The sequence below is a fragment of the Photorhabdus sp. RM322S genome (assembly GCF_042879395.1).
In the GTDB taxonomy this organism is placed as follows: domain Bacteria; phylum Pseudomonadota; class Gammaproteobacteria; order Enterobacterales; family Enterobacteriaceae; genus Photorhabdus; species Photorhabdus khanii.
The window spans coordinates 1-57,671 of sequence record NZ_JBHFKW010000018.1; the positions used below are offsets into that span (position 1 = coordinate 1).

The window sequence follows — 57,671 nt, forward strand, 5'->3', positions numbered from 1 at the left end:
ATTTCATATGCTGCATCGTTACTATTTCTAACGCCCTATGTTTCGTCATTTGTGGATGAAAATATAAAACCAAAAAAGTACATTATTATCATTTCGTTACTTTGCGGTGTTATTACCACTTTTCAATACAACATTGATGACATTAATATATATATTCTTTATTCTTTTATTAAAAACATCCTTCGTTTATTTTTAGGACCTTCTAATTTTTTAATATTAAAAAACATATCAACCAACCAATTTGAAAAAAACTTTAGTTATTGGCAGGTTTTATTTCAAATATACAAAATGTCGGCCCCGTTATTTTTAGGTTTTATTCTTATCTATTACTCAGTAAAACAAATTATTATTTTAATATCAGTGCTTTATTTTATTTCAGCAGTCTTATATATTTTTGTTTCAGAACCATTGATTAATGTTAACCGCAAAAAAAACAAGATATCACTAATTAATTACTTTAATATGATGGAAGATAATAGAATATTGTTTTCATTTATTGTTATTTCCATTTTAACTTGTTTTGGCTATCTATCAGATAGTCTAATAGCTCTTAGCTTTATGAAGCAGGGATTAAATGGAAGCCATTATAGTTTTGCTATGTGTCTTTCAGGTGTTTCAGGTGTTCTAATTGGTTTAGTATTTGGAAAGTATAAGATTAACATATCTTTAAATATTATGTTATCTTCATTCTTTTTGTGGGGATCGGGGTATCTTTTAATAGGAATAACAAATCAATTTAACGATTTATTTCCTGATAAAATTAATTTATTTTTTATATTTTTAGCAATGGTAATAATAGGAGTAGGATCGTCTATGAATAATATTATTGTTACCATTTATATGCAGAAATTCGCAACTAATGATAACTCGGCTAAAATATTTGGCTTAACGTCAATTTCTGTTGGTTTTTCCATGTTTATTGGCCCTTTGATAGGTTCCACAATATCTTATTTTTTTTCCATAAGCATCGTTTTTTTTACAACATTTATAGGTATTTTTTTAACCATAATTGTGGTTGTTTTAATAAATCGTAAATCCACGTCATGACACAGTTTTACTGAGGGCCAGTGGAGAGTGTATTAGAGAAGGTATTAAAAGACAATTTAATGTTGTAAATAAATGTCTTGTTGTTTTGTAGATATGCCAAGTTTATTTATATTCATAACTTAGCTATTTGAATTAATATGAATTATGATTAATAAAAAATAAATTTATGATGGAGCGAGTTAAAGTTTAACTTAAATAAGTGAAGTGAAATGGTTAGTGCTAAAATATATATTCGGCACTATGGGTGATGAATTTATATTGAGGGTTTTTGGTGTGATTTTATATTATGTAAGAGTTGATGGTTTATTCGGAAAATTAATTTACACTTAAGGTGTTAATTTTTTAATAATGTATTGCATAGAGTTTCCCTTAATATGGAAATATACTTTTCATGAGTTGTTAAGATTGTTTTATGAGCCGTGTAAATAATTTGATTTATTTTAAGTAATCATTTGACTGATTATTATGTCGGGTTATTTAGTGATGAGGATGAATATTTTTGTATCTAAATAGCTTTTCATAATACCGATACAGTTGGTCTATTTGATTAATATCCGAGCAATGCAAGTCTGATACCTGATAAGCCGCACTAACTCATCACTCTGCTATGCATAGCGCACAACCCTTGCTACACAAGGCGTTGTCCGAAGTGGAGCACTATTTTGGAAAATTATTTAGGTAAATATTGAATGTGTGGAATTGTTCTTCCAGGAAAAATAATGGTTTCTATCGTGTTTTATAATTAAAGTGAGGTAAATGGATTTTACCTGAATGAATTATTCACAATAGCTATTCAGAAACGATGAAATTATGATTAAATTATCTGAGGTATTCGTCCACACTTCCTTTATCAGATTTATGCTGTGGTGACTTAAACGATTTTGAAAACTGTTTTTTAGTTTTTTATCGTATATATACCGGATAATACCTATATGTTGTCGTTCTTTTCAGGTATAGCCACTCATATTCTACTTACTTTTAGCTTCTTGGTAGTAAGATAACGCTTACAGAAGGCATTTAGAATTGCCAGAAAGTTGCTATTCTGCCTTTACTCACATTGCTAACATCTGTTTCTAGCGTTATGTTAATTAACTCAGCATCAATATATCGCTGAGAGGCCATTCGTCTTACTAAAATAAAAGTGGAAGGAACTTCCGATTTATTAACTTGCAAACAGAGCCTGGAGGAAAACCTATGGAGATGTTATCAGGAGCTGAAATAGTCGTCCGATCGTTAATTGATCAGGGCGTTGAACATGTATTCGGTTATCCGGGCGGCGCAGTACTGGATATTTACGATGCCTTGCATACGGTTGGGGGAATTGAACATATCCTGGTACGCCATGAGCAGGGTGCGGTTCATATGGCTGATGGCTATGCCCGTTCTACAGGGAAAGTTGGTGTGGTATTGGTCACTTCCGGGCCAGGTGCGACCAATGCCATCACGGGCATTGCGACAGCTTATATGGATTCAATTCCAATGGTTGTATTGTCCGGTCAGGTAGCCAGTTCCTTGATTGGTAATGATGCATTCCAGGAATGTGACATGGTGGGGATCTCCCGACCGATCGTGAAACACAGCTTTTTAGTGAAAAAAGCGGAAGATATTCCGAAGGTACTGAAAAAAGCCTTCTATTTGGCCGCCAGTGGTCGTCCGGGGCCGGTAGTCATTGATTTACCAAAAGACACGGTAAATCCGGCAGTAAAACTCCCCTATATTTATCCTGAGCAGATAAGCATGCGCTCTTATAATCCGACGGTGCAAGGGCATAAAGGGCAGATTAAACGGGCACTAAGAAAACTGTTGAATGCGAAGAAACCCATCATATATGTGGGTGGTGGGGCAATTAATGCAGATTGTTCAGCAGAATTGCTGGTATTGGCAGAAAAATTCAATATTCCTGTTGTAAGCTCCCTGATGGGGTTAGGCAGTTTTCCGGCAACTCACCAGCAAAGCTTGGGAATGCTCGGTATGCACGGTACATTTGAAGCTAACAAAGCAATGCATAATTCCGATGTGATTTTTGCTGTTGGTGTACGTTTTGATGATCGCACAACCAATAATTTGGCAAAATATTGCCCGGAAGCAACTGTTTTGCATATTGATATCGATCCAACATCAATTTCGAAAACTGTTGCCGCAGATATACCTATTGTTGGTGATGCTAAACCGGTGCTGCGGCAAATGTTGGAACTGTTGGAGACAGAGGAAGACACACAGGACCCGGATGCGCTGAAAGATTGGTGGTTATCTATTCAGCAATGGCGTAGCCGTAAATGCCTCAATTTTGATCGCAGTGGTGAAAAGATTAAACCGCAAGCGGCTATCGAGGTTCTCTATCGTTTGACGAAAGGTGAAGCTTATGTCACTTCGGATGTTGGACAGCATCAGATGTTTGTTGCATTGCATTATCCATTTGACAAGCCAAGACGTTGGATCAGTTCCGGTGGTTTAGGGACGATGGGATTTGGCTTACCGGCTGCGTTGGGGGTCAAACTGGTGAAACCGGAAGCAACAGTAGTCTGTGTGACGGGGGATGGCAGTATTCAGATGAATATTCAGGAATTATCCACGGCGTTGCAATATGGGCTGCCGGTACTGGTTTTGAACTTGAATAACCGTTTCCTGGGAATGATAAAACAATGGCAAGACATGATTTATGCAGGCCGTCACTCTCAGTCCTACATGGAATCTTTGCCTGATTTTGTCAAACTGGCTGAGGCTTATGGTCATGTTGGCATTTCTATCCAGAGTTATGACGAGCTGGAAGGTAAATTGGCAGAAGCCTTGAGAGAGGTGACTGAAAATCAGCGGCTGGTATTTGTTGATGTCACAGTGGATGAAACTGAACACGTATATCCTATGCAGATCCGTGGAGGAGCAATGGATGAGATGTGGTTAAGCAAAACGGAGAGAACCTGATTATGCGCCGGATTTTATCTGTATTACTTGAAAACGAATCGGGGGCTTTGTCCCGTGTTGTTGGTCTGTTTTCTCAGCGTGGCTACAACATTGAAAGTTTAACTGTGGCGCCAACTGACGATCCAACATTATCGCGAATGACAATTCAGACTAAGGGCGATGCCAGGGTACTTGAACAGATTGAAAAACAATTGCACAAGCTGGTGGATGTGTTACGAGTCAGCGAGTTGGCAGCGGGTTCTCATGTAGAACGTGAAATTATGCTGGTGAAATTGCAGGCCAGTGGGTATGGACGTGAAGAGATCAAGCGCAGTACCGATATTTTCCGTGGGCAGATCATTGATGTGACTTCTACTTTATATACCGTACAACTGGTAGGAACCAGCGATAAACTGGATGCATTTCTGGATGCCGTTCGTGATGTAGCTGAAATTGTTGAAGTTGCTCGTTCCGGTATTGTTGGTGTATCTCGTGGGGATAAAATTATGCGATGAAAAATCGCAAACTGCGGGGCAATATACATACATTTATGAGGCTCTGCGATAAAGTAGGGCTTTTTTGGTGTCTATGAAGGAGTTAATGTGAAACTGGATGAAATCGCCCGCCTTGCAGGTGTTTCACGCACAACGGCCAGTTATGTGATTAATGGTAAAGCCAAACAATACCGTGTCAGTGATAAAACGGTAGAAAAAGTGATGGCAGTGGTCAAAGAGCATAATTACCATCCTAATGCTGTGGCAGCCGGTCTCCGTGCAGGACGCACTCGCTCTATTGGTCTGGTTATTCCAGATTTAGAAAATACCAGCTATACCCGCATTGCGAATTATCTCGAGCGCCAGGCTCGTCAGCGTGGTTATCAATTATTGATAGCCTGTTCTGAAGATCAGCCTGATAATGAAATGCGCTGCGTTGAGCACTTGTTACAACGGCAGGTGGACGCAATGATTGTTTCTACTGCATTACCGCCGGAGCATCCTTTTTATCAGCGCTGGGCAAACCGCTCTTTACCTATTGTTGCGCTCGATCGTGCATTAGAAAATGAACATTTTATCAGCGTAGTGGGCGATGATTTTGAAGATGCTAAGATGTTGGCACAAGAGTTTCGTCAATTCCCTGCTGAATCTGTGCTGTATCTCGGCGCATTGCCTGAACTGTCAGTCAGTTTTCTGCGTGAACAGGGATTTCGTGAAGCATGGAAAGATGACCTTCGTCAGGTTATGTACCTTTACTCAAACAGTTATGAGCGTGATGCCGCGGCTGAAGTGTTCGCCAAGTGGTTGGAAACTCACCCAATGCCACAGGCGTTGTTCACTACCTCTTTTGCTCTGTTGCAGGGAGTCATGGATGTTACGCTTAAACACAGTGGCCGGTTACCCAATCAATTGGTAATTGCGACTTTTGGTGATCATGAATTATTGGATTTCCTCGAATGTCCGGTGCTTTCTGTCGCGCAGCGTCATCGTGAAGTGGCGGAACGGGTCTTGGAACTGGTATTGGCGAGTCTGGATGAAAAGCAAAAACCAGGACCAGGTATCACACGGATACACCGTGACTTATGCCGGAGAGGAAGTTTGAGTCGGAAATGATGATAAAAGCGCCTCATTAATTCTTTGATGGGGCGCTTTTGCTACCAGAGTTGTAAAAAAATATGCAAGGGCAACTTGTAAGGACATTTTTATCTGAGTGTTTTAGCGCGCTCAAATACAATTTCGTTCATACATAAATTATTTAGTAGAATAAAGGGCGGGTAACAACGTCTTTTTAGATTAGTGTTTGTCTATTTTCTGCTTTATTTTTACTGCTATTTATACATTAATTTGATTTTAATAGTATTTATTGTATGGTATTTTTTATTACCAATTGGTTTTAACGTTGAATGTATCAAATGAAATGATAAATATTTCTGTACAGTTGTCGAATAGTAATGAAATGTAAATTATGTAAATAAATTAATAACACAATTATTTTTTCATTATTTTGTCGTAAACGTTTATTCTCCTTTGCTTGTAAAATTATTCAAAATTATCATAGCATTAATTATTATTGATATTGCTAAATTTAATAATTATCCCCCTTAACGGCCAAAATTCTTCTACCAAATATAGCTAAAGCGCATCGGCTCTGGCTTGACAAGGTTTTCGTCCCATCCGTAAACTCCTTATTGTGGGGATTAGTGGGATAAAGTGGTAATTTTTGATCGCCTAAGGCAACCTGAAGATGTTTCGTGGAGCAACGCTGGTTAATCTCGATAGCAAGGGGCGGCTCGCCGTACCTACCCGATACCGGGTTATGCTAAACGAGGAATCACAAGGGCAAATGGTGTGTACCATTGACCTCCATCAGCCCTGCCTGTTGCTTTATACACTACCTGAATGGGAAATTATTGAAGAAAAGCTCTCCCGCTTATCCAGCATGAATCCGGCGGAGCGCCGGGTACAACGTTTGCTCTTAGGTCATGCCAGTGAATGCCAAATGGATAGTGCAGGACGTCTTTTGTTAGCTAATACACTGCGCCAGCACGCAGGGCTAGCTAAAGAGGTCATGCTGGTTGGTCAGTTCAACAAATTTGAATTGTGGAATGAGCAGACTTGGTATCAACAGGTTAAGGATGACATTGCGGCTGAGCGATCTACTCAGGAACCTTTATCAGTACGGCTACAGGACTTATCACTATAAACATGGCAAACAGTCATTTTAAACATACCAGTGTATTGCTGGATGAAGCAGTCAATGGACTGAATATTCGTGAAGATGGAATCTATATTGATGGCACATTTGGCCGTGGTGGGCATTCGCGTCTGATTTTGTCGCAACTGGGGACAACAGGTCGTTTAATTGCCATTGATCGTGATCCGCAGGCAATTGAAGCAGCAAAAGCGATCACAGATCCGCGTTTTTCAATAATACATGGCCCATTTTCTGCATTGGCTCACCATGTAGAAGAAGTTGGGCTGACTGGCAAAATTGATGGTGTATTACTGGATTTAGGTGTTTCCTCACCGCAACTGGATGACCCGGAACGTGGTTTTTCTTTTATGCGTGATGGGCCACTGGATATGCGGATGGATCCGACTCGTGGGCAGTCAGCGGCAGAATGGCTAATGAAAGCAGACGCGGATGATATTGCATGGGTGTTGAAAACGTTTGGTGAAGAACGTTTCGCTAAACGTATTGCCAGAGCAATTGTCACACGTAATCAGGAAGAACCCATTACCCGGACAAAAGCGCTGGCCGATTTGATTGCACAGGCCAGTCCGGTGAAAGAGAAGCATAAACATCCAGCGACAAGGAGCTTCCAGGCTATCAGGATTTATATCAACAGTGAGCTGGAAGAGATTGAGCAGGCGCTGGATGGTGCATTACAGGCGCTTGCACCAAAAGGGCGGCTTTCAGTTATCAGTTTTCATTCACTGGAAGATCGCATTGTTAAGCGTTTTATTCGTCATAACAGTCGTGGGCCACAGGTGCCGGCAGGATTGCCACTGACAGAAGAGCAACTGAAAGCGCAAGGTGGGCGTAGCCTGAAATCTGTTGGCAAGATGAAACCGTCTGAGGAAGAAGTGGCTGATAACCCGCGGGCTCGTAGCTCTGTTCTGCGTTTTGCTGAAAAAGTTAGCGAATAATGGCAGGTGAACGTCACGGGTTAACCGGTATTATCGGCAGCGATTTGTTTAGGAATGCCAAGATACCGTTAATTCTTCTAATAGCTGTCATGATTTCAGCCATAGGTGTTGTAACCACGGCACATGAAACCCGTTTGTTGACGGCTGAAAGAGAACATTTGGTATTGGAACGTGATGCGTTAGATATTGAGTGGCGTAATCTGATCCTTGAAGAAAACGCCCTTGGTGATCACAGCCGGGTTGAACGGATAGCCGTTGAAAAAATGCATATGCAGCATGTTAATCCTGCACAGGAAAACATCGTTGTTTCACAGTGAGTTAATTTGATGATGATAAGGTAAGCGATGAAAGCAGCACGCTGCGCGAAGTTAAAACGGCAAGAAGATAAAGCCAGTTTTGTTAGCTGGCGTTTTGCCTTGCTGTGTGGAGGTATTGCCCTTGCTTTAGTTTGCTTGTTGCTGAGAGTGGCTTACTTGCAAGTCATCAATCCGGAGCAATTGGTTAAAGAAGGGGATTTGCGTTCCCTGCGCGTGCAGTCAATTCCGACTGCACGCGGCATGATCAGCGATCGTATGGGGCGACCTCTGGCTGTCAGCGTTCCGGTAAATGCTGTCTGGGCAGATCCGAAAGAGGTATTTGAAAAAGGGGGAATTACTGATGATACCCGATGGAAAGCCTTGTCGGATGCGATTAATCTGCCAGTTGAACAACTTACCAGCAAAATTAGTGCTAGTCCTAAAGGTCGCTTTGTTTATCTGGCGCGTCAGGTTAACCCATCGGTTGGTGATTATATTCATAAACTGAAATTGCCGGGAATTTATTTGCGTCAGGAATCCCGGCGTTATTATCCGTCAGGTCAGGTAACTGCCCATATTATTGGTGTGACTAACGTTGATGGTCAGGGTATTGAAGGCGTCGAAAAAAGTTTTGATCGCTGGCTGACGGGTCAGCCAGGTGAGCGGACGGTACGCAAAGACCGTTTTGGCCGTGTCATCGAAGATATTTCCTCTGTTGATAGTCTGGCGGCACACAATCTGGTATTGAGCATTGATGAACGTTTGCAGGCACTGGTTTACCGCGAATTGACCAATGCGGTTGCCTTTAATAAAGCAGAGTCCGGGACAGCGGTATTGGTGGATGTTAATACAGGTGAAGTGCTGGCAATGGCAAACAGCCCATCTTATAACCCAAATAATCGCATCAATACGTCAAAAGAAGCGATGCGTAACCGTGCTATCACCGATATTTTCGAACCGGGTTCCACTGTTAAACCTATGGTGGTCATGGCCGCGCTAAATGATGGTATTGTCAAAGAAAATACTGTTATTAACACAATACCTTATAGAATCAGCGGTAAGGAAATTAGGGATGTGGGCCGTTACTCAGAATTATCCATCACGGGTATTTTGCAGAAATCGAGTAACGTTGGTGTTTCCAGGCTGGCGTTAGCGATGCCTGCTAAAGAGTTAGTGGATGTTTATTCACGCTTTGGGTTGGGAAAAGCGACCAATTTGGGATTGGTTGGAGAAAGCAGTGGCTTATATCCAATAAATAAACAACGGTGGTCAGATCTTGACAGAGCCACTTTTTCTTATGGCTACGGGCTGATGGTAACACCGTTACAGTTAGCTAGGGTCTATGCAACGATTGGCAGCATGGGGATTTATCGTCCCCTGTCGATTACCAAAGTTGATCCACCCGTGCCAGGCACAAGAGTATTTCCTGAGCCAATTATGCGCACGGTCGTTCATATGATGGAAAGTGTCGCTTTACCCGGTGGTGGTGGAACAACGGCCGCGATAAAAGGATATCGGATCGCAATCAAAACCGGTACTGTGAGGAAAATCGGACCGGATGGAAAATACATTAATCGATATATCTCTTACGCCGCAGGTGTTGCTCCTGCAAGTAATCCAAGATTTGCACTGGTTGTGATCATTAATGATCCACAAGCAGGTAAGTATTACGGCGGTGCGGTTTCTGCGCCGGTATTTGGTGCCATTATGGGCGGTGTTCTGCGCATCATGAATGTGGAGCCGGATGCTTTGGCGGCAGGTGATAAAAATGAATTTGTGATTAATAAGAAAGAGGATACAGGTGGCAGATCGTAATCTACGCGATTTACTCGCGCCATTGGGTATTGATGCCCCAGAGTGCGCGTTACGCGAAATGACATTGGACAGCCGTAAATCGGCTGCCGGAGATCTGTTTGTTGCCATTAAAGGGCATCAGGCAGATGGTCGACTCTACATTCCTCAGGCCATCGCACAAGGTGTTGCGGCGGTTATTGCAGAAGCTCAGAGCGGCGCTGATAACGGGACTGTGCAGGTTATGCACGGTGTTCCGGTTGTTTATGTGAGCGATTTGAATAATAAGTTATCACAATTAGCCGGTGAGTTTTATCGCCATCCTGGTAATAAATTGCGTCTGATTGGTGTCACTGGAACCAATGGAAAAACAACCACTACTCAATTGCTTGCTCAGTGGAGTCATGGATTGGGTGAAATCAGTGCAGTGATGGGAACTGTTGGTAATGGTTTACTGGGGCGTGTGGCGCCAAGTGAAAATACCACCGGTTCAGCCGTTGATATTCAACTGGATCTGCAACAACTTGTTCGGCAAGGTGCGACCTTTGCGGCAATGGAAGTCTCTTCTCACGGGTTGATTCAGGGGCGGGTGGCAGCGTTGCCATTTGAGGCGGCGGTATTTACCAATTTGAGCCGTGATCACCTTGATTACCACGGTGATATGGAACACTACGAAGCAGCTAAGTGGTTGTTATTCTCTACTCATAATGTGAAACAGCAAATCATTAATGTTGATGATGATATTGGCCTGAAATGGTTATCCCGTTTACCACAAGCGGTTGCTATGACGATGGAAAACCGTTTGCCGGAAAACTGGCAGGGGCGTTGGTTGGCGGCTCGTGAAATAAAATATTACGATAAAGGTGTCTCTATTACTTTCGAGTCTAGTTGGGGTGGCGGTACAATTGATAGCTCTCTGATGGGAGCATTTAACGTCAGCAACTTGTTGTTGGCACTTTCCACCTTATTAGCTTTGGATTATCCACTGGAAAAGCTGCTTGAAACTGCTTCCTGCTTATCGCCGGTCTGTGGGCGAATGGAAGTATTCACTGCACCGGGCAAACCGGTTGTCGTTGTCGATTATGCTCATACACCTGATGCGCTGGAGAAAGCTTTGGCGGCTGCACGCTTGCATTGTAAAGGTAAGCTTTGGTGCGTTTTTGGTTGTGGTGGCGATCGCGATAAAGGCAAACGTCCTCTGATGGGCGGTGTGGCAGAACAGTGGGCTGATTATGTGATTGTTACTGATGATAACCCGCGCAGTGAAGAGCCACAGACAATTGTTGCTGACATTCTGACGGGTTTTATCGATCCGGGCCGCGCGATAGCGATTCATGGCCGTGTTGAAGCGGTAACCAGTGCCATTATGCAGGCAAGAGCAGATGATGTTGTATTGATTGCGGGTAAAGGCCATGAAGATTATCAATTGGTAGGTCATCGTCGCCTTGATTACTCAGATCGATTGACTGCTGCCCGGCTACTGGGGGTGATCGCATGATTTCCCTCACACTGCAACAACTGGTGCAAATCACTGATGGCGCCTTGAAACAGGTTACGGAGCAGCAGGCCGCAGATATCTGTATCAGTGATGTGACTACTGATAGCCGTAAAGTTGGAAATGACAGTCTGTTTATTGCATTGAAAGGTGAACGTTTTGATGCCCATGATTTTTCTGTTGATGCAGTAAACGCGGGGGTCAGTGCTTTGCTGGTCAGTCGTGTACTGGATGTTAATTGTCCGCAAGTTGTGGTCAAAGATACTCGTTTGGCTATGGGTAAATTAGCTGGCTGGGTTCGCCAACAGAGTAATGCTCGTATCGTTGCGCTGACGGGGTCATCCGGTAAAACATCGGTGAAGGAGATGACCGCAGCGATTTTGCGTCAGTGCGGTAATACTCTCTATACAGCAGGTAATTTGAATAATGATATCGGAGTGCCACTGACATTGTTCAGACTGACAGAGCAACATGAGTTTGCCGTGATTGAATTGGGTGCAAGCCATATTGGTGAGATTGCCTATACCACGGAAATGACCCGACCAGAAACGGCACTGGTAAATAACCTGTCTACTGCACACCTGGAAGATTTTGGTTCTCTGGCGGGTATTGCAAAAGCGAAAGGAGAAATTTTTGTCGGCCTTCCAGAAAATGGCACTGTCATCATCAATATGGAAAGCAATGATTGGACGCACTGGCAACAGGTTATCGGTGACAAAACAGTGCAGCGTTTTTCCATACAACAAGCATCAGACACTGATTTTTACGCTACAGATATTCAGGTCAAACAGTTGACTACGGACTTTTGTCTGCATACTCCCGCTGGCAGCACAGAAATCACTTTGCCATTACCGGGAAAACACAATGTTGCCAATGCGTTAGCTGCCAGTGCGTTGGCAATTTCTGTTGGCGCAACGTTAAAAGATGTCCGTCTTGGCTTATCCGGGCTGAAACCTGTATCAGGTCGGTTGTTTCCAATCAAGCTGGCAGAAGGAAAATTGCTGCTTGATGACACTTATAACGCCAATGTCGGTTCGATGACCGTTGCGGCTCAAGTGTTGTCACAAATGCCGGGTTACCGGGTAATGGTTGTTGGTGATATGGGTGCGTTGGGTGAACAATCAGAAGACTACCATCGTCAGGTTGGTGAAGCTGCGGCTTTGGGGGGTATCGATAAGGTATTCAGTGTGGGCGCGTTAAGTGTTCACATTAGTGAAGCGAGTGGATGTGGACAGCATTTTGCGGATAAAGCCGCGTTGGTTGCAGCGTTGGTTCCACTATTACAACAACACAAAGTGATTTCCGTTTTAGTTAAAGGTTCGCGCAGCACTGCGATGGAAGATGTCGTCAGCGCATTACAGGAGAGCTTCACATGTTAGTTTGGCTGGCCGAATATCTGGTCAAGTATCACACCGGCTTTAATGTCTTTTCTTATCTGACGTTTAGAGCCATCGTCAGCCTGCTGACTGCACTGGCTATCGCATTATGGATGGGGCCGCGTTTAATCGCTTTCCTGCAAAAATTACAAATTGGGCAGGTTGTTCGCAATGATGGGCCGGAATCTCACTTTAGCAAGCGTGGTACACCGACGATGGGGGGATTGTTGATCCTGTTTTCAATCACGATTTCTGTACTGTTGTGGGCTCGTTTGAATAACCCCTATGTCTGGTGTGTACTGACTGTTCTGATTGGCTACGGCATTGTTGGTTTCGTGGATGATTATCGCAAAGTTGTGCGCAAAGATACTAAGGGGTTGATTGCCCGTTGGAAGTATTTCTGGCAGTCCGCTCTGGCATTGGGTGTGGCATTTGCGATGTACAGTGTTGGGAAAGATACCCCAGCAACACAATTAGTCGTGCCATTCTTTAAAGATGTGATGCCGCAACTGGGTGTGCTTTACATTCTGTTGACCTACTTCGTGATTGTCGGAACCAGCAATGCGGTGAATCTGACTGACGGGTTGGATGGTTTGGCAATTATGCCAACCGTTTTTGTTGCGGCGGGTTTTGCCCTTGTGGCATGGGCAACAGGTAATGTCAATTTTGCCAATTATCTGCATATTCCTTACCTGAACTATGCGGGTGAGCTGGTTATCGTCTGTACTGCGATTGTTGGCGCTGGATTAGGTTTCCTGTGGTTCAACACTTATCCGGCTCAGGTTTTCATGGGTGATGTGGGCTCTTTGGCATTAGGTGGTGCACTTGGAACCATTGCTGTGTTGCTGCGCCAGGAATTTTTGCTGGTAATTATGGGTGGTGTATTCGTAGTAGAAACCCTATCAGTTATCTTGCAAGTGGGTTCTTTTAAACTGCGTGGACAGCGTATTTTCCGTATGGCGCCTATTCACCATCATTATGAATTGAAAGGCTGGCCGGAACCGCGCGTTATCGTGCGTTTTTGGATTATTTCACTGATGTTAGTACTGATTGGCTTGGCAACATTGAAGGTACGTTAATCATGGCAGATTATTTGGGTAAAAAAGTCGTCATTATTGGGTTGGGGCTGACGGGTCTCTCCTGTGTTGACTTTTTTATGGCGCGAGGTGTGATCCCCCTTGTGATGGATACCCGTGCAACACCGCCTGGCAGAGATAACTTACCTGATGATGTTGAGTGTCATAGTGGAAGCCTGAATGCTGGCTGGTTGATGGATGCTGACTTGATTGTTGTAAGCCCAGGGATTGATCTGACAACCGTCGAGTTGCAGGCTGCGGCTAATGCAGGCATTGAAATTGTTGGCGATATCGAGTTGTTTTGTCGTGAAGCAACAGCACCGATAGTCGCAATTACAGGTTCTAATGGCAAAAGTACTGTCACTAGCTTGGTTGGTGAAATGGCGAAAGCGGCTAATTGGCAGGTGGGGGTGGGCGGTAATATTGGCCTTCCTGCATTAGAATTATTGAAGACATCCTGTCAGCTTTATGTTTTAGAACTTTCCAGCTTCCAGTTGGAAACCACATATAGTCTGAAAGCCGCGGCAGCGGTTGTGCTTAATGTGACTGAAGACCATATGGACCGCTATCCGCAGGGTTTATCTCAGTACCGGGCCGCTAAATTGAGAGTTTATCATCAGGCGAAGAGATGCGTTGTGAATGCTCAGGATGTTCTGACATTACCTGAAACGGGTATGGACAGCCGTTGTATCAGCTTTGGTGTCGATTGTGGTGACTACCAGCTTGATAGTGAAAGTGCACTTTTGAAAGTTCACAACCAATCACTGCTGGTGACAGATGAAATCAAACTGACAGGGCGGCATAACTACGTCAATGGATTGGCTGCACTGGCGTTAGCCGATGCGGTTGGGATCCCCCGTAAAGCCAGTTTGGCGGCATTGAAAGTTTATCCGGGGCTTGACCATCGTTTCCAGCTTGTCCATTTGAAGAATGGGGTGCGTTGGATTAACGATTCTAAAGCGACCAATGTTGGCAGTACGGAAGCGGCGCTTAATGGTCTGAAGGTGGATGGAACTCTTTATTTGTTGTTGGGGGGGGAGGGTAAGTCAGCAGACTTTTCACCGCTCAAGCCTTTTCTTAGTGGAAATAAAGTTCGGCTTTACTGCTTTGGCCGTGATGGGAAACGACTGACACAACTCCGTCCAGAAATGGCGACATTGACTGAAACGATGGAACAGGCGATACGCGATATTGCACCGCGATTGGTTGCCGGCGACATGGTGCTGTTATCTCCTGCTTGTGCAAGCCTTGATCAGTTCCGTAATTTTGAACAGCGCGGTCATGAGTTTGCCCGTTTGGCAGAGGAGTTGGGCTGATGTCTATTCCGGGGTTCAGTAGATTAAAAGACTGGGTTATTGGTGGTCGTGAAACTGATGTCACCAATATGGTGTTGTACGATCGCACACTGGTTTGGCTGACACTCGGATTGGGGATTATCGGCTTTGTCATGGTGACTTCGGCATCAATGCCGGTTGGGCAGCGTCTTGCAGAAGATCCTTTTTTGTTTACCAAACGTGATGCGATTTATCTATTGCTGGCTTTCGGGTTGTCATTAATCACACTGCGTATTCCGATGGATTTCTGGCAGCGCTATAGCAACCTGATGCTGCTTATTTCCGTTATTCTGCTGCTGGTTGTGCTGGCGGTAGGAAGCTCAGTAAACGGTGCATCACGTTGGATTGCTCTTGGGCCTTTGAGAATTCAGCCTGCTGAATTATCGAAACTTTCTTTGTTTTGCTATCTCGCCAGTTATTTGGTGCGCAAAGTAGAAGAAGTACGGAATAACTTCTGGGGATTCTGTAAGCCAATGGGCGTGATGGTCGTGTTGGCCGTATTACTTTTGGCTCAGCCTGACCTGGGAACGGTGGTAGTGCTATTTGTAACAACATTAGCCATGTTATTTCTGGCGGGAGCAAAACTATGGCAGTTTCTGGCGATTATTGGTTCAGGGGTATTCGCGGTAGTTTTGTTAATTATTGCTGAACCTTACCGTATACGCCGTGTAACTTCCTTTCTGGATCCCTGGGAAGATCCGTATGGCAAAGGTTATCAGTTAACGCAATCTTTGATGGCTTTTGGTCGTGGGGAGTTTTTAGGGCAGGGGTTAGGAAATTCAGTACAGAAGCTGGCATACCTGCCGGAAGCACATACTGACTTTATTTTCTCTGTTTTGGCAGAAGAATTAGGTTACGTAGGTGTGGTTTTGGTGTTGTTAATGATATTCTTCGTCGCTTTTCGCGCAATGACTATAGGCCGTCGCGCATTGCAGATGGATCAGCGTTTTTCCGGTTTTCTGGCTTGTTCGATTGGTATCTGGTTCAGTTTTCAGGCTCTGGTTAACGTTGGAGCAGCTGCGGGTATGCTGCCGACTAAAGGGCTGACTTTACCTCTGATTAGTTACGGTGGTTCAAGTTTGCTGATTATGTCGACAGCTATCGTATTGCTATTAAGAATTGATTTTGAAACACGCCTGGCAAAAGCACAGGCGTTTGTAAGGAGTCCACGATGAGTGGCAAAACCCGACGTTTAATGGTGATGGCAGGTGGAACCGGAGGGCATGTCTTTCCGGGCCTGGCTGTGGCTCATCATTTAAAAGACCAGGGCTGGGAAGTTCGCTGGCTGGGAACAGCCGATCGCATGGAAGCCGATTTAGTACCAAAACATGGCATTGAGATTGAATTTATTCAGATTTCTGGCCTGCGAGGTAAAGGGATCAAAGCTCTGTTAGTCGCGCCGGCACGGATTTTCAAAGCAATTCGTCAGGCAAAGGCGATTATGCGTCGCTATCAGCCAGATGTTGTGCTCGGAATGGGGGGATATGTTTCTGGTCCGGGTGGCGTTGCCGCGTGGATGAGTGGCGTTCCGGTTGTCCTGCATGAGCAGAATGGTATTGCCGGGCTGACAAACCGGTGGTTGGCGAAAATTGCTACAACTGTTTTACAGGCATTTCCCGGTGCATTTCCAAAAGCGCCTGTTGTTGGGAACCCTGTTCGCGAAGATGTGCTGGCATTACCTACACCTGAGCAACGTTTGACAGGGCGTGAAGGCCCCATTCGGGTTCTGGTTGTTGGTGGCAGCCAGGGAGCGAGAATTTTGAACCAGACAATGCCTGAAATTGCTGCCCGTATGGGTGATAAAATTACTGTTTGGCATCAGACAGGTAAAGGGGCTAAAGAAAGTGTCCGGAATGCCTATAACAATTCAGTTAAATGCGAACATAAGATTACTGAATTTATTGATGATATGGCGCAAGCTTATGCTTGGGCTGATCTGGTGATTTGCCGTTCTGGCGCGTTGACGGTTAGCGAAATAGCAGCGGCTGGATTACCTGGGATTTTTGTCCCATTTCAGCATAAAGATCGCCAGCAGTACTGGAATGCGTTACCACTGGAAAGGGCTGGCGCGGCAAAAATACTGGAACAACCACAATTTACGGTTGATGCAGTCATCGAATTATTAATTCAGTGGCAACGTCCACAATTGTTGAAAATGGCAGAGAAAGCCCGTTCAGCAGCAATTGTTGATGCCACTGAGCGAGTATCGGCGGCATTAATCAATGCAGTGAAAAAATGATTCAGATCGTCTTAAACAGGACGGCGAAGTAAACCTATACAGTGAAGAAAAAAACGTGAATACACAACAATTGGCGAAATTAAGAGCTTTCGTGCCTGAGATGAGAAAAGTCAGGCATATCCACTTTGTCGGCATTGGTGGTGCTGGCATGGGGGGGATCGCCGAAGTGTTGGCTAATGAAGGTTATCAGATTAGTGGATCTGATTTGGCGCCAAATCCAGTCACTCGGCAACTCACTAAACTGGGTGCTCAGATTTACTTTAACCATCGTCCTGAAAATGTACTGGATGCCAGTGTTGTTGTGGCTTCAACCGCAATACAGGCGGATAACCCAGAAATTATCGCTGCGCGTGAAGCTCGAATTCCGGTCATTCGCAGAGCAGAGATGCTGGCAGAACTGATGCGCTACCGTCATGGTATTGCTATTGCCGGTACTCACGGCAAAACAACAACAACAGCGATGGTTTCCAGCATCTATGCACAGGCTGGCTTAGATCCCACTTTTGTTAATGGGGGTTTAGTTAAAGCCGCAGGAACACATGCCCGTCTTGGCAGCAGCCGCTATTTAATTGCAGAAGCTGATGAAAGTGACGCTTCTTTTCTGCATTTACAGCCGATGGTGGCGGTAATTACCAATATCGAAGCGGACCATATGGATACCTATCATGGTGACTTTGAAAACCTGAAACAGACATTTATCAACTTCCTGCACAACTTACCTTTTTACGGGCGTGCGGTGATGTGTATTGATGATCCGGTTGTCAAAGAGTTAATCCCCCGTGTGGGACGCTATATCACGACTTATGGCTTTAGTGAGGAAGCAGACGTACGTATCACTCATTATGAGCAAAAAGGGGCTCAGGGATATTTTACTGTCAGTCGTCAAGATATGGCTGATCTAAAGGTCGTATTGAATGCACCGGGTCGCCATAATGCGCTGAATGCAGCAGCAGCAGTTGCTGTTGCGACTGAGGAAGGCATTTCTGGCAACCATATTCTGGCTGCGTTGGCAGGTTTTCAGGGTACCGGGCGTCGTTTTGATTTTCTGGGGAGTTTTTCTCTGAAACATGTTAACGGCAAAGAGGGCAGTGCAATGCTGGTTGATGATTATGGTCATCATCCAACGGAAGTGGATGCAACTGTTAAAGCAGCCCGTGCTGGTTGGCCGGATAAACGTATCGTGATGGTATTTCAGCCTCATCGTTATACCCGGACCCGTGATCTTTACGATGACTTTGCCAATGTATTGAATCAGGTCGATGTATTACTGATGCTGGATGTTTACTCTGCTGGCGAAGCCGTTATTTCAGGGGCGGATAGCCGTTCGTTGTGCCGTACAATCCGTAGCCGCGGTAAGTTGGATCCCATTCTGGTATCTGATCCGGAAAAAGTAGCTGCTGTGTTGGCACAGGTATTGGACGGTAATGATTTAATTCTGGTTCAAGGTGCCGGGAATATCGGCAAAATAGCGCGTAATCTGGCTGAAACAAAATTACAGCCATCTTTGAATGAGGAAAAACACAATGGCTGAGAAAGTCGCGGTACTGTTGGGAGGAACTTCCGCTGAACGTGAAGTTTCACTGTTATCGGGACAAGCCGTGCTGGCTGGATTGAAAGAAGCAGGTATTAATGCATATCCGGTTGATACAAAAGATTTTCCTGTCACTCAGCTGAAAGAGGCGGGGTTTGAGAAAGTCTTTATCGCGCTTCATGGGCGTGGTGGGGAAGACGGTACTTTGCAAGGTGTCTTAGAATTTTTGCAGTTGCCTTATACCGGTAGTGGCGTGATGGCTTCTGCATTATCGATGGATAAATTGCGGACAAAACAGTTATGGCAGGGGATCGGGCTAACTGTTTCACCTTATGTTCCAATTAATTCTAAGCAATTTGAACAATTTACTGATTTGCAACTCAAAGAGTATATAGCCGATTTAGGTTTGCCATTAATTATTAAGCCAAGCCTGGAGGGTTCCAGTGTTGGAATGACTAAGGTGAACGAGATTTCAGAGTTGCGTGGTGCGCTGGAAACGGCATTTCGTTATGACACTGACTTGCTGGTAGAAAAATGGCTGTACGGCCCGGAATACACGGTAGCTATCCTCGGTGATACAGCTTTACCTTCTATTCGTATTCAACCCGCTGCTGTTTTTTATGACTATGATGCAAAATATCTGTCTGAGGAAACAAAGTATTTTTGTCCAAGTGGCTTAAGTGATGAAAAAGAGCAACAACTGACAGAACTGGCACTTAAAGCTTATAAGTCAGTTGGATGCAGCGGCTGGGGCCGGGTGGATATCATGATGGATACTGATGGTGGTTTCTATCTGCTGGAAGTGAATACTTCCCCAGGGATGACCAGTCATAGTCTGGTGCCGATGGCGGCACGTCAGGCCGGGTTAAGTTTTTCACAGTTGGTGGCAAAGATTCTGGAGTTGGCTGATTGATATGTCTCAAGCGGCCCTGAAAGTAAGGGAACGGGATAACGAAAATAACAGTTCCCGCCCCAGTAATGGCTCTTATTTGGCAGGGCTTATTTTCTTCCTGATGGTTCTTGGGACCATTGTTTGGGGGGGCTGGGCAGTCCTGAACTGGATGAAAGATGCTAATAGATTGCCTATTTCAAAACTAGTGGTAACGGGTGAGCGTCACTACACTACCAATGATGCTATCCGGCAGGCAATTTTGTCATTAGGGCAACCGGGAACTTTCATGACGCAGGATGTGAATATTATTCAGCAACATATTGAACGGATGCCGTGGATCAGACAAGTCACTGTTCGTAAACAGTGGCCTGATGAACTGAGAATTCATCTGGTAGAATATGTTCCTTATGCGCGTTGGAATGACTCACAGATGCTGGATGCAGAAGGGCTGGTATTCAGTATACCGGCTGAATGGGAAGCTAAAAGTAGTTTTCCGATGCTTTATGGTCCACAAGGCAGCGAGAAAGAGGTACTGGATGGCTATCGGGCTATGGCTAAACTTCTTGCTGCCAATAAATTGAAATTGAAAGTGGCGGCAATGACTGCACGTCGCTCTTGGCAACTGACACTGGATAATGATATCCGGCTGAAGTTGGGAAGAATGGATACAACAGGCCGTATTAAACGTTTTATCGAGCTTTATCCGCTGCTACAGCAGAACACAGAGAAAAGAGTAGATTATGTGGATTTGCGTTATGACAGTGGTGCGGCGGTAGGTTGGGCACCTTTACTAATTGATGCTCCTAATGCCCGGGTCAATGGGCAATAAACAGTTACTGGCAATAATATAGAGGCAGGCAGAACAACAATGATCAAATCGACGGACAGAAAATTAGTAGTTGGCCTTGAGATTGGCACAGCAAAGGTATCTGCCCTTGTTGGTGAAATTCTGCCCGATGGTATGGTTAATATTATCGGGGTGGGAAGCTGTCCATCCCGCGGTATGGATAAAGGCGGTGTAAACGACCTGGAATCGGTTGTTAAATGTGTACAGCGGGCTATCGATCAGGCTGAATTAATGGCGGATTGCCAAATTTCTTCTGTTTATCTGGCGTTATCTGGAAAACATATCAGTTGTCAGAATGAAATCGGGATGGTTCCTATTTCTGAAGAGGAAGTCACCCAGGAAGATGTAGACAATGTTGTTCACACTGCCAAATCCGTTCGTGTACGTGATGAATACCGGATTCTGCATGTTATTCCTCAAGAATATGCGATCGATTATCAGGAAGGCATTAAAAATCCGGTGGGACTTTCCGGCGTGCGTATGCAGGCGAAAGTTCACTTGATTACCTGCCATAATGATATGGCGAAAAATATTGCAAAAGCCGTTGAACGCTGTGGTTTAAAAGTCGACCAGCTTATTTTTTCCGGGCTGGCTGCCAGCTATGCTGTGTTGACTGAAGACGAGCGTGAACTGGGTGTTTGTGTGGTAGATATTGGCGGCGGGACGATGGATATTGCAGTGTATACCGGCGGAGCACTGCGTCATACCAAAGTCATCCCTTATGCAGGTAACGTCGTCACCAGCGATATTGCTTATGCCTTTGGTACTCCACCAAGTGATGCAGAAACGATAAAAGTACGCCACGGTTGTGCGCTAGGTTCGTTGGTTAGCAAAGATGAAAGTGTGGAGGTACCAAGTGTTGGTGGGCGCCCACCACGTAGCTTACAGCGCCAGACACTGGCTGAGGTCATTGAGCCGCGTTACATCGAATTACTGAATTTAGTGAATGATGAAATCCTGCGATTGCAGGAACAGTTACGCCAGCAGGGTGTTAAACACCATCTGGCGGCGGGTATTGTCCTGACCGGTGGTGGTGCTCAGATTGATGGTTTGGCTGAATGTGCCCAGCGTGTATTCCACGCTCAGGTGCGTATTGGTCAACCTCTTAATATTACTGGTCTGACGGACTATGCGCAGGAACCCTATTATTCAACAGCGGTGGGGTTGCTGCATTACGGAAAAGCCTCTCACCTTAATGGTGATGCGGATATTGAAAAACATGCTTCAGTGAGTCGCTGGTTTAAAAAAGTCAGTAGCTGGCTGAAAAAAGAGTTTTAATTTTATACAGAGACTGCATCTGTTTTTTTGGTCTCGATATAAAGGCATAAAGCGGAGAGAAACTATGTTTGAACCAATAGAATTAACCAATGATGCGGTGATTAAGGTCATCGGTGTCGGCGGTGGCGGCGGTAACGCTGTTGAGCACATGGTGCGTGAGCGCATCGAAGGTGTTGAATTCTTTGCAGTAAATACGGATGCTCAGGCATTGCGTAAAACTGCTGTCGGCCAGACTATCCAGATTGGTAATGGTATTACTAAAGGTCTGGGGGCTGGTGCAAACCCGGAAGTTGGTCGTACTGCTGCGCAAGAGGATCGTGATGCATTGCGCACTGCTCTTGATGGTGCGGATATGGTATTTATCGCTGCGGGTATGGGCGGTGGCACTGGCACTGGTGCAGCACCTGTGGTAGCTGAAATCGCAAAAGAGCTTGGGATTTTGACGGTTGCCGTCGTTACCAAACCTTTCAATTTTGAAGGTAAGAAACGTATGGCGTTTGCTGAGCAAGGGATCACTGAACTATCCAAACATGTGGATTCATTGATTACCATTCCTAATGACAAACTGCTGAAAGTTCTTGGCCGCGGTATTTCACTACTGGATGCTTTCGGGGCAGCGAATGACGTCTTGAAAGGAGCGGTTCAGGGTATTGCTGAACTGATCACACGTCCAGGTCTGATGAACGTTGACTTTGCTGACGTGCGTACCGTGATGTCTGAAATGGGCTACGCGATGATGGGGTCGGGTATTGCGCAGGGTGAAGACCGTGCGGAAGAAGCTGCTGAAATGGCGATTTCCAGCCCACTGCTGGAAGATATCGACTTGTCAGGTGCTCGTGGTGTTCTGGTTAACATTACGGCTGGCTTTGATCTGCGTTTGGATGAGTTCGAAACTGTGGGTAACACTATTCGGGCATTTGCATCGGATAATGCAACCGTCGTTATCGGTACCTCTCTGGATCCAGACATGAATGATGAATTGCGTGTGACTGTGGTTGCTACGGGTATTGGTATGGATAAGCGCCCTGAAATTACGCTGGTTACCAATAAAGCATCTCAGTCAAGCGTAATGGAACACCGTCATCAGCAAATATCTGGCGGTATGTCTTCGCTGTCAGAAGAAAATAAACCCGCTGCAAAAGTGGTGAATGACCAAAGCGCACAAACTAGCAAGGAACCCGATTATTTGGATATTCCTGCATTTTTGCGTAAACAGGCCGATTAATAGCTAAAAAATTGGATTCTCCGCTTTTTGTGCTAAACTCCCCCGCCAGCCATAGTGTATAGTGGTTGGCAGGATGGATAACATTGCGAGATAAAATGATGATCAAACAAAGGACACTTAAACGTATTGTTCAGGCGACTGGCGTCGGTTTGCACACCGGTAAGAAAGTCACGCTGACAATGCGCCCAGCACCGGCTAACACCGGGGTCATCTATCGCCGCACTGACTTGAATCCACCGGTTGATTTTCCGGCAGATGCAAAATCCGTGCGTGATACTATGCTCTGTACTTGTCTGGTAAATGAGTATGACGTGCGAATCTCAACGGTCGAGCACCTGAATGCAGCGCTTGCAGGGCTGGGTATTGATAATATTATTATCGAAGTTGATGCGCCAGAAATTCCTATTATGGATGGCAGTGCCAGCCCGTTTGTTTTCCTGCTGTTGGATGCGGGTATTGAAGAGCTGAATACATCTAAAAAATTCCTGCGCATTAAAGAAGCTGTGCGTGTGCAAGAGGGCGATAAGTGGGCAGAGATGACACCTTATAATGGTTTCAGTCTGGATTTCACTATTGACTTTAATCACCCTGCGATTGATTCAAGTTCTCAGCGTTACTGTCTGGATTTTTCAGCGGAAGCGTTTGTTCGCAAAATCAGTCGTGCGCGTACTTTCGGCTTTATGCGTGATATTGAGTACTTACAATCTAAAGGCTTATGTTTAGGTGGCAGCTTTGATTGTGCGATTGTTGTTGATGACTACCGCGTACTTAATGAAGATGGCTTGCGTTTTGAAGACGAATTTGTCCGCCATAAAATGCTGGATGCAATCGGTGATCTGTTTATGTGTGGCTATAACATCATTGGCGCATTTACTGCGTTCAAATCTGGTCACGCGCTGAACAATAAACTATTGCAGGCAGTTTTGGCGCAAGAAAGTGCATGGGAATTGATCACTTTCGAAGATGAAGCTGAAATGCCGCTGGCTTTTCGTGCTCCATCGACTGTAATGGCATAACGCTTTAGTGTGCCAGAGAATAACTCAATGATGCATCTCAGTGGGTTATGCAATCAGTGATTTGGTTCTCGCTGATATTCTTTACTCAGCGTTATCATTTCTTCTTAGCTGTGCTGGCACTCTCTCCGGCCAGTGCAGCTAATCGCTCTAATCTTTCCTTCAGCTTCTTAGGACTACGATTCGCTAATATAATGAGTTCCTTAGCGCTTTCCTGACTTAACTGACGTATCGGTAAGGTTTTGTGATTGTCACTCGTTGTTTTTGCGAAGCTCTGCGCACTATTGTTATGCTTAATCATTAGTGATGGATTAATCCTAATGTCGATGGAAGACAATGATGGTAGAATTTCGCTTCTTAACGCAGAGAGTAACGTTGGTAGCTCGTAACGTAATCTGGTCATCCAACTGGCGTTTCCTGCTTCCAGTACCAGAATTTGTTTGCGATAATTGGCGACCCGGCACCACGGATGTAACTGTGCGGGAAGTAGGCTGGTAACGGCACGGTTAAGTTTTAACAAAGCGACGGCACGTTGCTGGATAACATGTAGCGGGTTTTTCTCAACCGCAGCGGCGTCTTCAAAAAGAACATCTAATGATTGTGGGCGGCTATCGCGCATAATAAAAATAGCTCCGATATGATGAAGGATTAATGGGTATTCTAAATCTTTGGCGACAATTTGGCAGACGTTATTTCTGGTCACATCTGTTATTAGGGGTGGTTGCGGCAAGTATTGGCGTTCCTACCGTTTTTGCCGGTGTTACGGATAATATTCCACAAGCTAATACGTCATCCAGCCAGAGTTGGCAAAATCAAGCTTTATCGGTTTTTGATAACCTGTTTTCATTGCAAAATGTTCAACGTCAGCCTGCCAATGGTGTTAATTACTGGCAACAACATGCTGTGCGCAATGTTATCCGGCAACTTTCTTTTGCTTTTTCTGTTTCCCAGCCTACGAGTAATGAAACAGCAAAACAAAGTACCCGGTTAAGCTCTTCCGGTATTCAGCAGCTTGTGCTGGAAACACTGAATGCATTGTTAATTAGGGAGCCTGAGCCACCTGAGCCGGTTTCAGATATACAGTTTCTGACTGTTGCGCCACAATCTTCTCATTCCCAAGTGTTTTGGATTGCTAAAGCTCAAGGTATTCGTGCAGGCCCTGCCGCTTACCTCTGAATCTTCTTTTTTTACAAATTCCGAAATAAATAACTATTTGCTGGCTGCGAGATAACGGCCTTATCTGAGATGTAATTAACTATGCTGATTAAATTATTAACTAAGGTTTTTGGTAGTCGTAATGATCGTACACTGCGTCGCATGCGTAAAATTGTTGATGTCATCAACCGCATGGAACCCGAATTTGAAAAATTGTCTGATGAAGAATTGAAGGGTAAAACAGTCGAATTCCGTGCTCGTTTGGAAAAAGGTGAATCGCTGGAGAATTTGTTGCCAGAAGCATTTGCAACAGTACGTGAAGCGAGTAAGCGTGTGTTTGCTATGCGTCATTTTGACGTTCAGTTACTGGGTGGTATGGTTCTGAATGAGCGTTGTATTGCTGAGATGCGTACCGGTGAAGGTAAAACGCTCACAGCGACTTTGCCTGCTTATTTGAATGCGCTAACTGGGCGCGGTGTTCACGTAGTCACCGTGAATGATTATCTGGCACAGCGTGACGCTGAAAATAACCGTCCATTGTTTGAATTTCTGGGGTTGAGTGTGGGCATCAACCTGCCAGGTATGCCCGCACCCGCTAAACGCGAAGCATATGCAGCGGATATTACCTACGGCACAAACAACGAATATGGCTTTGACTATCTTCGTGACAATATGGCATTTAGCCCGGAAGAGCGTGTTCAGCGTAAACTGCATTATGCGCTGGTGGATGAGGTTGACTCCATTCTGATTGACGAAGCGCGTACCCCATTGATTATTTCCGGCCCGGCTGAAGACAGTTCTGAGCTTTATATCAAGGTCAATAAGCTGATCCCTAAACTGATTCGTCAGGAAAAAGAAGATTCAGAGACTTTCCAGGGAGAAGGCCACTTTTCTGTTGATGAGAAGTCCCGTCAGGTTAACTTGACGGAACGCGGTCTGGTTTTGGTTGAGCAATTGTTGGTGGAAGTGAAATTGATGGAAGAAGGTGAATCTCTGTATTCACCCACTAACATCATGTTGATGCACCATGTTACTGCTGCCCTGCGCGCCCATGCTCTGTTTACCCGTGATGTTGACTACATCGTGAAAGAGGGTGAAGTCATTATTGTCGATGAACATACTGGCCGTACTATGCAGGGGCGTCGCTGGTCTGATGGGTTACATCAGGCTGTCGAAGCTAAGGAAAGTGTAGAAATTCAGAATGAAAACCAAACATTGGCTTCGATTACTTTCCAAAACTACTTCCGTCTGTATGAAAAACTGGCCGGTATGACCGGTACGGCTGATACAGAAGCATTTGAGTTCAGCTCCATTTATAAGCTCGATACCATTGTGGTGCCGACAAACCGCCCAATGATCCGCAGTGATTTGCCGGATCTGGTTTATATGACCGAAGCTGAAAAAATTGAAGCTATCATTGAAGATATCCGCGAACGTACCAGTAAGGGGCAGCCAGTATTGGTGGGAACGATTTCTATTGAAAAATCTGAACTGGTTGCCCGTGAGCTGACGAAAGCCGGTATTGAGCACAACGTACTTAACGCTAAATTCCACGCAATGGAAGCGGATATTATTGCTCAGGCGGGTCAGGCGAGTGCGGTAACTATTGCGACTAACATGGCTGGTCGTGGTACAGATATTGTGCTGGGTGGTAGCTGGCAGGCTGAAATTGCTAAATTGCCGGAACCAACAGACGCTCAGATTGAAGAGATTAAAACTGCATGGCAGGAGCGCCATGATATCGTTCTGGCTGCGGGTGGTTTGCACATCATTGGTACCGAGCGTCATGAGTCCCGTCGTATCGATAATCAGTTACGTGGGCGTTCTGGTCGTCAGGGAGATGCCGGCTCATCTCGTTTCTATTTGTCAATGGAAGATTCACTGATGCGTATTTTTGCATCTGATCGTGTCACTGGCATGATGCGTAAATTGGGTATGAAACCCGGTGAGGCGATTGAGCATCCGTGGGTAACCAAAGCTATCGCCAATGCTCAACGTAAAGTAGAAAGCCGTAACTTCGATATACGCAAACAATTGCTGGAATACGATGATGTTGCTAATGATCAGCGTCGTGCTATTTATGCTCAACGTAACGATTTGCTGGATGTCAGTGATGTTAGTGAAACTATTAGCAGTATTCGTGAAGATGTATTTAAAGCAACTATTGATGCTTATATTCCGCCTCAATCTTTGGAAGAGATGTGGGATGTAGAAGGCTTGCAGCAGCGTTTAATGGCTGATTTTGATTTGGAGCTACCGATCAAAGAGTGGTTGGATAAAGAGCCTGATCTACACGAAGAAACTTTACGTGAGCGTATCCTTGAACAGGCTGTTGAAATCTATAAACGTAAAGAAGAGATTGTCAGTACTGAAATGATGCGTAACTTCGAGAAAGGTATCATGTTGCAGACGCTGGATATGTTGTGGAAAGAGCATCTGGCAGCAATGGATTACCTGCGTCAAGGTATCCATCTGCGTGGCTATGCTCAGAAAGATCCAAAACAAGAATATAAGCGTGAATCTTTCGCTATGTTTGCAAACATGCTGGAGTCGCTGAAATATGAAGTGATTAGCACATTGAGTAAAGTTCAGGTGAGATTGCCGGAAGAAGTCGAAGCTCTGGAGCAACAACGTCGTGCGGAAGCTGAACGTTTGGCAGGACAACAGCAATTAAGCCACGAAGTTGAAAAAGGTGCATTAATGTCTAAAACAGAAGCTCAGATTGCCAGTGGTGCTCGTAAAGTGGGTCGTAATGATCCTTGTCCTTGTGAGTCGGGTAAAAAGTATAAACATTGCCACGGGCGCTTGCAGTAATGATGAAAAGGCGGGAAACCGCCTTTTTACTGTTAGCTTTAAGTGGGTAACTTTGGATGTGGACCTTGATTGTGGGTTGCTTAGTAACTGAAACGAAGAAATGAAGATGATAGTGATATGGAAAAGAAACACCTGTATATAGCCGCTGGGATAATTAGAAACTCACGACATGAAATTTTTATTACTCAGCGTCATGCCGATACTCATATGGGCGGTTTTTGGGAATTTCCTGGCGGGAAAGTCGAAAAAAAGGAAACATCTGAACAGGCTTTAGTGCGTGAGTTACAGGAAGAGGTTGGTATTACTGCTACTCATTATGAATTGGTAAAAACGGTTGAACATGATTTTCCTGACAGGCTGATTACCCTGTATTTCTTCTTGGTGGATGGATGGGAGAATGAACCTTTCGGCAAAGAAGGGCAACTTTCCCGGTGGGTATTACAGAAAGATTTAATTGCTGACGAATTCCCACCCGCTAATCGCAGCATTGTTGCATTACTGACTGCTTGAATTGCAAATAGCCGCATTATGATTAACGCGGCTATTTATTATTGTTCCGGTTGTTCACTCCAATCGTCACTATCGGAGTCTTCACTTTGGCTTGGTATCCGTTTCTCTTCATTTGCCCACTCGCCTAAATCAATTAACTGGCAGCGTTTACTACAAAATGGGCGGTATGGACTTACTTCTCCCCAAACTACATTTTTACCGCATATTGGGCACTCAATCATCAATAATTCAGACATAATCACTCTCCTGATAACTCGCTTGTCATGTTAGCAGCATGCTAGTTCAAATGGTAAATGAATGGGCACGGATCCTTGTTCACTATTCAATGGTAAAAAGCGGATAGCAAAGCGGGTTTTGTGACCGGAAATTTGAGGAAATAGTAAAGGTTTTAATGGTAAACGTAATCTCAGTAAATCTGCACCTTCTGCCGTATCCTGATGAAAACCGTTTTTACTGATCTCAGAACGGAAAATAGCAGATTGGCGAATGAGTTCTAAAATACTTTCTAGCGCTTGTTGGAGTGGTAGCAAGCTATCAATCCAGAAGGAAACCATTTTATCTCTTTCTGACTGTGGTAAGTGAAGCCATAAATGCAAGGTGGGTAGATCAAAACCACAACAGCCACTTGGAATACTGAGGCGCTGGCGCACCATACTGATAATTTTATCTTCTTTAAGGGATTGCCCGAGCCGTGGTGCTTTGCTTAATGCAGCAGCCCGATCTTTCAATTTTAATCTGAAACTATTGACGATATTAACATCAACATCAGGTATTTCAGCCCATTGTTTTAATTTTGCCTGTTGGCGTTCTAACTCTTTTAGCAATTCTGACCGTACTTCCCCCCGTTCCAGAACTTCAAGTAGTTCAGCAACCGTGCGGAAGAAGGCGAGGCTGCTTGCCAGTGAGTCTAAGTGGCGTTGGCTGGTGAGTTGGTGTAAGGAGGATTCAATTCGCAACCATGATCGCATTTTTTCGTTTAGTGGGTGTTCAAAAATGATTGTAGAAGTTGTGTCACTCATCATGATTATCCTGTCTGGCTGATTCAGCTAATCTTAAATATTGTTGATGTAGTTCGGCGACACGAGGAGCAATTGCTTGTACGTTATCATGATTTGAGATAACGTCATCGGCATAAGCCAGTCTTTCACTACGGGATGCTTGTGCGGCCAAAATATTTTCGACTTGTTGGTAGCTAATACCATCACGGGTAGCTACCCGGCTGATTTGTACTTCAGGTGAAACGTCAACGACAAGGATCCGATTTGCCAGATGCCCTGCATTATTTTCGACTAATAATGGAATAACCCAAATAACATAAGGTGCAATTATCTGTTCTAATTGCCGTCTGGTTTCTTGACGTATCAGAGGATGAAGAAGTTGATTAACCCACTGTTTTTCTTGTTTATTTGTGAAAATTTTCTGGCGCAACAGTGTCCGGTTAAGACTGCCGTCTGGCATCAATATGTCATGACCAAAGTGTTCTGTAATGGCTTGTAAAGCAGGTGTTCCAGGAGCAACGACTTCTCTGGCAATAATATCTGCATCAACAAGAGGAACACCGAGAGCGGCAAAAGCGTTGGCGATAGTGGTCTTACCGCTGCCAATCCCACCTGTGAGTGCAATAATATAAGTCATCCTATCCCTTCATATTACTTGATAGTATTTCGGGATTGTAACCGAAAAGGGGGCAGATGACCTAGAGGCAAAACTATAGAATCGCTTTTACTTCAAGTGAGTACCGTACCTAGCTGAAAAATAGGTAAATACATTGCGAGCAATAGTATACCGACAATAGCGGCTATTATGACTATAAGTATTGGTTCTAGTAACTGAGTCATATTATCAGAAATTTCCAATGCTTGTTGTTGGTACCAGTTGGCGAGATTTCCCAATAACAGTTCCAGATTACCAGATTCTTCTCCAACACTGACAAACTGTTGACACAGTGCAGGAAAACAAGATTGTTGCTTCAGTGTTTCACTCATTGGTATCCCTTGATTAATTTGGACTCGTAAGAATTTGGTCGCTTTTAAAAAGACTGGGTGATTTATTGATGCAATAGCACTGTCTAACCCTGCGGTGAGTGTCAGGCCGGCTTTTTGTGTCATAAACAAAATATGAAAAAGTTGCCCTAGTTGCTGACAGCTAATTAATTTTGCAATAACGGGTAAACGTAATATCAGATTTTTCTCACGGATAATCCATATCGTATGGCGTTGGCGTAATTGCAGGTAAAATAGGAATAGCGCTATTAACCCAATAGTGCTATAGATACCATATTGAATCAGCCAGTTTGATGCCATTAATAAAGTACGGGTTAGCAGAGGAAGTTGTGCGTCAAATGAATGATAAATATGTTCAAATTCAGGTAAGACAAAAATCAGCATCAATAAAATAATGATGCTGGCAACAACAGTAATAATCAGAGGATAGCGTAGTGCTTTTGTTATTTTTTTCTGTAACGTGTCTTGTTGTTCCTGTTGTTTAACTAATAATTGACAGCAGGTTTCTAATTGTCCGGTTAGTTCGCCAACAGCAATGAGTTGGCAAAATAAAGGTGGAAAGAGAAATGGATAATTCTTTAATGAGGTGGAGAGTGATTCTCCGCGAGTAATTTTCTTACTAATATCTGACAATACACAATGCCATAATGGATTGTCACATTCACGAATAAGAATATTCAGGCAATTCAGTAATGGCATTCCTGATGATAATAGTGTTGACAATTGACGAATAAAATTCAGGCGGTAGGCAATCTGTTGTTGGTGGTAAAATATCCATTTATCACATTTTATATTATAAGGTTGCAATCCAGCATGGATAAGTTGCTGATATAAAACTTTCCGGTTATCACATAGTGATTTACCTTTTGATATTTCGCCTTTATTGTTAACTGCTTGCCAATTATAAAGATAATGAATTTTCATTACGCTTCCTGCCCTATGACTTGGTAAATTTCTTCCAGTGTAGTAATTCCTTGTTCTACTAATAAAATACCGGATGAAAGTAAGGTGTCTTTTCTTTGCTCCATAATAATCTTTTGTACATTTTTTGGGTTATTTTCTGATAATACTTGTTGAATTTCATGTGTTATTTCCAAAAATTCATAAATAGCCGTTCGGCCATAGTAGCCAGAAAAACAATGTTCGCAACCGACGACTAGCCATTGCCTGATAAATAAAGAATTATTTCCAATATTAATAATCGTTTCTTCTGTTTGTTGATTGCGGCAATGAAGACATAATTTTCTGACAAGCCGTTGGGCGATAATTAATTTGATACAAGACGCTGCCATATAACCTGAAATACCCAGATTCTGTAGGCGGGATAATGTATCTACGGTAGAATTAGTATGTAGTGTAGAGAGCACTAAATGGCCTGTTTGTGCTGCTTTTACTGAGATTTCGGCTGTTTCGCTGTCACGAATTTCTCCTACCATGATAATATCTGGATCCTGTCGTAATAATGCCCGTAATACTTTGGCAAAATTGAGTTCAATTTTACTGTTCGTTTGTGTCTGATTAATGCCGTTAAGTGGGATTTCAACGGGATCCTCTACACTGCAAATGTTCTTTTTATTTTTATTTAGATATTGTAAGCAGCTATATAAGGTTACTGTTTTTCCACTGCCCGTTGGGCCGGTAACTAAAATCATTCCTTGTGGTAATGCTAGTTTTTGTCGGAGCTGATTTAATAATTGATCAGGAATACCTAATTGATCCAGAGACAGTTTCTGCATGGTATTTAATATCCTGAGCACAACTTTCTCTCCGTGTATTGTTGGCAGAGTAGCCATACGGATAGCGTAGTTGTGCCGTGTGTCATACCAATCAAATTGTCCATCCTGAGGTAGTCGTTTTTCAGCAATATTCAATTTCGCCATTATTTTAAGACGTGCGGCAATACTTGCATTCATTTGAGGAGATGGAGAGGACAAGGGATGTAATGCGCCATCAACCCGGATACGAATCCGATAACCTTGCTGGAATGGTTCAAAATGAATATCAGATGCACGCCGTTGAATTGCAGTTAATAAAATTTGATTAATAAGTTGAATGACTGGTGCGTCATTATCATCTGCATTGATATCAGTTGTGGTGGGTAATAAAGATGCCTCCTCCTCGGGTAAATGGCTGAGTGAAACATTTTGGTGTAATATTGATTCAATTTTCGCTAGCGGCCAAATCTCTATATTAACGATACACCCGGAAATAAAGCGTAATGCTGCCAGTAAATCATCATTGGGTAATTCGCTGCTGGCAATTGTTATTGTATTATCATCTTTTTTTATAACAACAGATTGATGGCGCTGACAAATGTCATGAATTTCTCTTTCCATTAATATGGTTTCTGCTGCCGAAAGTGAGTTCATTGTTACTTCCTGTGTAAATAGATATTTATAAGGGTGATGAATTAGAATTTGAATACTTCCTGACAACGGTTCTTTAATGAACTATTTGCCGCTTCACATTTATTAATCCATCTGGTCGTACTTGTTTGTGTATTTTGTGTCGGATTCAAAATAACCCTGAGGTCTTTCAGGCTTTGCTGACCATTAATGGTGATTTCTCCATCTTTAACTGAAATGCTTCCGATATATCGGCTATTATGGTGACTGGGAATTGATACTGATCCTGAGTTGCAGCCTTTAAAATCTTCAGTTTCAAAACTGCAAAGTTCTATACCTGATTTATAAGGTACAATAGCTTGTAACATATCTGTTAAGGCTGCTTTCTGAATATATCCCTGATAACTGGGAATACCAATAGCACTTAAGATGGAAATAATGGCAATAGCAACCATAATTTCCATTAATGTGAATCCTTGTTGTTGGCTCATATTTTTCTCCGTGTTGTTGTATTGCGACATAAATAATGAAGGAAAAGAAAAAAAATAAAACAGGATATGTAGAGGTTATGGAATTGGCTCGAAAAAAGATTTTTGTATTGCAATGTTTTCAGAAATATTTACGGTGGTGTTCGCAAATCTGTGAGTTATGGATTGCTGATTTACACCACCATCAATATTATTGTTGATGTTTACTGAAAGCGCATGGATAGATCTAACGCTTTGATATGCTTGGTTAATGCTCCAACAGAAATGAAGTTAATGCCTGTTTCAGCATAGCTGCGCAGGGTGTCTAGGGTTATATTACCTGATATTTCTAAAGCGACTTTACCTGATGTGATGGCGACAGCTTCTTTCATCATTGGAATAGTAAAATTATCTAACATAATAATATCGACATTGGCTTTCAGTGCCAGAATCAGCTCATCTAGGGTTTCGACTTCGACTTCAATAGGGACATCTGGGTGAGAATCACGGGCTTTATCTACAGCCTGTTTAATAGAACCATTGGCAATAATATGGTTCTCTTTAATAAGGAAAGCATCAAATAACCCAAGGCGGTGATTACTGCCCCCTCCGCAAAGTACCGCATACTTTAGGGCTGTGCGTAATCCTGGGAGTGTCTTGCGGGTATCGAGTAACTGGGTTTTTAAACCGGCAAGAAGGCGGACATAATGACTGACTTCTGTTGCAACACCAGAAAGAGTCTGAATAAAGTTAAGGGCGGTGCGTTCACCGGTCAGCAATACAGGTGCGGGGCCTCGTAATACACAGAGTTTTTGGTTGGCTGTAATTGAATCACTGTCTTTTACCAACCATTCAATGGAGGCTTGGTCACCTAACTGAGTGAAAACTTCATTCAGCCATTGTTGCCCACAGAAAATACCCTCTTCCCGGGTAATAATTATTGCTGTGGCTTGTTTATCTGCCGGAATTAACTGGCTGGTAATATCAGAAGTGAAATCTGTATTGCCGCCCAGATCTTCTTTTAGTGCGAGGGTTACACTGGCAGGAATGTCGTTCTGTAAGCGTTCCATCAGAACAGCACGGCGCTGATCTGCACTGTAATTTTGTTTTGTCATTAAAAAGCTCCAGAAGTGGTAACAATATTGATGGTCTTAACATGCTACCCTGTTGTGTAGCGAACAACTACTATCTTGGTTTTGTCATCAGATTGAATGAGTAAAAAATGCGGTTGCATGAGGGGCGAAGTTTGGTGGCCTTTATCTTGAGCAATTCTTCACTGGGACATTGAATACAGCAGGTGATTTAGGCGGGAATATCTGGATATAAAAGAGCATATCACTGGTCATAATGATATTGTTGCGGGAAGAAAAACAGATCTTTGGACCTTATTTCGATTGGACACATTATCAGCAATTGTTGCAGGAGTAGTAAAGAATGACCCTCTTTATACTGTTGTTAGTGTTGGCGTGGGAACGAGTGTTTAAAATGGGTGAACATTGGCAATTGGATCATCGCCTTGAGCCATTTTTTATCAATATGAAGTCTTTTTCACTACGCAAAAGCTTATTAATGACGTTAATAGTCATGTTACTTACATGGCTACTGGTTGAAATGCTTGATGATTTTATATTTGGCATCTTTGAACTGATTTTATGGGTGTTGATTTGTTTGCTATGCATAGGTGCGGGGCGCTTACGGCATGATTATCGTGAATATTTTCGTATTGTTCATCAGGGTGACAGGGAGCTGTTAAGAGAACATCTCGCTCGTCTCACCATCATTCATGGCTTACCCTCTGATGCCAGTAAAGAAAATGAGTTACGGGAGATGCAAAATGCGCTTCTATGGATAAATTTTCGTTATTATCTGGCACCGATTTTTTGGTTGATTGTGGCAGGTCAATTAGGGCCGGTTGCTTTGATGGGATATTGTTTCTTAAGAGCTTATCAGGGGTGGTTGGCACAATATGGTACGCCACTTCAGCGCGCGCAATCTGGTGTTGATAGTCTGTTGAACTGGCTGGACTGGATCCCTGCTCGTCTGGCTGGAATTGCTTATGCCTTATTAGGGCATGGTGAGCGGGCTTTACCGGCGTGGGTTGCCTCTCTTAGCGATTTGAGAACTTCACAATATAAAGTGGTATGCCAGCTTGCTCAGTTTTCATTAAGCCGCGAACCCCATCTTGACGCAATTCTAACGCCTGTTGCAGCGGTGACATTGGCGAAAAAGGTGACTTTTTCTATCATTGTCGTGGTTGCCTTTCTGACAATTTATGGCGCATTAGTTTGATTTGTTTGTAGTCTCAATAGCTTAATTATCTATAAAGGGAGCTGTGTAAATGGTTCCTTTTTTCTTTTCTATCAATAAATTAATTATATCTTCCAACTATAATCACGATGATTTATACATCATTCTGGGTAATGTTCTGTTTATTTCATGATAAAAAATTATTGTAATACGATAACTTTTAAAGTACTTTAGCGAGAGTTTAGTTGAACATGTATATGGAATGACACAATGTGTGGTAAACAGGAGTTTGTAACGAATCCCAGAATCAAGCTACTCAGCTTTCTGGCTATTATTATTGCTGCTGTTATGGCAATTGGTGATATGGGGTTCCATATTGCGTCTTGGTCGTTATGGCATGATACCACTCGTCAAGCTGTTCTTCAGGCATATAGCGATCTGATGCCTGCATTAATTGCAAAAGGATTTAAGCAATCTTTATTAAGTGAGGTGCTTTATATCTCGCTGGATACAATACCTCTAATCATATCAACTGTTTCTTATGTATTAATCGGAATTTTATTTTTCCGGCTTGCTAAAGGTGAAATATGGAGTAACCGTAATATTTCCGCTTCATGTATTATTGGTTTCCTGATGATTCTGGAGCAACTACTTTACCCTGTGATTAATACATTACAAGGAATGGCGTTATCTGTGGATTTAGTAAAAGGACAGCGGGTATTTAGTTTCTCGTTTGGCGTTAATTCAGAGTCTCTATTTATTATTATGTTTGGTGTATTCCTTCTAATATTTAGCCTAATTATGCACGAATCAAAGAAAATAAGCGATGAACAACGTTATTTTATCTGAGAATCATCATGAGTATTATAATAAGATTGGATGTGATCTTAGCGAAAAGGAAAGTAAAGTCTAAAGAATTGGCTGCAATTATCGGTATTACTGAGCAAAATTTATCATTGTTGAAAAATGGTAAGATAAAAGGTATCCGTATTGATACGCTGGAAAAAATTTGTAAATATTTACAATGCCAGCCTGGGGATATATTGGAGTATGTAGAAGATGAAGAGGATAACAGCTAATTAAGTCACTGTGGGTCTTTTTGTATCTTGTAAGATGGAACTTAACATTAATTAGTTTTAAATGCATGAAAATATCACTTATTTCATGCTTTTTATCTAGCTTATTATTCCTAAGTGTTCACGGAGCACCAATAAAGACAATTTTTTCCAGTAATGAAGGGATATTTTACTCTATAGGGAAATATTGTTCTGATATCCCATGGAATGCCAGAAAGATAAAATGCATATGTAGATATTACTTACTCGATCGTAAGAAGTAATCTCTCTTTTTATATGGTTTTTTATTTAAGTTAAATTTTTATAATATATACGGAAAATTAAGGATGTTAAGAATGAATAAATTTCTCATTGCTTTATTATCAATATTTGTGATTACGGGATGTTCCACACCACAGTTAAGTGATGCTTATATTTCAACCTGTGGTTATCTTGAATGTAATGTTAAAGATATAATTTCGGGTGAAGAAGTCAAAGTCAATACCCCGCATCCTGTGCCTGATTTTGATAAAAACACATCAATCCAAGACAGACAAATTATACAATCTGGTGGAAGGCCATCTTTTGAAAAAGAGAGTTACCGTATTAGGGGAACTTTTAAATTCTAATTTAGTTTCCCTGATTATTTTCTTTAGTTTTATTTGAGGCATTTTTTATGAATTCCATAAAAAAAATCACCATTATTTCTTTAATTATATTATTTACTTTATTAACTGGTTGTACATCGTGGGAAAAACCAGGAGCAACTCAGTTTGAGAGAGACAGGGACTACGCTGAATGTAGAGAAATAGGTTATTCTCGTTTTTCACCAGACTGGACCAGCGAAGTTGTTCATTCTTTCGAGAAGCAACATCTCCCTTGTGTAAATAAGGACGAGAAGGAAGACAAATCTTGTGGGAATTACATTATTGTGCCAAAAGCTGAAGTTAATCGTTGGGATAAAAATGAATCTGCAAGGCGTTGGGTCATTTCCTCCTGTATGCATAAAAAAGGGTGGCATGAAGAAACCCGCTATTGGTTTTAATATAGTACGTTTTTCCATCAGCAAGAGTTATGTAGGACTTTTGCTGGTGGTTCCTCACATATTTTGCAAATATTCCTTTCTGATCACAGGTTTTAGCCATTCCGTTTTGCTGATTTGAGCTACATTTATAATCTAATGGAATCGTCGTTGTGTTTAAAGTCAATAAGTGATGATTTGGTATCTATACTTTTTAAATAAATACTCAACTATTTCTTTGCTGTAACGATTCATTATATCTATTTATACGTTTCAAAAGGTTAGGTTAAAATATCATTGCAGAGGATTTATTAGCCTATTAGTTATCGATTTTTGCTAATTTTTAAAAAAAATTGTTAAAATTTGCAGGTTTTTATGATTTAGCTCAAGGTCTTTATGGACAGCTGGTGAATACTTTGTTACTTTTATGGCCCTGTAATTTAAATTGGTATTACCAATTGACTCCGGCAGGGACCGAAGCAATGTTTCTCCATTAACTGGCTTACAGTAAATATGGCTTATAGCAAAATCCGCCAACCAAAATTATCAGATGTGATTGAGCAGCGTCTCGAGCATTTCATCCTTGAAGGATCTTTACGTCCAGGGGAGAAATTGCCGCCTGAACGTGAGTTGGCAAAACAGTTTGATGTGTCACGCCCTTCACTGCGCGAAGCTATTCAACGGTTAGAATCCAAAGGTTTTCTCTTTCGCCGTCAGGGTGGGGGAACATTTGTCCAGAGTAACCTATGGCAAAGTTTCAGTGATCCATTGGCACAACTGCTGGCTGGTCACCCAGAATCTCAGTTTGATCTCCTTGAAACCCGCCATGCTTTGGAAGGTATCGCAGCCTATTACGCGGCATTGCGTGGAACTGACGAAGATTTTGAACGCATTCGGGAACATCACCTGATTATTCAACAAGCACAGCAAAGTGGTGATGTTAATGCTGAGTCCGATGCTGTTCTGCAATATCAGCTTGTTGTTACCGAAGCGGCACATAATGTGGTTCTCCTTCATTTATTGCGCTGCATGGTACCTATGCTGGAACAAAATATCCGGCAAAATTTTGAGTTTCTGTATACCCGTCGGGAAACGCTGACTGCGGTCAGCGATCATCGAACGAAAATTTTTGAAGCTATTATGGCGAGGCAACCAGAGAAAGCCCGTGAGGCTTCCCACCGCCATTTAGCCTTTATTGAAGATGTTTTATTGGATCTCAGCCGTGAGCATACCCGCCGAGAGCGATCACTACGACGTCTTCAACAGCATCAGGAATAGAATTAGCTGTGTAGATCTTGAGTTTGCTGCGTCTGTACAGCTAAGTTGAGTCCCTTTACTGAGGGCGCTAGCGGCAACAACAGTGAGGGCCTATCTTCCAGTCATGACCGGCTGAACGTCAAAGGGTATGACGGGAAGATAGGCTCCAAAACAATCATTAGAAACAGATAACAGATAAGGAATACACCATGTCAGACATTTTGAAAAATGACGTGGATCCGATCGAAACTCGCGACTGGTTACAGGCGATCGAATCGGTCATCCGTGAAGAGGGTGTTGAACGTGCCCAGTTCCTGATTGATCAGGTATTAAACGAAGCACGTAAAGGTGGCGTGAATGTTGCGGCAGGTGCTGCTAACCGCGATTATATCAACACCATTGCTGTTGAGGATGAGCCTGCTTACCCTGGCAACCTGGAGCTGGAGCGCCGTATTCGCTCTGCTATTCGCTGGAATGCTGTGATGGCTGTTTTGCGGGCATCCAAAAAAGATCTGGAATTAGGTGGTCATATGGCTTCATTCCAGTCTTCAGCAACTATGTATGAAGTTTGTTTCAACCACTTCTTCCGTGCCCGTAATGAAAATGACGGCGGTGATTTGGTTTATTTCCAAGGTCACATCTCTCCGGGCGTCTACGCGCGTGCTTTCCTTGAGGGCCGCCTGACTGAAGAGCAGATGAATAATTTCCGTCAGGAAATTCATGGTAACGGTCTGTCTTCTTATCCGCATCCAAAACTGATGCCTGAATTTTGGCAATTCCCGACGGTTTCAATGGGATTGGGGCCAATTGGTGCTATCTACCAGGCTAAATTCCTGAAATATCTGGAACACCGTGGTTTGAAAGATACCTCCAAGCAAACCGTTTACGCATTCCTGGGTGACGGTGAAATGGATGAACCGGAATCTAAAGGTGCGATTACTATCGCAACCCGTGAGAAACTGGATAATCTGGTATTTGTTATCAACTGTAACCTGCAACGCCTGGATGGTCCGGTTACGGGTAATGGAAAAATCGTTAACGAGCTGGAAGGTATCTTCAACGGTGCGGGCTGGCAGGTTCTTAAAGTTCTTTGGGGTGAGCGTTGGGATGAGTTGCTGCGTAAAGATACCAGCGGCAAATTGATCCAACTGATGAACGAAACTCTGGACGGCGATTACCAGACGTTCAAATCCAAAAATGGTGCTTATGTCCGTGAGCATTTCTTCGGCCGTTACCCAGAAACGACAGAATTAGTCAAAGATATGACTGATGATCAGATTTGGGCGCTGAACCGTGGTGGTCACGATCCTAAGAAAGTATTTGCTGCCTTGAAAAAAGCGCAGGAAACCACCGGAAAACCAACTGTTATCCTGTCTCAGACCATCAAAGGTTACGGTATGGGTGATACGGCTGAAGGCAAAAACATTGCTCATCAGGTTAAGAAGATGAATATGGAAGGCGTTCGCCATTTCCGTGATCGTTTCAATGTCCCTGTTGCTGATGAGCAAATCGAAAACTTGCCATATGTGACTTTCGATAAAGACTCTGAAGAGTATAAATACCTGCATGAACGTCGTGCAGCGCTTGGTGGTTATTTGCCAAGCCGTCGTACTCATTTTGAAGAGAAGCTGGAACTACCAACGTTGGAAGATTTTGGTGCATTGCTGGAAGAACAAAACAAAGAGATTTCTACCACTATCGCTTTTGTTCGTGCACTGAATGTGATGTTAAAGAACAAGTCAATCAAAGATCGTCTGGTTCCAATCATTGCCGACGAAGCGCGTACCTTCGGTATGGAAGGTCTGTTCCGTCAGATTGGTATCTACAGCGCTAATGGTCAGCAGTATACTCCGCAGGACCGTGAGCAGGTGGCTTACTATAAAGAAGACGCGAAAGGCCAGATCCTGCAAGAAGGTATTAATGAACTGGGTGCAGGTTCATCATGGCTGGCAGCGGCGACTTCTTACAGCACCAACAACCTGCCAATGATTCCGTTCTACATCTACTACTCTATGTTCGGGTTCCAGCGTATTGGCGACCTGTGCTGGGCAGCCGGTGACCAACAGGCTCGTGGCTTCCTGATCGGCGGTACTTCAGGTCGTACGACCCTGAATGGTGAAGGTCTGCAACACGAAGATGGTCATAGTCACATTCAATCTCTGACTATTCCTAACTGCATCTCTTACGATCCGGCGTTTGCTTATGAAGTGGCTGTGATTATGCATGACGGTTTGGAGCGTATGTATGGTGAGAAACAAGAGAACATTTACTACTACATCACCACGCTGAACGAAAACTACCACATGCCAGCGATGCCACAAGGTGCAGAAGAAGGTATCCGTAAAGGTATCTACAAACTGGAAAGCCTGGAAGGTAGCAAAGGTAAAGTTCAGTTGTTAGGTTCTGGTTCTATCCTGCGTCATGTTCGTGAAGCCGCGCAGATTCTGGCTAACGATTATGGTGTGGGTTCTGATGTGTACAGCGTCACTTCATTCACTGAACTGGCGCGTGATGGTCAGGATTGTGAACGTTGGAATATGTTGCACCCAACAGAAACGCCACGCGTACCTTATGTTGCTCAGATCATGAATGAAGCACCGGCAGTGGCTTCTACTGACTACATGAAACTGTTTGCAGAACAAATTCGTAACTTCATCCCTGCAAGCGAATTCCGCGTATTGGGTACTGACGGTTTCGGTCGTTCCGATAGCCGTGAAAACCTGCGTCATCATTTTGAAGTTGATGCTTCCTACGTAGTAATTGCTGCACTGGGTGAGCTGGCTAAACGTGGTGAAATTGATGTGAATGTTGTGGAAGAAGCAATCAAGAAATACAACATTAATCCAGAAAAAGTTAACCCGCGTTTGGCATAAGAGGTAAAGATCAATGACTATCAAAATCAACGTACCGGATATCGGTGCAGATGAAGTTGAAGTCACCGAAATCATGGTGAAAGTTGGCGATACAGTGGAAGCTGAACAATCGCTGATCACGGTAGAAGGTGATAAGGCTTCGATGGAAGTTCCATCCCCTCAGGCGGGTGTTGTTAAAGAAATCATCGTTGCGGTTGGCGATAAAGTTGAAACCGGCAAGCTGATTATGATTTTTGCTTCCGCAGAGGGCGCTGTAGACGCTGCACCTGCTGAAGAATCAGTGGCGATACCATTATCCTCTCGTATGGCAGAACCAGAACCTGTGGTTTCTGCGGCCAGAGATGTTCATGTACCCGATATCGGCGGTGATGAAGTTGAAGTGACCGAAGTGATGGTCAAAGAAGGCGATACGGTTACAGCAGAGCAGTCACTGATCACCGTAGAAGGCGATAAAGCCTCTATGGAAGTACCGGCACCGTTCGCCGGTACGGTTAAAGAGATTAAAATCAAGGCCGGTGATAAAGTGAATACCGGTTCTATGATCATGGTATTCGAAGTGGTGGGTGCAGCACCTGCACCTGTGGCTTCTGCTCCGGCTCCAGTGGCTGAACCTGAGAAAGCTATTCCTGTTCTGGAGAGCAGAAGCAGCTTTGCAGAAGAAGATAAAAACGATTTCATTGAAAATAGTGCTTATGTTCACGCAACGCCGGTGATCCGTCGTCTGGCGCGTGAATTCGGCGTTAACTTGGCTAAAGTGAAAGGTTCAGGTCGTAAAAACCGTATTCTGCGTGAAGACGTTCAGTCTTACGTGAAAGACGCGATTAAACGTGCTGAATCTGCGCCTGCATCAGCCGGTGGCGGTCTGCCGGGTATGTTGCCTTGGCCGAAAGTTGATTTCAGCAAATTTGGTGAAATTGAAGAAGTTGAACTGGGTCGTATCCAGAAAATTTCGGGTGCTAACCTGAGCCGTAACTGGATGATGATCCCACATGTTACACAGTTCGACGAAACAGACATCACTGAGGTTGAAAACTTCCGTAAACAGCAGAATCAGGAAGCTGAGAAGAAACAGCTTGGCGTGAAGATTACCCCACTGGTGTTCATCATGAAAGCGGTAGCAAAAGCGCTGGAAGAGATGCCGCGTTTTAACAGCTCTATCTCGGCAGATGGTCAGAAACTGACGCTGAAAAAATACATCAACATTGGTGTGGCAGTTGACACACCTAATGGTTTGGTGGTTCCGGTGTTCCGTGACGTCAATAAGAAAGGCATCATTGACTTATCCCGCGAGCTGACAGAGATGTCTAAGAAAGCCCGCGCAGGTAAACTGACTGCATCTGATATGCAGGGTGGATGCTTTACTATTTCAAGCCTGGGTGGTATCGGTGGCACAGCATTTACGCCAATCGTTAACGCACCGGAAGTGGCTATCCTTGGCGTATCCCGTTCATCCATGAAGCCGGTCTGGAATGGTAAAGAGTTTGTACCACGCCTGATGTTGCCTATGTCACTCTCCTTCGATCACCGAGTGATCGATGGTGCTGATGGTGCACGTTTCATTACATTTATTAATCATGCAATGAGCGATATCCGTCGTCTGGTGATGTAATCTCAAAGGCCGGCCATGTGCCGGCCTGATTGTTATTGTTGTGGCAGGGAAACCGCTTGCATCTGGTTGGTTTGTTGCGAGTTCTGTCACGTTAACGCGCTTTTCAGGTTATTAACAATTCTGTAAACTGCTCGCGGTGTGTAGGTCCCGGTGGAATATATCGTTTTTTGGCGTCTGACCCGCCGGACAAACAATTAAGAGGTCATGATGAGTACTGAAATTAAAACCCAGGTTGTGGTGCTTGGGGCAGGTCCAGCAGGGTATTCTGCTGCTTTTCGTTGCGCGGATTTAGGTTTGGAAACCGTCCTGGTGGAACGTTACTCTACCTTAGGTGGTGTTTGTCTTAACGTGGGTTGTATCCCTTCTAAGGCATTGCTTCATGTAGCAAAAGTTATTGAAGAAGCTAAAGCTCTGGCAAATCACGGTATCGTTTTTGGTGAGCCAAAAACCGATATCGAAAAAGTCCGTGTCTGGAAAGAAAAAGTTATCAATCAGCTGACCGGTGGTCTGGCTGGTATGGCTAAAGGCCGCAAAGTTAAAGTTGTTAATGGTGTTGGTAAATTTACCGGTGCTAACACGCTGGTTGTTGAAGGTGAAGGTGGCGCAACAACGATTAATTTTGATAATGCCATTATTGCCGCAGGTTCCCGTCCTATCCAATTACCATTCATCCCTCATGATGACCCTCGCGTATGGGATTCTACCGATGCACTGGCGCTGACAACGGTTCCTGGGCGTTTGTTGGTGATGGGCGGCGGTATCATCGGTCTGGAAATGGGAACTGTTTACCACGCTCTGGGTTCTCAGATTGATGTCGTTGAAATGTTGGATCAGATTATTCCTGCGGCTGACAAAGATGTGGTGAAAGTATTCACCAAGCGTATCAGCAAACAATTCAACCTGATGCTGGAAACGAAAGTGACTGTAGTAGAAGCCAAAGAAGAGGGTATCTACGTCACGATGGAAGGTAAAAACGCACCGGCAGAACCACAGCGTTATGACGCGGTTCTGGTTGCTATCGGTCGTGTACCTAACGGTAAGATGATGGATGCGGGTAAAGCGGGTGTTGAAGTTGATGACCGTGGCTTTATCCAGGTTGATAAGCAAATGCGTACCAATGTACCGCACATTTTTGCTATCGGTGACATCGTTGGTCAGCCAATGCTGGCGCATAAAGGTGTTCACGAAGGCCACGTTGCGGCTGAAGTTATTTCTGGTAAGAAACACTACTTCGATCCAAAAGTTATCCCATCCATTGCTTACACTGAACCAGAAGTTGCATGGGTTGGCCTGACTGAAAAAGAAGCGAAAGAGCAAGGTATCAGCTATGAAACAGCGACCTTCCCATGGGCTGCTTCTGGCCGTGCGATCGCTTCTGATTGTGCTGACGGTATGACCAAACTGATTTTCGATAAAGAAAGTAACCGTATTATCGGTGGTGCCATTGTAGGTACTAACGGTGGTGAACTGCTGGGTGAAATCGGTCTGGCAATTGAAATGGGTTGTGATGCAGAAGATATCGCGTTGACTATCCATGCTCACCCAACGTTGCATGAATCTGTCGGTCTGGCGGCTGAAATCTTTGAAGGCAGTATTACTGACTTGCCAAATGCTAAGGCAAAGAAAAAGAAATAATTTCTTAAATTGCCTGATGTAATCAACTAAGCGGCTTTCATTTATGGAAGCCGTTTTTTTATTCCTGGTATGACCTGTTCAAAAAAATAGGGCATAAAAAGTGTGGTTTTTGTGGGTGCTACTGGCAAAAATTAGCGGAATAATCTGCTTTAATAGCGTTATCTACTGCTAATTCAGAATATTACTATCAGTTAATGTTACTTTTATGTGAACGAATTAACATCGTATTCAAATTTTGGTATGCTGGGTGCCCGAAGCTCGGCATAACTTGAACTGATTAGGTTATGCCGGCAATCCTCTGACCTGGCACCCGGAACCATAACTAACAGCCTGTCCCAGTGGGCGTTGCGTTATTGTTGCGAAAACACAATAGCCTGATGATACAGGTTCTAAGGCGGGTGCAGACAGCCGGGTAGATAAATGACAATGAGAGCGAGGAGAAAGTCGTGCTAGAAGAATACCGCAAGCACGTAGCCGAGCGTGCAGCCCAAGGTGTCGTCCCTAAGCCATTGGACGCGACGCAAGCGGCGGCGCTGGTTGAGTTACTGAAGAGCCCACCAAAAGGTGAAGAAGATTTCCTGTTAGATCTACTGATTAACCGTGTTCCCCCTGGTGTTGATGAAGCGGCATATGTAAAAGCCGGTTTTCTTGCCGCCATTGTAAAAGGTGAAACCACTTCACCGCTCATCACGCCAGAAAAAGCGGTTGAACTGCTTGGAACTATGCAGGGTGGTTATAACATTCATCCCCTGATTGATGCTCTGGATAATGAAAAACTGGCTCCCATTGCAGCTAAAGCGCTCTCTCATACTTTGTTGATGTTTGACAACTTCTATGATGTAGAAGAAAAAGCGAAAGCCGGTAATCCACAAGCCAAACAAATTATGCACTCTTGGGCGGATGCGCAGTGGTATCTGGGACGTCCTGAACTGGCAGAAAAAATCACAGTAACTGTATTTAAAGTGACTGGTGAAACAAATACGGATGACTTATCTCCTGCGCAGGATGCATGGTCACGTCCTGATATTCCATTGCATGCTCTGGCTATGCTGAAAAATGCCCGTGAAGGTATAGAACCTGATCAAGCTGGCATCGTTGGCCCAATCAAACAGATTGAAGAACTGAATAAGAAAGGCCACCCGTTGGCTTATGTAGGCGATGTGGTTGGTACCGGTTCTTCCCGTAAGTCAGCCACTAACTCAGTGCTGTGGTTTATGGGCGAAGATATCCCATTTGTGCCAAACAAGCGCGGTGGTGGCGTTGTTTTGGGCGGTAAAATTGCGCCAATCTTCTTCAATACCATGGAAGATGCTGGTGCATTGCCCATTGAAATAGATGTTAATAAGCTGAATATGGGTGATGTGATTGATATCTATCCCTATAAAGGCGAAGTACGCAATCACCAAACCAATGAATTATTGGCTGAATTTGAACTGAAAACCGATGTGTTGCTGGATGAAGTTCGCGCGGGTGGTCGTATTCCACTGATTATTGGTCGTGGTTTAACCAGTAAGGCTCGTGAGTCACTTGGCTTACCGCAAAGTGATGTATTCCGTCAGGCGAAAGCGGTTGAGAAAAGTAACCGTGGTTTCTCCTTAGCTCAGAAAATGGTTGGCCGGGCATGTGGCACTGTGGGTATTCGTCCGAGTGAATATTGTGAACCTAAAATGACCTCCGTTGGTTCTCAGGATACTACCGGTCCAATGACCCGTGATGAGCTGAAAGACCTGGCATGCTTGGGCTTCTCTGCGGATTTGGTGATGCAGTCATTCTGCCATACGGCTGCTTATCCTAAGCCGGTTGACGTCACTACTCACCATACTCTGCCGGATTTCATCATGAACCGTGGTGGTGTTTCCCTGCGTCCGGGTGACGGCATCATTCACTCATGGCTAAACCGTATGTTGTTGCCTGATACCGTAGGTACGGGTGGTGATTCTCATACCCGTTTCCCGATAGGTATTTCCTTCCCGGCAGGTTCTGGTTTGGTGGCGTTTGCGGCTGCGACGGGTGTAATGCCTTTGGACATGCCTGAATCTGTGCTGGTTCGTTTTAAAGGACAAATGCAGCCCGGTATCACTTTACGTGATTTGGTACATGCAATTCCTTACTATGCGATTCAGCAAGGTCTTCTGACCGTTGAGAAGAAAGGTAAGAAAAACATCTTCTCTGGCCGTATTCTTGAAATCGAAGGTTTGCCAGATCTGAAAGTTGAGCAGGCATTTGAGCTTGCGGATGCTTCGGCAGAACGCTCTGCGGCAGGTTGTACGATTAAACTGGATAAAGCGCCGATTATCGAATATCTGCAATCTAATATTGTATTGCTGAAATGGATGATTGCTGAAGGTTATGGTGACCGCCGTACACTGGAACGTCGTGTAACGGGCATGGAAAGCTGGCTGAAAGATCCTCAATTGCTGGAAGCCGATGCTGATGCGGAATACGCTGCGGTTATCGAAATCGATCTAGCTGAAATCAAAGAGCCAATTTTGTGTGCACCGAATGATCCAGATGATGCGCGTTTACTGTCTGATGTGGCTAACAGCAAAATTGATGAAGTCTTTATCGGTTCTTGCATGACTAACATTGGTCACTTCCGTGCTGCCGGTAAATTATTGGATCAGCATAAAGGCCAATTGCCAACTCGCTTGTGGGTTGCTCCACCAACCAAGATGGATGCGGCTCAACTCACTGAAGAGGGTTATTACAGCATCTTTGGTAAGAGTGGGGCACGGATTGAAATACCGGGTTGTTCCTTGTGTATGGGTAATCAGGCACGTGTTGCTGACGGTGTAACGGTGGTTTCTACTTCAACCCGTAACTTCCCGAACCGTTTAGGAACGGGAGCGAACGTCTATCTGGCATCGGCTGAACTGGCTGCGGTGGCTTCTCTGTTGGGACGTCTGCCTACGCCAGAAGAATATCAGCAATTTATGGATAAAGTTGATGAGACAGCAGAAGATACTTACCGTTATCTCAACTTTGACCAATTGAATCAATACACTGAAAAAGCGGATGATGTGATATTCCAAACTGCGGTGTAATTCTGGTATATTGCAATTACTCGTAAAACATGGGAGGTAAAAACCTCCCATTTCAAAGACAGTTGTTAAAAAAAGCCGTTTTTTATCTGTCAGCATGGTTTTAAAATCTGGAAAAAATGGTAAGCGTATCATGAAAAAACAGGTAAAAACTTTAATCATTAAAGGTAAAAATAAGTGATTAAGGGTTTTTTAAAGCAGGTAAAAAATTCGATGTTATACCGATATTGGAAGAGAAAACATTAGGAAAAACGAACTTTAAGTCGATTAACAATTTGATAAAATGACAGGATTAATCCAATAACAAAAACATGAGATTATATTAAAACATTTAACAGGGTTAATCGCATTAAGCAATATTTGTTACGTCGATCACTGATTAGTAAATCGTTATTTTCTGGCGATGTAAATACTTTCCTTAAGATTATCTAGGCTACTTCATAATCAAAGACTACGATATCCTCGATAGAATCCATAATGAGCTCTTTTAGTTTGTCATGCGCTGGATGAGACAGATAGTTTGAAAGAGTTTTATGATCATAAAATGTCATTGTGACCGCGTGTGTAAAACCTTTGTTCTTGTTTTCACTACTGATATTATTTCCCCACTCAACAGAAAAAATACCTTTGATTTGATGCTGTATGGAAATAAAGGCCTCTTTTATCGCCGCTAATTGTTGTTCTTTTATATCGGATGTGAATTTTAACAAAAGGATATGCCGTATCATACATGGTTCCTGAAAGTGTTTTTTTCTCCAGACAAGATAGAAAATAAATAGCTGTATTGCAATATTCTTGAATGTATCTCATCAATCAGAGGCAAAACGTTCGATTTTGCTGTTTTTGTTTCCCTGAGATATTATTAATGAAGAGAACGCACCGGAGGTAATGATGGACTACGAATTTTTGCTGGGTGTCACTGGACAGGTGACTAGCCGATTCTCAATGGATCACGAAGCTATTGGTCAGTGGCTGAATGAAGAGGTTAAAGGTGACTTGACTGTGCTGGATAAGATCACCACAGCGCTGGCTGAAATCAAGGGCAGTGAACGCCAATGGCAACTTGTGGGTCATGAATATACGCTGCTAATGGATGACGAAGAAGTTATGGTTCGTGCTAATCAGCTTGAGTTTGAAACTGATGAGATGGAAGAGGGCATGAGTTATTACGATAATGAGAGTCTGGCTTTTTGTGGTACCAAGGATTTTATTGATATGTTGTCCGATTATCGGGATTTTATTTTGCGAAAAAACGACTGGTAATCATTTGTATATAAACCAGAATAATTTTCTGGCGCGATAGGTTTTTTTCTTGCTATCGATACCTGCTATGAAGAATAGCAATTAGGTAATTTTGTTAATTATAGTTGAATAGCTAAATAATCAAGGTGGTTTTAATGGAAGATATCAGTCTGTCTGGTGGTATTAATGAGGCTACAAGCTGGTTTATTAATCATCAGGACTTAATCATTCAGTATCTGGTCAATATGGTTGCTGCTGTTCTGATCCTTGTATTGGGATTGATGGCGGCAAAATTAATCAGCAAAGGTGTGAAAAGAGTTATGTCGTTGCGTGGCATTGATATAACTGTGTCAGATTTTCTGGCTGCGATTGTCCGTTATTCGGTAATGGCGTTCACGGTTATTGCTGTTTTGGGCAAATTAGGGGTTCAGACAGCTTCGGTGATTGCGGTTATCGGTGCTGCGGGTTTAGCCGTTGGTTTGGCTTTACAGGGTTCTTTATCCAACTTTGCCGCAGGCGTGTTGTTGGTGGCGTTCCGGCCAATCCGTGCCGGTGAATATGTTATTTTGGGCGCAGTTGAAGGTACTGTGGTTCAGGTGCAGATTTTCTCTACAACATTGCGTACAGCCGATGACAAAATTATTGTTATCCCGAATGGGAAAATTATTGCAGATAATGTGATTAATACCAGTCGTGAACCGAATCGTCGGACGCAAATAATGGTCGGTGTTGCCTATAATGCGGATATTGATGAAGTCAAAAAAGTGTTGGGTGATGTTATTGCGGCAGACAGTCGTATTCAGCATGATAGCGGCGTGACAATCCGTTTGCATGAAATGGCACCTTCTTCGTTGAATTTTGTTGTGCGTGTATGGACGACCAATGGTGATGCTTGGGACGTTTATTGGGATTTGATGGAAAACTTTAAACGTACATTGGATAAACACAATATCGGTATTCCTTACCCGCAAATGGATGTTTATTTACATCAAAATCAGGTTGTGGCGCAGAATAGGATGAACGATTAGAGTCTGATTATTATTACGATCCTCTTCGCATATGTTGAGGTGTCGATGTTGGCGTTATTATTGGTATAACCCAGTCCGGTTGGCGATTTATTAGTTTTGCGATTGCTCTAACCGGATTGAGTTACTTCAAAATGTGAGCCATTGGGATAGACTCTAATCGTCCGGTATCAGTCATTCAACAAAGCTCAATTTCTTTTGTCATCCATAATACAGTATTAGTACCATCTAATTGCAAATCGATGGGTTTATACCCAACTTTTATATAGAGTCGTAAAATATACTCATTATTTTTATAGAGTTGTATAGCCAAGCCAACCTTTTTTACGTTAAGTCGCTGATGACAAATTTCCTCTAACTTGCGAGAGAAGTGAAGTGCTATGCCATTTCTCCTCCACTTTGGGTTAATCCAGAGGTCATGGAGTTCAATTATTCCCATGTCATTAAATGATGTACGCTCAGATATCAAGAGAATGTGTGCCATTCCTACAAACTCTGTATTATGACGACATATTAGCACTATTCTCTTTGATTCTTTAATTTCATGTTGGCATAACTTAAAGTATCCAATAGGTCTTACCTCTCCTGAGTTCGTCATTATATCATGTATATCAATGACTTCTTCATTGCTTAATTTTGATTCTACAAAAGTGAATTTATTCATTTCGTTTTCATTAAAGTTAGTATTTTTATTATGATTTTCCATCATAAAGCCCCTGAGATTGTATTAAGTAGCTTGTCAGTTCCGCAACATGCTAATGTATCTGAATACATTTTATTGTGCTTCCTGTTAGTTATTCTTGTTTGTGGGCACCCACCGTGACATAGATGAAACCATTGGCATTTTTCCATGTTGTTATTATTATCAATTTCTTCTTTTTCTGATTTTTCATAATGTAAAGAATTATCTAGTAATGTTTTTAAATCACTATCCAGCAATGATCCATAGTAAAAATTTTCACTCCCGACGTATTTGTCACATGCAGATACAGTTGCATTTGGCTCAATTGTAACAACTTCTTGATGGCATTTTTCTGACCAATAACATGACATCAGAACATTGTTAGCACCTTTTAAAACACCAACGAATGAGTTAAACAAAGGAATGTTAATTGTGTCTTTATATTCCTTCCACCAGATCAGGAATAGTTCTGAGAGGAAGTCCATGTATTCGAAGTAATTGATATAACTGTCACCTGGATATTCTCCAGGAAGTAACCTGTTATCTGGAACTATATCTAGGAAAACGAGATCATTGAGGTTTATTCTTGCGAAATAGTCTAATAGTTCTTTTTTATTTGATTCAAGTATAAGTCGATCAACAACAACTAGCCCCCCATATTTAATGTTGTTATCTCTGAATGTTTGTATTGTTTTCTCTATTCTTTTAGAAGTACCGACACCTTTTAGATCAACTCTTCTGCTATCATTAATCTCGGGATGACCATCAAGGCTTATTCCAACACTAATCTTCAATCTTTTTATCAATGAGATCCATTTTTCACTTATATTTACAGCATTTGTTTGTATCGCATTAGTGATAAATTGGTTGTCTCTCTTAATATGTTGTTGCAACCAAATGAATTTTATGAAAAATTCTGGTCTTAATCTTGTAACTTCACCACCATGCCATACAAATTCCACTCTAATTAAATCAGGAATATCAAGGAGCCTTTTAGTTATGGCAACTAAGCTACTAAAACTCATTGTGTTATTTTTCCCTTCAGCCCATGAATGGCAGTAGGAGCACCTTAAATTGCATAATCTGGTCGCTTTGGTAACAACAACAAGTTTATTAGATCCTAACGGCTTTACTTCTATTTTTTTCCGCATTTCATTTTCATAAATTTCTATTTCCTCATCAGAAAGGATATCTTGGATTGGAATTTTCTTTATATCTTCATATGCATATAGCTCATAAGGGATTTTAGATCTTTTTTTAGTGTAATTAGCACTCATATCGCTATTTACATCTATGTTTCTTACTTCTATTTTTTCGTTCATCTTAGCCTCTTTTAAGTATTATTGTTGTAGATGGTTTTTCCTCAGACTGTGTGAAGCTATTAATATATACAATACATTAGTATTGAGAATTGAAAATGAGAAATAAAATAGCGCTAATTAGATTAGTCTTGAGTATAAGTACTGACTACCAATGCCATTGTTTAAATTACATTATTATTATTTAGAATCTATAAGTCCATTGAGAAAGTTCAGGATAGTTTTCGTATTCTGATTTATCTCTGTTATTATTAATCTCTCTATCATTATCTCTGTTTTTACATTGTTTTATGTTATTTTCCCCTTGAGGGGGTAATTTAGCATCGTGATTTTTTATGGATATGTTCATATATAAACCCCATTTTCTATTGGCGCTTGATAGTCAGTAATTAAAGGGTAGTTAATGTTTTTAATAAATGCCAATAATCCATGCGTCTTTTATAGTTTTTTTTATTGTTATTTGATTTTATGGAATAAATAGTTGAGTGATTTGATGAATAGAGAGGTATTGATATCTGAATTCAGACTTGAAATACTTTATGTGAGGAGATCTCAAATAGCAAGAGCGATAATAATTATGATTGCTAACAGCGTGAAACCAATAAATTTTAAAAAATAATCTTTTTCTTTTGATTTTTATATAATTGACGGGTTTATTCATGTTTGAATGTGTATTTACCTGATTTTTTTAATTAATCAAATATTTTTACTGCAAAAATCTGGCTTTTAATGAGTGATTAAAATTACTTATGATCTATTAGAACTATTTGTTTCCTATAATGAGCTATTCTTTTTAATATTCTGAACATTGGAAGAGCAAAGTGAATAATTATTGAGGAGTTTTTTTATGTTATCGACATTTTTGCAGGGTTTTTTTCTCAGTGCTGCAATGATTTTGCCTCTTGGTCCACAAAATGCCTTTGTTATGCAGCAAGGGAGCCGAAGACAATTCCATATGATGAGTGCCACTTTGTGTGCTATCAGCGATGGTTTTCTGATTGGTGCCGGCGTATTTGGAGGGAGTGCATTGCTTGGTCAGTCAACTTTACTACTGCAATTTGTCACTTGGGGAGGGGTTGCTTTTTTATTGTGGTATGGCTGGAGAGCTTTTCGTGTGGCTCTGCTTGCGAATGCAGCACTCACACAGACTGGTAATATGGTGAGCAGTCGCTGGAGAGTAATTGCGATTATCTTTGCTGTCACTTGGTTAAATCCACATGTCTATCTGGATACTCTGGTTATACTGGGAAGTATTGGTAGTCAATTATCTTCAGAACTCAGGCCTTGGTTTACTTTTGGTGCTGCAAGCGCTTCCATTAGCTGGTTTTTTGCTCTGGCATTCCTCGCTGCTTGGTTTTCCCCGGTACTGAGTAAGCCACGTTCTCAACGAATTATTAATGGATTTATCTGTATTGTCATGTGGTATATAGCTTGGCAACTTGCTAAACAGGGATTGATAATTTCTGGTTAACCTGGACACTTTTTTGCATACAGTGTGTGTGTTAGTGTTTTATTTATCCCATGCATGTTTCGGTTTTTCCGGGGATAAACTCTTTTTTTGACAGATTTTCTACGGAGGTTGTGGTGAAATTAAAATCATTAGGGTTGGCTGCAATGTTAAGTGCAGGAGGCGTACCTCTCTCTGCGCAGGCAGCTGATTTACCCGTGGTCCCTCATATTGTGACTTCTGGTAATGCGGTAATTAAAGCAGAACCGGATATGGCAACATTGATGATTAACGTCGATATTTCTGCCAAAGATGCTTCTGGTGCTAAAAAACAGGTTGATGAGCTTGTTGCTAAGTATTTTGATTTTCTAAAAGAGAATGGTATTGAAAAGAAAGATATTAATGCGGCGAATCTGCGTACTCAACCTGACTATGAGTATGACAGAGAATCCGATAAGTCTGTGCTAAAAGGTTATCGTGCAATCCGTTCGGTGGAAGTGAAGGTTCGTAAGTTGGATCATCTTAATATTTTGCTTGATGGCGCATTAAAAGCGGGTTTGAATGAGATCTCATCCGTTCAGTTTGGTGTGGACGATCCACAAAAATATCGTGATGAAGCCCGACAGAAAGCCATTCAGAATGCGATTGAGCAGGCTGATGTGTTAGCGAAAGGCTTTAACAGTAAATTGGGCCCGATATACAGCATCAATTATCGAGCGCCAGATATTTCCTATATGAAATATCGCAATAATGATGTCGTGCTGGCGGGAGGTGCTGCTACTGGCGTGGGAGAAACTTACCAACAGGACACCATCAGCTTTAGCGATCAGGTTGATGTTGTGTTTGAGTTAAAACCTTAATCCGTGTCATCTTGTCTTAACATCTGACGCCCAATTTTCAACAGGGCGTCAGTCACTTTTTTCATGGTTCTGCTTTCCGGTGAGAAACGATGCCAATAGAGCATTCGGCGCTGACATAAACCCGGTGTCAGGTCGAGCAGTTTGCCCTTTTTCAGTTCCTGATCAATTTGTAAATGAGGGATCATACAACAGGTAGAACCCTGTTTTGCCAGTTGGACAAAAGCTTCAGATGAGTTGACGATATGGCATGGAACACTGCCCGGCGATAAATCGAAGTTCTGTTGTAAAAATGCCTGATGCATATCATCCAAGTGATCGAATGCTACCGCAGGTGCCTTCAGTAGTGCTGAGCGGGTAACCCCATTTGGAAAATATCGGGTAGCAAATTCGGGTGACGCAACAAACAGGTAATCCAATGCCCCTAGTTTATCGACCAGACAACCAGGTAATGGTTGTGGTTGAATACTGACTGCACCAACGACTTCACCTCTTCTTAATTGTTCTTGAGTACGGGTTTCATCTTCAACCTGAATATTCAGCCGAATCGGTAAATCACCGAGCACTGGGTGCAGTGCCGGTAACAGCCAGGTAGCCAGGCTATCGGCATTAACTGCCAGTGAAAGCAGTAGTGGAGTATCTGTACCAGATTCATCACCTAGCCATTGTTCTTCCAGTAATTCTACTTGATGCAGTAGCGCCAGCAGCTTTTGCCCTTGTTCGGTAGGACGTGGGGGAATGGTGCGCACTAACAGAGGCTGACCGAACAGATTTTCCAACTGCTTGATACGTTGAGAAACTGCGGATTGAGTGATACAGAGTTTCTGGGCTGCGCGTTCGAAACCGCGCTCACGGATCACAGAATCCAAGGCTTGCAGTGTTCGGTAATCAGGGCGTTTCATTACAGAAAGATTCTCCATTGATTGTTCTGCATAGCACTATGCCATATTTTTCCGGTGGATGAGGCAAATTTCTGGGGTGCCATAAATCCTGTCTTATTAATGACAGCTGATACTGTACGGGCCTTATTTCCAGCTTGAATAGATGTTGTTGATTAGTGGCCTTATGGGAAGGTGCTTCCATTTCCGAAAGTTAAGTTTGTTAAAGTGGCTGAGTAGGCGATATGCTCAGAAGGCAGCTCTGGGTGAGGGTGTTTTGTTAACTTGGTAATTAATTTTTGATTGGATCCAAGGATGGCATACATGTTTCGTTTTTCTAAATATCTAATAATAATGTAATGAGGTTGCTTTATATGCTTTCACTGAAGCATGTTGCACAGTTGACATATAATATTTTACAGTCGTATATGGACCAGAGAGGAATAGATTTGGTTGTTGGGCCTATCTCTGATAGTGATGCAAACATACTGACAAGAGCGTATGGTGATCTTAACTGGGAATATTATATTACAGAAGTGAGCAATCGTGATAACTGCTTCAGCTTGTGTATAAAGTTTGTCACATCAAGGGAACCTCTCCAAGTTGAGTTTGTTCCGGCTGGAGCCGCTTTATCTACATACGATCTGAACGATAAGAGTTTTAACATTTATGTGTTAGAAAACTTTGTTAAGGATACTGAAAATCACCCATTGCGAAGAAAAATGCTTTTGTATACTCTGTATACGACATTGATTTTCATGAATATGGTTGATGGTGAAATTGTAAGGATCCATGAACCAGTTGAGGATAAAATAGCTTACTATTGTTCGTTTGGTTTTGAGCTGGAGCGTTGTGGATATGTGATGTCATGTGACATCAAAACGTTAATCGAAAAGGTGAAGAGCAGGTCCGAGAGTTTAGCTCTTTGATAGTTAGTATCTGGATGCGTACTATAATGTTCAGGCAGAGCAACCGTTTTTTCATATTTGTCCTGCATGATGAATCAATTTAGTCATAAAGTTGCCTTAGAGGTGTTGCTATGAAAGCACAAAAAGAACCGATGTTCGATACTGTTCAAACCTACAAAAAGGCTGGAGAATCCTTAGATTTCCTAATGAAAGTAGGTCCAGCTTTGGAAGAGAAAGCGCAGGCACCGAGCCAGGAGAAGCAAGGTCGTCATCGCAGCAAAGCGGCTGCATAAATATCAGTCTTTTTGTAGCCCGCCTTATGGCAGGTTCTTTAATCACTCAATATTAATTCTCATGGTCTACCACATGCCGTTTAATTGCAGTTTCTTTGTTGTTGTCAATGCTTATACTAGCTGACAGGCTTTCCTTGTAACTGATATAGGCAGTGAATTGATATGACTCAGGATGAACTGAAAAAAGCAGTAGGTTGGGCAGCGCTCGAATTTGTTACTCCCGGAACGATTGTCGGTGTGGGGACGGGTTCAACGGCTTCGCATTTTATTGATGCTCTTGGCTCAATTAAAGACCAGATTGAAGGGGCTGTATCCAGCTCTGAGGCTTCTACCGAAAAACTAAAAAGCCTGGGAATTCCTGTATTCGACTGTAATGAAGTGGATTCCCTTGATATTTATGTTGATGGCGCCGATGAAATCAATGGCAATATGCAGATGATTAAAGGCGGTGGTGCCGCATTGACCCGCGAAAAAATTATTTCTGCAATAGCGAAGAAATTCATTTGTATTGTTGATTCTTCTAAGAACGTTGATGTATTGGGTAAATTCCCTTTACCGGTTGAAGTGATCCCAATGGCTCGTTCATATGTTGCCCGTGAATTGATTAAATTGGGCGGTTTACCAGAATATCGCCAGAATGTTGTGACTGATAACGGTAATGTGATCCTGGATGTGCATAATTTAGCAATTCTCGATCCTGTTGAGTTAGAGAATAAAATTAATCGTATTGCCGGTGTCGTCACTGTCGGTCTGTTTGCTAACCGTGGTGCGGATGTTGTATTGATGGGAACATTAGATGGTGTGAAAACCATCACTAAATAATATTGCTCACAGAGGGCGGAACCTTTCGCCCTTAAAAATTTTTTACTTTTAATAATAAGTGAAAATTTAGTGATATATCTCACTTATCTGATTATTAGATAATCTAAATTCTGACTTTATTCTTCTTCATATCATTTTATTCCGCACAATAATTATTTTATTAAGACTTATTTGGTAGGAA

53 protein-coding genes are annotated in these 57,671 nt (G+C 42.9%); 40 read left to right on the forward strand and 13 right to left on the reverse strand.

Annotated features, from left to right (window positions below; genetic code table 11):
- The 20 genes from ACGF63_RS12220 to lpxC form a co-directional block, all read left to right on the forward strand.
- A partial coding sequence (locus tag ACGF63_RS12220; protein ID WP_387631087.1) for an MFS transporter occupies positions 1–1,047 on the forward strand: 1,047 nt, incomplete at its 5' end.
- A 1,194-nt stretch (positions 1,048–2,241) separates the two neighbouring features.
- Positions 2,242–3,969, forward strand: coding sequence for an acetolactate synthase 3 large subunit (gene ilvI, locus ACGF63_RS12225; protein WP_387631090.1), 1,728 nt, complete (start codon positions 2,242–2,244; stop codon positions 3,967–3,969).
- Positions 3,970–3,971: 2 nt separating this feature from the next.
- On the forward strand, positions 3,972–4,463 hold the full coding sequence (gene ilvN, locus ACGF63_RS12230; protein ID WP_036842728.1) for an acetolactate synthase small subunit: 492 nt from the start codon (positions 3,972–3,974) through the stop codon (positions 4,461–4,463).
- An 87-nt stretch (positions 4,464–4,550) separates the two neighbouring features.
- A complete protein-coding gene (gene cra / locus ACGF63_RS12235) occupies positions 4,551–5,555 on the forward strand; it encodes a catabolite repressor/activator (RefSeq protein WP_036842731.1) in 1,005 nt (334 codons plus the stop codon).
- A gap of 631 nt (positions 5,556–6,186) precedes the next feature.
- Entirely contained in the window at positions 6,187–6,645 is a 459-nt protein-coding gene (gene mraZ, locus ACGF63_RS12240; protein WP_021323947.1) for a division/cell wall cluster transcriptional repressor MraZ, read from the forward strand.
- A gap of 2 nt (positions 6,646–6,647) precedes the next feature.
- Positions 6,648–7,592, forward strand: a complete 945-nt coding sequence (gene rsmH / locus ACGF63_RS12245) for a 16S rRNA (cytosine(1402)-N(4))-methyltransferase RsmH (protein ID WP_036842734.1) — start codon at positions 6,648–6,650, stop codon at positions 7,590–7,592.
- Positions 7,589–7,909 (forward strand): cell division protein FtsL, encoded by a 321-nt coding sequence (gene ftsL / locus ACGF63_RS12250; RefSeq protein WP_036842735.1) that lies wholly within the window; start codon positions 7,589–7,591, stop codon positions 7,907–7,909. Before rsmH ends, ftsL begins: the two co-directional genes overlap by 4 nt.
- A 27-nt stretch (positions 7,910–7,936) precedes the next feature.
- Positions 7,937–9,703, forward strand: a complete 1,767-nt coding sequence (locus ACGF63_RS12255) for a peptidoglycan glycosyltransferase FtsI (RefSeq protein ID WP_036842736.1) — start codon at positions 7,937–7,939, stop codon at positions 9,701–9,703.
- The gene (gene murE / locus ACGF63_RS12260; protein ID WP_387631096.1) at positions 9,690–11,177 is read left to right on the forward strand and encodes a UDP-N-acetylmuramoyl-L-alanyl-D-glutamate--2,6-diaminopimelate ligase; all 1,488 of its coding nucleotides are present in this window, start codon (positions 9,690–9,692) and stop codon (positions 11,175–11,177) included. Before ACGF63_RS12255 ends, murE begins: the two co-directional genes overlap by 14 nt.
- A complete protein-coding gene (gene murF, locus ACGF63_RS12265) occupies positions 11,174–12,553 on the forward strand; it encodes a UDP-N-acetylmuramoyl-tripeptide--D-alanyl-D-alanine ligase (RefSeq protein WP_152962456.1) in 1,380 nt (459 codons plus the stop codon). Before murE ends, murF begins: the two co-directional genes overlap by 4 nt.
- On the forward strand, positions 12,547–13,629 hold the full coding sequence (gene mraY / locus ACGF63_RS12270) for a phospho-N-acetylmuramoyl-pentapeptide-transferase (protein ID WP_036842741.1): 1,083 nt from the start codon (positions 12,547–12,549) through the stop codon (positions 13,627–13,629). Before murF ends, mraY begins: the two co-directional genes overlap by 7 nt.
- A 2-nt stretch (positions 13,630–13,631) precedes the next feature.
- The gene (gene murD, locus ACGF63_RS12275) at positions 13,632–14,942 is read left to right on the forward strand and encodes a UDP-N-acetylmuramoyl-L-alanine--D-glutamate ligase (protein ID WP_152962455.1); all 1,311 of its coding nucleotides are present in this window, start codon (positions 13,632–13,634) and stop codon (positions 14,940–14,942) included.
- Complete coding sequence (gene ftsW, locus ACGF63_RS12280; protein ID WP_132352406.1) at positions 14,942–16,135, forward strand: cell division protein FtsW; 1,194 nt, start codon at positions 14,942–14,944, stop codon at positions 16,133–16,135. The genes murD and ftsW overlap by 1 nt, the downstream gene beginning before the upstream one ends.
- On the forward strand, positions 16,132–17,199 hold the full coding sequence (gene murG, locus ACGF63_RS12285) for an undecaprenyldiphospho-muramoylpentapeptide beta-N-acetylglucosaminyltransferase (protein ID WP_152962454.1): 1,068 nt from the start codon (positions 16,132–16,134) through the stop codon (positions 17,197–17,199). The genes ftsW and murG overlap by 4 nt, the downstream gene beginning before the upstream one ends.
- Before the next feature lie 55 nt (positions 17,200–17,254).
- Positions 17,255–18,730, forward strand: a complete 1,476-nt coding sequence (murC, locus tag ACGF63_RS12290) for a UDP-N-acetylmuramate--L-alanine ligase (RefSeq protein WP_036842749.1) — start codon at positions 17,255–17,257, stop codon at positions 18,728–18,730.
- Complete coding sequence (locus ACGF63_RS12295; protein WP_036842750.1) at positions 18,723–19,643, forward strand: D-alanine--D-alanine ligase; 921 nt, start codon at positions 18,723–18,725, stop codon at positions 19,641–19,643. Before murC ends, ACGF63_RS12295 begins: the two co-directional genes overlap by 8 nt.
- A 1-nt stretch (position 19,644) precedes the next feature.
- The gene (ftsQ, locus tag ACGF63_RS12300; protein WP_036842751.1) at positions 19,645–20,451 is read left to right on the forward strand and encodes a cell division protein FtsQ; all 807 of its coding nucleotides are present in this window, start codon (positions 19,645–19,647) and stop codon (positions 20,449–20,451) included.
- A 39-nt stretch (positions 20,452–20,490) separates the two neighbouring features.
- A complete protein-coding gene (ftsA, locus tag ACGF63_RS12305) occupies positions 20,491–21,747 on the forward strand; it encodes a cell division protein FtsA (protein ID WP_012777290.1) in 1,257 nt (418 codons plus the stop codon).
- Between the two features lie 64 nt (positions 21,748–21,811).
- Complete coding sequence (gene ftsZ / locus ACGF63_RS12310) at positions 21,812–22,972, forward strand: cell division protein FtsZ (RefSeq protein WP_036842753.1); 1,161 nt, start codon at positions 21,812–21,814, stop codon at positions 22,970–22,972.
- A gap of 98 nt (positions 22,973–23,070) precedes the next feature.
- Positions 23,071–23,988, forward strand: coding sequence for a UDP-3-O-acyl-N-acetylglucosamine deacetylase (gene lpxC, locus ACGF63_RS12315; RefSeq protein ID WP_036843470.1), 918 nt, complete (start codon positions 23,071–23,073; stop codon positions 23,986–23,988).
- Between the two features lie 94 nt (positions 23,989–24,082).
- Here lpxC and ACGF63_RS12320 read toward each other — a convergent pair whose 3' ends face one another.
- Positions 24,083–24,604 (reverse strand): DUF721 domain-containing protein, encoded by a 522-nt coding sequence (locus ACGF63_RS12320; protein ID WP_387631104.1) that lies wholly within the window; start codon positions 24,602–24,604, stop codon positions 24,083–24,085.
- 32 nt (positions 24,605–24,636) lie between these two features.
- Between ACGF63_RS12320 and secM the strand changes: the two genes are divergently transcribed.
- The 3 genes from secM to mutT all read left to right on the forward strand — a co-directional run bounded on the left by secM (position 24,637) and on the right by mutT (position 28,464).
- On the forward strand, positions 24,637–25,161 hold the full coding sequence (gene secM, locus ACGF63_RS12325) for a secA translation cis-regulator SecM (RefSeq protein WP_387631107.1): 525 nt from the start codon (positions 24,637–24,639) through the stop codon (positions 25,159–25,161).
- Positions 25,162–25,242: 81 nt separating this feature from the next.
- Positions 25,243–27,954, forward strand: coding sequence for a preprotein translocase subunit SecA (gene secA / locus ACGF63_RS12330; protein ID WP_152962451.1), 2,712 nt, complete (start codon positions 25,243–25,245; stop codon positions 27,952–27,954).
- Between the two features lie 117 nt (positions 27,955–28,071).
- A complete protein-coding gene (gene mutT / locus ACGF63_RS12335) occupies positions 28,072–28,464 on the forward strand; it encodes an 8-oxo-dGTP diphosphatase MutT (RefSeq protein WP_036842761.1) in 393 nt (130 codons plus the stop codon).
- A 38-nt stretch (positions 28,465–28,502) separates the two neighbouring features.
- Here mutT and yacG read toward each other — a convergent pair whose 3' ends face one another.
- From yacG to nadC, 7 genes are all read right to left on the reverse strand, one after another.
- Positions 28,503–28,700, reverse strand: coding sequence for a DNA gyrase inhibitor YacG (yacG, locus tag ACGF63_RS12340; RefSeq protein ID WP_036842764.1), 198 nt, complete (start codon positions 28,698–28,700; stop codon positions 28,503–28,505).
- Positions 28,701–28,730: 30 nt separating this feature from the next.
- Positions 28,731–29,483, reverse strand: coding sequence for a cell division protein ZapD (zapD, locus tag ACGF63_RS12345; RefSeq protein ID WP_036842767.1), 753 nt, complete (start codon positions 29,481–29,483; stop codon positions 28,731–28,733).
- Positions 29,476–30,099, reverse strand: coding sequence for a dephospho-CoA kinase (gene coaE / locus ACGF63_RS12350; protein ID WP_036842769.1), 624 nt, complete (start codon positions 30,097–30,099; stop codon positions 29,476–29,478). The genes zapD and coaE overlap by 8 nt, the downstream gene beginning before the upstream one ends.
- Before the next feature lie 92 nt (positions 30,100–30,191).
- On the reverse strand, positions 30,192–31,391 hold the full coding sequence (hofC, locus tag ACGF63_RS12355; RefSeq protein ID WP_152962450.1) for a protein transport protein HofC: 1,200 nt from the start codon (positions 31,389–31,391) through the stop codon (positions 30,192–30,194).
- On the reverse strand, positions 31,391–32,836 hold the full coding sequence (gene gspE, locus ACGF63_RS12360) for a type II secretion system protein GspE (RefSeq protein ID WP_387631113.1): 1,446 nt from the start codon (positions 32,834–32,836) through the stop codon (positions 31,391–31,393). The genes hofC and gspE overlap by 1 nt, the downstream gene beginning before the upstream one ends.
- Before the next feature lie 41 nt (positions 32,837–32,877).
- On the reverse strand, positions 32,878–33,303 hold the full coding sequence (gene ppdD / locus ACGF63_RS12365) for a prepilin peptidase-dependent pilin (protein WP_387631116.1): 426 nt from the start codon (positions 33,301–33,303) through the stop codon (positions 32,878–32,880).
- A 200-nt stretch (positions 33,304–33,503) separates the two neighbouring features.
- Entirely contained in the window at positions 33,504–34,394 is an 891-nt protein-coding gene (nadC, locus tag ACGF63_RS12370; RefSeq protein ID WP_387631119.1) for a carboxylating nicotinate-nucleotide diphosphorylase, read from the reverse strand.
- Between the two features lie 319 nt (positions 34,395–34,713).
- Between nadC and ampE the strand changes: the two genes are divergently transcribed.
- The 10 genes from ampE (at position 34,714) to acnB (ending at position 48,020) form a co-directional block, all read left to right on the forward strand.
- Entirely contained in the window at positions 34,714–35,568 is an 855-nt protein-coding gene (gene ampE, locus ACGF63_RS12375; RefSeq protein ID WP_036842784.1) for a beta-lactamase regulator AmpE, read from the forward strand.
- Between the two features lie 228 nt (positions 35,569–35,796).
- A complete protein-coding gene (locus tag ACGF63_RS12380; RefSeq protein ID WP_036842786.1) occupies positions 35,797–36,375 on the forward strand; it encodes a hypothetical protein in 579 nt (192 codons plus the stop codon).
- Positions 36,376–36,383: 8 nt separating this feature from the next.
- Positions 36,384–36,605, forward strand: a complete 222-nt coding sequence (locus tag ACGF63_RS12385; RefSeq protein WP_036842787.1) for a helix-turn-helix transcriptional regulator — start codon at positions 36,384–36,386, stop codon at positions 36,603–36,605.
- Between the two features lie 332 nt (positions 36,606–36,937).
- Positions 36,938–37,210, forward strand: coding sequence for a hypothetical protein (locus tag ACGF63_RS12390; protein WP_036842789.1), 273 nt, complete (start codon positions 36,938–36,940; stop codon positions 37,208–37,210).
- A gap of 47 nt (positions 37,211–37,257) precedes the next feature.
- Positions 37,258–37,626 carry a hypothetical protein gene (locus ACGF63_RS12395; protein WP_036842791.1) on the forward strand — a complete coding sequence of 123 codons (369 nt, stop codon included), beginning with the start codon at positions 37,258–37,260 and terminating at the stop codon, positions 37,624–37,626.
- A 489-nt stretch (positions 37,627–38,115) separates the two neighbouring features.
- Positions 38,116–38,880: a pyruvate dehydrogenase complex transcriptional repressor PdhR gene (pdhR, locus tag ACGF63_RS12400; protein ID WP_152962448.1), complete on the forward strand. Its 765-nt coding sequence runs from the start codon at positions 38,116–38,118 to the stop codon at positions 38,878–38,880.
- Positions 38,881–39,068: 188 nt separating this feature from the next.
- On the forward strand, positions 39,069–41,732 hold the full coding sequence (aceE, locus tag ACGF63_RS12405; RefSeq protein WP_036842795.1) for a pyruvate dehydrogenase (acetyl-transferring), homodimeric type: 2,664 nt from the start codon (positions 39,069–39,071) through the stop codon (positions 41,730–41,732).
- Between the two features lie 13 nt (positions 41,733–41,745).
- On the forward strand, positions 41,746–43,341 hold the full coding sequence (aceF, locus tag ACGF63_RS12410) for a pyruvate dehydrogenase complex dihydrolipoyllysine-residue acetyltransferase (RefSeq protein WP_152962447.1): 1,596 nt from the start codon (positions 41,746–41,748) through the stop codon (positions 43,339–43,341).
- Between the two features lie 207 nt (positions 43,342–43,548).
- Positions 43,549–44,976, forward strand: coding sequence for a dihydrolipoyl dehydrogenase (gene lpdA, locus ACGF63_RS12415; RefSeq protein WP_387631209.1), 1,428 nt, complete (start codon positions 43,549–43,551; stop codon positions 44,974–44,976).
- 446 nt (positions 44,977–45,422) lie between these two features.
- A complete protein-coding gene (gene acnB, locus ACGF63_RS12420; protein WP_036842801.1) occupies positions 45,423–48,020 on the forward strand; it encodes a bifunctional aconitate hydratase 2/2-methylisocitrate dehydratase in 2,598 nt (865 codons plus the stop codon).
- Positions 48,021–48,445: 425 nt separating this feature from the next.
- Here the strand turns inward: acnB and ACGF63_RS12425 are convergent, their stop codons facing one another.
- Positions 48,446–48,745, reverse strand: a complete 300-nt coding sequence (locus ACGF63_RS12425) for a Dabb family protein (protein WP_036842804.1) — start codon at positions 48,743–48,745, stop codon at positions 48,446–48,448.
- 163 nt (positions 48,746–48,908) lie between these two features.
- On the opposite strand from ACGF63_RS12425, the gene ACGF63_RS12430 reads away from it, so the two are divergent.
- Together ACGF63_RS12430 and mscS are read left to right on the forward strand one after the other, a co-directional pair.
- Entirely contained in the window at positions 48,909–49,280 is a 372-nt protein-coding gene (locus tag ACGF63_RS12430; RefSeq protein WP_036842808.1) for a YacL family protein, read from the forward strand.
- Between the two features lie 134 nt (positions 49,281–49,414).
- A complete protein-coding gene (gene mscS, locus ACGF63_RS12435) occupies positions 49,415–50,287 on the forward strand; it encodes a small-conductance mechanosensitive channel MscS (protein WP_387631128.1) in 873 nt (290 codons plus the stop codon).
- A 175-nt stretch (positions 50,288–50,462) separates the two neighbouring features.
- Here the strand turns inward: mscS and ACGF63_RS12440 are convergent, their stop codons facing one another.
- From ACGF63_RS12440 to ACGF63_RS12450, 3 genes are all read right to left on the reverse strand, one after another.
- On the reverse strand, positions 50,463–50,993 hold the full coding sequence (locus tag ACGF63_RS12440) for a GNAT family N-acetyltransferase (RefSeq protein ID WP_152962444.1): 531 nt from the start codon (positions 50,991–50,993) through the stop codon (positions 50,463–50,465).
- On the reverse strand, positions 50,990–52,288 hold the full coding sequence (darE, locus tag ACGF63_RS12445; protein ID WP_387631133.1) for a darobactin maturation radical SAM/SPASM protein DarE: 1,299 nt from the start codon (positions 52,286–52,288) through the stop codon (positions 50,990–50,992). The genes ACGF63_RS12440 and darE overlap by 4 nt, the downstream gene beginning before the upstream one ends.
- A 181-nt stretch (positions 52,289–52,469) precedes the next feature.
- On the reverse strand, positions 52,470–52,634 hold the full coding sequence (locus ACGF63_RS12450) for a hypothetical protein (RefSeq protein WP_387631136.1): 165 nt from the start codon (positions 52,632–52,634) through the stop codon (positions 52,470–52,472).
- 498 nt (positions 52,635–53,132) lie between these two features.
- Here ACGF63_RS12450 and argO point away from each other — a divergent pair, with 498 nt between their 5' ends.
- Together argO and ACGF63_RS12460 are read left to right on the forward strand one after the other, a co-directional pair.
- Complete coding sequence (gene argO / locus ACGF63_RS12455; protein ID WP_152962442.1) at positions 53,133–53,756, forward strand: arginine exporter ArgO; 624 nt, start codon at positions 53,133–53,135, stop codon at positions 53,754–53,756.
- Positions 53,757–53,869: 113 nt separating this feature from the next.
- On the forward strand, positions 53,870–54,592 hold the full coding sequence (locus ACGF63_RS12460) for an oxidative stress defense protein (protein WP_387631139.1): 723 nt from the start codon (positions 53,870–53,872) through the stop codon (positions 54,590–54,592).
- Here ACGF63_RS12460 and ACGF63_RS12465 read toward each other — a convergent pair.
- Positions 54,589–55,491 (reverse strand): LysR family transcriptional regulator ArgP, encoded by a 903-nt coding sequence (locus tag ACGF63_RS12465; RefSeq protein ID WP_387631142.1) that lies wholly within the window; start codon positions 55,489–55,491, stop codon positions 54,589–54,591. The two genes, ACGF63_RS12460 and ACGF63_RS12465, sit on opposite strands and share 4 nt — an antisense overlap.
- Positions 55,492–55,841: 350 nt before the next feature.
- Between ACGF63_RS12465 and ACGF63_RS12470 the strand changes: the two genes are divergently transcribed.
- From ACGF63_RS12470 to rpiA, 3 genes are all read left to right on the forward strand, one after another.
- The gene (locus ACGF63_RS12470) at positions 55,842–56,396 is read left to right on the forward strand and encodes a hypothetical protein (RefSeq protein ID WP_387631145.1); all 555 of its coding nucleotides are present in this window, start codon (positions 55,842–55,844) and stop codon (positions 56,394–56,396) included.
- A 110-nt stretch (positions 56,397–56,506) separates the two neighbouring features.
- Complete coding sequence (locus ACGF63_RS12475; protein WP_165577068.1) at positions 56,507–56,668, forward strand: hypothetical protein; 162 nt, start codon at positions 56,507–56,509, stop codon at positions 56,666–56,668.
- 162 nt (positions 56,669–56,830) lie between these two features.
- Positions 56,831–57,490: a ribose-5-phosphate isomerase RpiA gene (gene rpiA, locus ACGF63_RS12480; RefSeq protein ID WP_387631148.1), complete on the forward strand. Its 660-nt coding sequence runs from the start codon at positions 56,831–56,833 to the stop codon at positions 57,488–57,490.
- The last annotated feature ends 181 nt before the right edge of the window (positions 57,491–57,671 follow it).

Bases quoted from the DNA above. Each gene is read 5' to 3' on its own strand.
- rsmH (WP_036842734.1), top strand. From the start codon at position 6,648: ATGGCAAACAGTCATTTTAAACATACCAGTGTATTGCTGGATGAAGCA.
- ftsW (WP_132352406.1), top strand. From the start codon at position 14,942: ATGTCTATTCCGGGGTTCAGTAGATTAAAAGACTGGGTTATTGGTGGT.
- murD (WP_152962455.1), top strand. From the start codon at position 13,632: ATGGCAGATTATTTGGGTAAAAAAGTCGTCATTATTGGGTTGGGGCTG.
- rpiA (WP_387631148.1), top strand. From the start codon at position 56,831: ATGACTCAGGATGAACTGAAAAAAGCAGTAGGTTGGGCAGCGCTCGAA.
- mraY (WP_036842741.1), top strand. From the start codon at position 12,547: ATGTTAGTTTGGCTGGCCGAATATCTGGTCAAGTATCACACCGGCTTT.
- ACGF63_RS12390 (WP_036842789.1), top strand. From the start codon at position 36,938: ATGAATAAATTTCTCATTGCTTTATTATCAATATTTGTGATTACGGGA.
- ACGF63_RS12385 (WP_036842787.1), top strand. From the start codon at position 36,384: ATGAGTATTATAATAAGATTGGATGTGATCTTAGCGAAAAGGAAAGTA.
- aceE (WP_036842795.1), top strand. From the start codon at position 39,069: ATGTCAGACATTTTGAAAAATGACGTGGATCCGATCGAAACTCGCGAC.
- ACGF63_RS12430 (WP_036842808.1), top strand. From the start codon at position 48,909: ATGGACTACGAATTTTTGCTGGGTGTCACTGGACAGGTGACTAGCCGA.
- hofC (WP_152962450.1), bottom strand. From the start codon at position 31,391: ATGAAAATTCATTATCTTTATAATTGGCAAGCAGTTAACAATAAAGGC.
- lpxC (WP_036843470.1), top strand. From the start codon at position 23,071: ATGATCAAACAAAGGACACTTAAACGTATTGTTCAGGCGACTGGCGTC.
- ACGF63_RS12320 (WP_387631104.1), bottom strand. From the start codon at position 24,604: ATGCGCGATAGCCGCCCACAATCATTAGATGTTCTTTTTGAAGACGCC.
- lpdA (WP_387631209.1), top strand. From the start codon at position 43,549: ATGAGTACTGAAATTAAAACCCAGGTTGTGGTGCTTGGGGCAGGTCCA.
- ACGF63_RS12425 (WP_036842804.1), bottom strand. From the start codon at position 48,745: ATGATACGGCATATCCTTTTGTTAAAATTCACATCCGATATAAAAGAA.
- gspE (WP_387631113.1), bottom strand. From the start codon at position 32,836: ATGAACTCACTTTCGGCAGCAGAAACCATATTAATGGAAAGAGAAATT.
- ACGF63_RS12440 (WP_152962444.1), bottom strand. From the start codon at position 50,993: ATGATGGAAAATCATAATAAAAATACTAACTTTAATGAAAACGAAATG.
- mutT (WP_036842761.1), top strand. From the start codon at position 28,072: ATGGAAAAGAAACACCTGTATATAGCCGCTGGGATAATTAGAAACTCA.
- secA (WP_152962451.1), top strand. From the start codon at position 25,243: ATGCTGATTAAATTATTAACTAAGGTTTTTGGTAGTCGTAATGATCGT.
- pdhR (WP_152962448.1), top strand. From the start codon at position 38,116: ATGGCTTATAGCAAAATCCGCCAACCAAAATTATCAGATGTGATTGAG.
- coaE (WP_036842769.1), bottom strand. From the start codon at position 30,099: ATGACTTATATTATTGCACTCACAGGTGGGATTGGCAGCGGTAAGACC.
- mscS (WP_387631128.1), top strand. From the start codon at position 49,415: ATGGAAGATATCAGTCTGTCTGGTGGTATTAATGAGGCTACAAGCTGG.
- mraZ (WP_021323947.1), top strand. From the start codon at position 6,187: ATGTTTCGTGGAGCAACGCTGGTTAATCTCGATAGCAAGGGGCGGCTC.
- ACGF63_RS12450 (WP_387631136.1), bottom strand. From the start codon at position 52,634: ATGAACATATCCATAAAAAATCACGATGCTAAATTACCCCCTCAAGGG.
- murF (WP_152962456.1), top strand. From the start codon at position 11,174: ATGATTTCCCTCACACTGCAACAACTGGTGCAAATCACTGATGGCGCC.
- murG (WP_152962454.1), top strand. From the start codon at position 16,132: ATGAGTGGCAAAACCCGACGTTTAATGGTGATGGCAGGTGGAACCGGA.
- ACGF63_RS12470 (WP_387631145.1), top strand. From the start codon at position 55,842: ATGCTTTCACTGAAGCATGTTGCACAGTTGACATATAATATTTTACAG.
- argO (WP_152962442.1), top strand. From the start codon at position 53,133: ATGTTATCGACATTTTTGCAGGGTTTTTTTCTCAGTGCTGCAATGATT.
- darE (WP_387631133.1), bottom strand. From the start codon at position 52,288: ATGAACGAAAAAATAGAAGTAAGAAACATAGATGTAAATAGCGATATG.
- ftsA (WP_012777290.1), top strand. From the start codon at position 20,491: ATGATCAAATCGACGGACAGAAAATTAGTAGTTGGCCTTGAGATTGGC.
- zapD (WP_036842767.1), bottom strand. From the start codon at position 29,483: ATGAGTGACACAACTTCTACAATCATTTTTGAACACCCACTAAACGAA.
- ampE (WP_036842784.1), top strand. From the start codon at position 34,714: ATGACCCTCTTTATACTGTTGTTAGTGTTGGCGTGGGAACGAGTGTTT.
- ACGF63_RS12475 (WP_165577068.1), top strand. From the start codon at position 56,507: ATGAAAGCACAAAAAGAACCGATGTTCGATACTGTTCAAACCTACAAA.
- ilvN (WP_036842728.1), top strand. From the start codon at position 3,972: ATGCGCCGGATTTTATCTGTATTACTTGAAAACGAATCGGGGGCTTTG.
- yacG (WP_036842764.1), bottom strand. From the start codon at position 28,700: ATGTCTGAATTATTGATGATTGAGTGCCCAATATGCGGTAAAAATGTA.
- nadC (WP_387631119.1), bottom strand. From the start codon at position 34,394: ATGACAAAACAAAATTACAGTGCAGATCAGCGCCGTGCTGTTCTGATG.
- secM (WP_387631107.1), top strand. From the start codon at position 24,637: ATGGGTATTCTAAATCTTTGGCGACAATTTGGCAGACGTTATTTCTGG.
- ACGF63_RS12395 (WP_036842791.1), top strand. From the start codon at position 37,258: ATGAATTCCATAAAAAAAATCACCATTATTTCTTTAATTATATTATTT.
- ACGF63_RS12295 (WP_036842750.1), top strand. From the start codon at position 18,723: ATGGCTGAGAAAGTCGCGGTACTGTTGGGAGGAACTTCCGCTGAACGT.
- ftsQ (WP_036842751.1), top strand. From the start codon at position 19,645: ATGTCTCAAGCGGCCCTGAAAGTAAGGGAACGGGATAACGAAAATAAC.
- aceF (WP_152962447.1), top strand. From the start codon at position 41,746: ATGACTATCAAAATCAACGTACCGGATATCGGTGCAGATGAAGTTGAA.
- ACGF63_RS12465 (WP_387631142.1), bottom strand. From the start codon at position 55,491: ATGAAACGCCCTGATTACCGAACACTGCAAGCCTTGGATTCTGTGATC.
- ACGF63_RS12380 (WP_036842786.1), top strand. From the start codon at position 35,797: ATGTGTGGTAAACAGGAGTTTGTAACGAATCCCAGAATCAAGCTACTC.
- ACGF63_RS12255 (WP_036842736.1), top strand. From the start codon at position 7,937: ATGAAAGCAGCACGCTGCGCGAAGTTAAAACGGCAAGAAGATAAAGCC.
- ppdD (WP_387631116.1), bottom strand. From the start codon at position 33,303: ATGAGCCAACAACAAGGATTCACATTAATGGAAATTATGGTTGCTATT.
- ilvI (WP_387631090.1), top strand. From the start codon at position 2,242: ATGGAGATGTTATCAGGAGCTGAAATAGTCGTCCGATCGTTAATTGAT.
- ftsZ (WP_036842753.1), top strand. From the start codon at position 21,812: ATGTTTGAACCAATAGAATTAACCAATGATGCGGTGATTAAGGTCATC.